The organism is Blastococcus tunisiensis (genome assembly GCF_900112815.1).
In the GTDB taxonomy this organism is placed as follows: Bacteria; Actinomycetota; Actinomycetes; order Mycobacteriales; family Geodermatophilaceae; genus Blastococcus_B; species Blastococcus_B tunisiensis.
The window spans coordinates 1-50,284 of sequence record NZ_FOND01000028.1; the positions used below are offsets into that span (position 1 = coordinate 1).

Consider the following 50,284-nt stretch of genomic DNA (forward strand, 5'->3'; position numbering starts at 1 on the left):
GCAGTGGCAGGACCGGCGTCCGCAGGGGGAGCGCCCGCAGCGTTCCGGCGCGCCCCGGTCCGACCGGCCGACCGGTGACCGGCCGCAGTGGCAGGACCGGCGCACGCAGCGCGGCGGCCCCGGGGATGGCGCCGGCCACGAGCGTTCCGAAGGGTCCCGGAATGCCCGCGGGCAATGGCAGCAGCGCACGGAGCGCAACGGTCCGCACGGCAGCAGTCCGACCGGTGACCGGCCGCAGTGGCAGGACCGCCGGCCCCAGGGAGACCGCCCGGACCGCACCGCCGCGCCACGAGGCGGCGGTGGCTGGCGTGAGCGGCGGCCCACCGACGACCGGCGCGGCGCGCCGGCCCGCGGTGCTGGCCGACCGACCGCTCCCGGCCGGCCGGCGGGCGCCGGTGAGGAGCGCCGTCCACCGCTCCCGCCCGGCCCGGCCATCCCGGACTGGGTCGACGTCCGGGACCTGGACCCGGCGGTGCGGAACGCGCTGCGGGGCATGGACCCGCGGAACGTCGAGCGGGTGGCCGCCCACCTCGTCGCCGCGGGCACCCTCGTGGACGACGACCCCGCCGCCGCCCTGGCACACGCGCGTGCCGCCCGGGACCGCGCCTCCCGCGTCGCCGCGGTCCGTGAGGCCGTGGGGGTCGCCGCCTACCACGCCGAGGACTACGCCGAGGCGGCTCGTGAGCTGCGCGCCTACCGCCGGATGAGCGGGGACGAGGGCTACCGCGCCGTCCTGGCCGACTGCGAGCGCGCTCTCGGGCGCCCGGAGGTGGCGCTGCGGCTCGTGGCGGAGGCGCTCGCCGACGCCCCGGATGCGCAGGAGACCGCGGAGCTGCGGATCGTGGAGTCCGGCGCCCGGCTCGATCTCGGGGAGACCCCAGCGGCCCGGCTCGTGCTCGAGGCGGCCCTCGGCACACCGCTGGAACCGGCGACCCTCCAGGCCGGGGACGAGGCCCGGCTCAGGCTGGCCACCGCATATGCCGATCTCCTGGAGCTCCAGGGCGAGACGGAGCGGGCGATGGAGTGGCTCGTCGCCATCGCCGCCGCGGACGCCGACGGCGTCACCGGAGCCGTGGACCGCCTCGGCATCGAGTTCACCGACCTGGAGGACGAGTTCGTCGACGCTGCCGACGGCGACGGCGACGGCTCCGGGAACGAGGGCTCCGGGAACGACGGCTCGGCGAACGACGAGGACTCGGTGGACGTCGAGGACTCCCTGGACGAGGACGGCGGTACGGCCGGCGTCGAGCAGGTCGCCGACGAGCCCGCGAGCTTCCCGGCTGCCGCGCCACCGGAGGTCGTGGAATCGCTCCCCGAGGACGACCACGGACTCGGCCGCAGCTTCGACGAGGACGTCGAGGCCGAGGTGGCCGAGCTCCTGGGGGAGGTGGATCCGCCGTCGGCCGGCGCCGACCAGGACGGGGCCCACCCGTCGGGCACCGACGGCTGACATGCCGGGCCTCGTCGTCCACACCGCCCGGCGGCGTCCACAGATGCCGCCGGGGGGTGGGTGGGGGGCCGTGATCGGCGCAGGCTCTCCGCATGAGCGTGGCCGTGATCGACCGCAACGACGTGGTGCTCCGGGGGCGCCTGTCCGCCCCCGCCGAGATCCGGACGCTGCCCAGCGGTGATCCGCTGCTGACCTTCCGGCTCGTGGTCCGCCGGCCCGAGCCGCGGGCGCGCGGGCAGTCGGTGGACGTGCTCACCTGCATCACCTACGACCGAGGACTGCAGCGGCGTGCGGCGATGTGGCAGCCCGGCGATGTCATCGAGGTCGAGGGCGCCCTGCAGCGGAGGTTCTGGCGCACCGGCAGCGGCACGGCCTCGGTCTGCGAGGTCAACTGCCGGAGGGGCCGCAAGGTGCCCCGTTCGGGCGCCGCCGGCGGCGAGCGGACCGCGTGAAGGCCGCTCAGTCCGCCAGCGGACGCATGACCAGGCCGGTTCGTGGCTTCGGCACGAAGAGCGTGGACTTGCGCGGCATGCGGGCGCCGGCCCGGGCCACCGCCGCCACATCGGCGGGCGAGGGTGGGCGCAGCAGCAGAGCCACTCCGGCCCGCTCCGCGGCGACCCGGAGGGCCTCCTCGACGCTGTGCGCGATCAGCACCGAGTCCGGGTCGTCCGCACGCCGCCACAGGTGCGCCAGGAGGCCGTGGTGGGCCAGGACCACGTCCAGGCCCCGCCAGGCGGGCGGCGCCTCCGGCGGCACGGTGGTGAGGACGTCGCCGGTGGGGTGGGACAGGTGCACCAGCCGCTGCCCGTCGCTCACCAAGAAGCCGGTCTGCTCCGGATCGGCCGCCCATCGCCGGACGTCGTCGGCGAGCGACGAGCCACCGGCGGGCAGCTCGGTGAGACGGAAACCGGCGGCGGCGGCGTGGAGTGCCGCGTCCAGGTCGAGGCCGGGGACGACGCGGTGGATGGCATCGACCCGCAGCCCGCCGGGACCCATCGGGGTCACCAGGGCGAGGACGCTGCCAGGCCCTCCGCCGGTGCTGCGCTGGTGGGCGCGAGCGGCGGCGAACCGGTGGTGGCCGTCGGCGATGACCGCCTCGGTGCGGGCCAGGGCACCGATGACGCCGCCGATCGTCCGGCGGTCGGTCACCCGCCACAGCCGGTGCCGGACCCCGTCGACGTCCTGGACCACGAGGTCCGGCCGACCGCGGCGCATCTCCCCGGTCAGCGCCGCGACCTCCGGGTCGGGGTCGTGGGCGAGGACGATGGGCTCGAGATCGGTCGCGGTGGCCGACAACAGGGCCCGTCGTCCCTCCACCGCACGTGGATAGGTGTCCTCGTGCGGCAGGACCGCAGTGGATCCTGGCGGCGGCAGCGCGACCGCCCCCAGCCACCCCACGGTGGCCGGGCCGTCGCCGGCCGGCTGCAGCTCGTAGAGCCACAACGCCGGTTCGGCGTCGCGGACCAGCACGCGGTCCTGCTGCCATCGGCCCAGCGTCGCGGCGGCGAGCTCGGCCGAGCGCTGGACGGCGTCGCCCTCGCCGGGGTCCTGGCCGTCGCCCGGCCCGGTGAGCGGCAGGATCAGCCGGACGACGTTGTGCGGGTCGCTCGCGGCCAGCCGGCGCCTGCCGGCCGGCGTCACCAGGTCGTAGGCTGGCGAACTCACCCGGGCGAGGTGCTCGGGGTCCTGGTGCCGATAGGTGAGGGCGCGGAAGGGACGGACGTCGAGGCCCGTCGCCGACGCGGACGACCGGGACGACGACTGGGGCACGTGGTCGATCGTAGGAGCGCGGCGCCAAGCGCCCGGCACCAGCCGCCGGTCAGGGGCCGTCCCCGGACCCGGGCCGGGTCTGGCACGACGAGGGAGGTGGCACGCGTGTCGGAGTCCGCACCCGACGGCGGCGTCTACGAGTGGTACCAGCGCGGTAGCCAACTCCTGCGCGAGGGCCACCCCGCCGCAGCCGCCACGCTCCTGGGCCGCGCCTCGGCGACGGAACCGGACTCGCGCAGCATCCTGGAGGCGCTGGCGCGCGCACAGTACGACGCGGGCCGCTACGAGGAGGCCGTCATCAGCTTCACCAGGCTCGCATCCACCAGTCCCACCGACGACTACGCGCACTTCGGCCTCGGGCTGGCCGCCAGCCGGGCCGGGGAACTCCGGCTGGCCGCCGAGCACCTCGCCCTGGCGGTCGCCATGCGTCCCGACCTCGGCCACTACGCGCGGGCGCTGCGCGGGGTCCGGGCCCGGCAGGCGGCCGGGCCCGCATGAGCGCCGACGCCGCTCCGCTGCTCGCCGGCAGCAGCGCCCCGCCCGCGCAGGTCCACGACGTGGCCCTGCTCGACCTGGACGGGGTGGTCTACGTCGGCCCCGAGGCCGTCCCGGGGGTCCCGGAGGCCCTGCACGAGGCCCGGCGGGTGGGGATGCGCCTCGGGTTCGTCACCAACAACGCCGCCCGGACGCCCGAGCAGGTGGCCGCCCACCTGAGCGAGCTCGGCGTCCCCGCCGAGGCCGACGACGTCATCACCAGTTCCCAGGCAGCGGCCACGGTGGTCGCGGACCTGCTCGGCGCCGGCGCGCGGGTGCTGCCCGTCGGCGGCCCCGGGGTGTCGGCCGCGCTCGACGCCGCCGGCCTGGTCGTGGTCGGGCGGGCCGAGGACCGGCCGGCCGCCGTCGTGCAGGGGTACGGCCGCGAGGTGGGCTGGGCGGACCTCGCCGAAGCCGTGGTCGCCATCCGGAACGGGGCTCGGCACGTCGCCACGAACGCCGATGCCACGATCCCCTCTCCACGCGGCCCCCTCCCGGGCAACGGGGCGATGGTGGGCGTGGTCGCGGACGTCACCGGTCAGGCCCCGCTGGTCACCGGCAAGCCGGATCCGGCCATGCACGCCGAGTGCCTGCGCCGGACCGACGCGCGCCGGCCGCTGGTCGTCGGTGACCGGCTGGACACCGACATCGAGGGCGCTCGGCGCGCCGGTGCGGCGAGCCTGCTGGTGCTGACCGGCGTGACCGACGCGGCCGTCCTGCTCGCGGCCGCCCCCGACCGGCGCCCCGACCTCCTGGCCGAGGACTGCACCGGACTGCTACGGGCCCACCCGTCGGTGGTCCCGGACGGACCGTCCTGGCGGTGCGGCACGTGGACGGCGCACCCCGGCGAGGGCGAGGACGTGCTCGTCCTGGAGACGGGACAGGGCGCGCCCACCGGCGACGACGGGCTCGACGGGCTGCGGGCGCTCTGCGCGGCGCACTGGGCGCGGCACCCCGCGGACGCCGCGGCCCCCCGAATCGTGGCCGCCGGCGCCCCGGCGGAGGCGGCGCTGCACCGCTGGGGACTCCCGGCGGCCGGTCCCGACCGTGGCCGGCGCGCCTAGAGCAGCTTGCGCAGCCGCAACAGGTCGCGCAGGCCCGCCTCCAGCTTGACCCGTCCGCTCGCCCACGCCTGACCGAAGTGCAGGTCGCCGGCGACCATGGCCACGAGGTCGTCGCTGTTCATCGTCAGCCGGATGTCCGCCTTCGGCACCGCCGGCCCGTGCGGCAGCACGTGCAGGTCGCGGACGGCGCCGGAGCTCAGCCGCCCCAGCACCACCTCGTCGAGGTCGGTCAGCCGGCAGGAGAGGCTGCGGTCCAGACCCTCGGCGGCCGGGCTCCGGGCCAGGTCACCGAGGATGCTCCGGAGCGCCGTCATGCACTGATCCATCGTCGCCACGCGGGCGTTCCTCCAAGGCTGCACGGGTCCGGTCCGGTCGCGAGACGTTACCGCCTCCGTTCGTCCGCCCGTGCCCGTCGCCCGTGGCCGGTAACCTCGCCAGCGACGAGAACCGGCCCAGCGGGACACCGCGGGTGGGTGCCACTCCACCGGAAGGCAGGGCGATGACCGAGCCGAGCACGCCGCGACCCGTTCCCGGTCCGCCGCGCCCCGGTCCGCGTCCCGCCGAACCCGGCCCGGCGGACGGGACCGTGCCGGGGACGGCCGCCGTCGACGCGTTCGGCGACCTCGGCGGGCGGCCCATCGCCGAGCACGTGGCGGTCTTCGAGGCCGAGCACGCCCGGCTCGAACGCGAGCTCGGCACGATCGACCAGCTCTGATGGCCCGCCGCAGCCGGCTCGATGCCGAGCTCGTGCGGCGGGGCCTGGCCCGGTCCCGCGAGCACGCCGTCGCCCTCATCGCCGAGGGACGCGTCGCCGTCTCCGGCCAGGCCGCCACCAAGCCGGCGACCGGCGTCGAGGCGGCCACCCCCGTCGTGGTCCGCACGGATCCCGACCAGCCGAGCTGGGTCTCCCGCGGCGCGCACAAGCTGCTCGGCGCGCTCGAGGCGTTCGAGGTCCCCGTCGAGGGACGTCGTGCACTCGACGCAGGCGCCTCCACGGGCGGATTCACCGAGGTGCTGCTGAGCCGGGGCGCGGCCGAGGTCGTCGCCGTGGACGTGGGCTACGGCGAGCTGGCCTGGTCGCTGCGCACCGACGAGCGGGTCCGGGTCCTCGAGCGCACCAACGTCCGCACTCTCGCGCCCGAGGCGATCGACGGGCCGGTGGACCTGGTGGTCGCCGATCTCTCGTTCATCTCCCTGCGGCTCGTCCTGCCCGCCCTCGTCGCCTGCGCGACCGACGACGCCGACCTGCTGCCCATGGTGAAGCCCCAGTTCGAGGTGGGACGGGAGCGCCTGGGCGCCGGGGGCGTGGTCCGCGACCCCGAGCACCGGGTCGGGGCCGTCCTCGAGGTGGCCGCCGCGGCCGCCGCGCTGGGCTGGGGGACCGCCGGCGTGGTGGCCAGTCCGCTGCCCGGTCCGGCCGGCAACGTCGAGTTCTTCCTCCGCCTGCGCCGGGACGCCCCCGCTCCGCAGGAGGACGACGTCCGCCGGGCGGTCCGGGAGGGGCCGTCGTGAACCGCGGCGCGACCCACCGCAGGAACCGCACCGCGTCGCGAGCACGGCCGATCAGCGCCAGCGAGGAGAACACGTGAACCAGCCCCGACCGGGCGCGCCCGACCCGCAGGAGCCCCGCCGGGTCCTCCTGACCGTGCACACGGGCCGGAGCGACATCGTCGACCTCGCCCGTACCTCGGCCGCCCGGCTGATCGCGGCGGGGATCGTCGTCCGCGTGCTGGCCGATGAGGCCGAGGACCTCGACATCGCCGGCGCCGAGGTCGTCTCGGCCGACGCCGAGGCGGCCGGCGGCACGGAGATCGTGATGGTCTTCGGCGGGGACGGCACGTTCCTGCGGGCGGCGGAGCTGGCCCGGTACACCGACGCCGCGCTGATGGGGGTCAACCTCGGCCGGGTCGGCTTCCTGGCCGAGACCGAGCCGGAGGCGGTGGAGGAGACCCTGCTGGCGATCGAGCGGTGCGAGTACTCCGTGGAGGAGCGCCTCGCGCTGCAGGTCGACGTGCTCGACGGCCGGGGCACCGTCGTCGGCGGCACCTGGGCGCTCAACGAGGTCTCCGTCGAGAAGGCCCAGCGCTCGCGGGTCCTCGACGTCGTCCTCGCCATCGACGGCCGGCCGTTGACCAGCTTCGGGTGCGACGGCGTCCTGTGCGCCACCCCGACCGGCTCGACGGCCTACGCCTTCTCCGCCGGCGGTCCGGTGGTCTGGCCCGACGTCGAGGCCCTGCTGCTGGTCCCGAGCAACGCGCACGCCCTGTTCGCCCGCCCGCTGGTCACCTCGCCGGATTCGGTTCTCACCGTCGCCGTCCCGGCCGACGGCAACCGGTCGCGGGTGTCGGCCGACGGACGGCGCATGGTGGAGGTGCCCGACGGCGGGCGGGTCGACGTCCGCCGCGCCGACCGGCCGGTGCGGATCGCCCGCGTGCACGTGTCCACCTTCGGCGACCGGCTGGTGGCGAAGTTCGGGCTGCCCGTGCGCGGCTTCCGGGACGCCCGCCACGCCGGCCCGGGCCACGAGCTCTTCACCAGCCGCACGGTGCTCGACCACGACGTCGTGGCGAACCCCGCCGACGCCGACGTCACCGCCCCGACGGAGGTGCCAGGTGCCGGCCCGCACGACCGCGACTGACGACGGGCCTCCCGTCGCCACACCCCGCACCGGCACCCGGCGCGGGACCCGGCAGGATGGCCGACCGAGCACGTCCCCCGGCCGGCTGACCGAGCTGCGGATCCGCGGGCTGGGCTCGATCGACGACGCCACCCTGGAGCTCGGCACCGGCCTCACGGTGGTCACCGGTGAGACGGGCGCCGGCAAGACCATGGTGGTCACCGGGCTGACCCTGCTGTTCGGCGGCCGGGCCGATCCGGGCCGGGTCCGCGCCGGCGGCAAGGCCGGGGTGGAGGGACGCCTGGTGCTCCCGCCGGAGTCCCCGGCCTGGGCGCGGGCCGCCGACGCCGGCGCCGACCCCGACGACGACGGCAGCCTCATCCTGGCCCGCACGGTCAGCGCCGAGGGCCGCTCCCGCGCCTTCCTGGGCGGCCGCAGCGTGCCCGTGGGCGTGGTCGCGGAGCTGGCCGAGGGGCTGCTCGCGGTCCACGGGCAGACCGACCAGCTGCGGCTGTCCCGACCGGCGGAACAGCGGCGGGCCCTCGACCGCTATGCCGGCGCCGCCCACCTGGCGCTGCTCGACCGCTACCGCGAGGCGCACCAGCGGTGGCGTTCGCTGGCGGCCGACCTCGAGCGCCGGCACAGCCAGGCGCGGGAGCTGGCGCAGACCGCCGACGTCCTGCGCCACGGCCTCGAGGAGATCGCGGCCGTGGCCCCGGAGGCCGGCGAGGACGAGGCGCTCGACACCCAGGCAAAGCGGCTGGCCGACGCCGACGCGCTGCGCGCCGCGGCCGACGAGGCGCGGATGGCCCTGGTCGGCGACGTGACGGGGGACCTCGGCGGCGGCGAGCTGCCCCAGGACGCGACCGCCGCGCTGGCCATCGCCGAGCGGGCCCTGGCGGGCTCCGACGACCCCGCCCTCGTCCTCCTCGCGCAGGACCTCGCCGACGCCGTCGCCGTGGTGTCCGACGTGTCCGTGCAGCTGGCCGGGTACGTCGCCGACCTCGACGCCGACCCCGCACGGCTGGCCGAGGTCCTCGACCGGCGAGCCACCATCACCGCCCTCGTGCGCAAGTACGCCGGGCCGGGGGAGGGGCTGGCCGGCGTGCTCGCCTGGGCCGAGGACGCCGCCGGGCGGCTGGCCGCGCTCGACGTGTCCGACGAGGCGCTGGAGGCGCTCGCGGCGGCCCGCGACGCCGCCCGTGCCGAGGTGGACGACCTCGGTGCGCAGCTGTCCGCCGGCCGGCGCGCCGCCGCCGAGGGGTTCGCGGCGGAGGTGGGCGCCGAGCTGGCCGGGCTGGCCATGAAGAGCGCCCGCGTCTCCTTCGCCGTGGACAGCCACCCCGACGACCCCGGCGCCGAGGGCATCGACGAGGTCGCCCTGCTCCTCGCCCCGCACCCCGGTGCCCCGCCCCGGCCGGTGCACAAGGGTGCGTCCGGCGGTGAGCTGTCCCGGGTGATGCTCGCCATCGAGGTCGTGTTCGCCGGCGCCGACCCGGTCCCGGTCATGGTGTTCGACGAGGTCGACGCGGGGGTCGGCGGCCAGGCGGCCGGCGAGATCGGCCGGCGGCTGGCCCGGCTGGCCCGCGACCACCAGGTCGTCGTGGTCACCCACCTGGCGCAGGTGGCCGCCTTCGCCGACACGCACCTGGTCGTCGACAAGTCCCCGGACACCGCGGCGGGGGTCACCGCGACCGACATCCGGGTGGTCGAGGGGGAGGACCGCGTCCGGGAGATGGCCCGGCTGCTGTCCGGGCTCGGGAACAGCGACACCGGGCAGGCGCACGCGCGGGAACTGCTGGCGGTCGCGGCGGCCGGGCGCGGCTGAACGGCGCCGCGCGTGTGGCGCAGGACACGGACGGGTGAGCAGGGGCGTGACCGGCCCGACCGCGGGGTAGGCGGGCGGGCGTGACCTGCTTCTCCTCCGCCGACGAGTCGGCCCACTACGGATTCTCGGTGTGCATGCTCCTGGAGCAGTACCGCGCCCCGCTGGGATGGGAGGCGGAAGGGGTCGTCGAGCTGGGGACCGGTGATGCCACCGCCATCGCCGACGTGGTGCGGTCGCTGCCCGGCCTCCGGGTGTCCAGCTTCGACATCAGCGCCACCTCGGTCGAGACCGCCCGCGCGAACATCGCCGCCCGCGGCGTGGCCGACCGCTACACCGTGGAGCTGGGGGACTTCTTCGACCAGGCCGACGCCGCCGGTGGGCCGTCGGTGTCCACGGTCATCTCCAACCCGCCCTACATCCCTGCGCCGGACGGCGACATCCTGATGCCCGAGCTCTGGGGCGGCGTGCACGGCAACGATCTCGTCCTCCGCCTGCTCAAGGCGGGCTACGACAACGTGATCACCGCCGTGGCCAGCTACTCCGATCCCGCGGAGACCATCCGCACCGCGGCGGACCTGGGCTACCGCGTCGCGAACTTCCTCGCGATGGGCCTGGACTACGGCGCGTACAGCGGGGAGCCGAAGGTGCAGCGGCACATCCGCCGGATGTGCGGGGAGGGCCGCGGCTGGGCGGGCGAGGACGGGTACATGGTCGCCATCGCCCTGTTCACCCGGAGCCCCGACGTCCCCGGCGACCGCGCCGACCAGCTCCTCGCCGCCCTCCAGGTGTCCTGACGAGCGGGGGCCCGGAGGGCTCCCGACGATCAGCGTGACTTCGCGTAGCCCGCCAGGCCGAACTGCAGGAGCGAGAGCCCCCGTCGGCCCTGGCGGCGCAGCTCCGCGGCCAGTTCGGGGCCGTGCACACCCGCCAGCACGCGGTCGCGGGCGAGCTCCAGCAGGGAGGCGTACAGGCCGAGGACGGCGTGCGCGGCCAGCCACGGCTCCACCTGGCCGCGCCGCGCGCCGGTCTCCTCGGCGATCAGCGCGGCCAGGGCGTCGGTCAGCTCGCCCAGGATCTCCCGCTCGCGCGCCTGCAGCGTCCGGCTGCCCCGGATGATGCGGGCCATCCGGCGCACCCCCGAGGCGGCCTCGGGAGAGCCCAGCAGGCTGACCGCCCCGACGACGAAGCTGCCCGCGGCCGCGGACACCGACTCACCGGCCGGCCGACGGCGGACGGCGTCCAGCAGGGCGGCCCGCATCGGCGGGTCGGCGTCGAAGACCAGCCCCTCCTTGACCGGGAAGTGGTTGAAGACCGTCTTCTCCACGACACCGGCCCGGCGGGCGATCTCCAGCACGCTGACCGCGTCGAAGCCCCGCTCGGCGAACAGCTCGGCGGCGGCGTCGACGATCCTCGCCCGTGTCTCCTGGCGCTTCTGTTCCCGGACCCCGGGCCCCTGCTCCGCCGAGCGGCGGCGCCGGGGCGGGGTGGCGGGCGCGGCAACCGGCTCCGGCTGGGCGGCGTGCTGGGTCTCGACCGGGGCCGCGACCTCGCGGGCGACCGACGGAACCGCCCGGATGGTCGCCCCGACCGCGGCTGCCGGAGCGGCGTCGTCCCCGGACGGCGGTCCGGGCAGGGGGGTGGGTCGGGGCAGGGCGTGGGCCACTCCAGTCACACGGGCAACGCTAGTCACGACTCGGTAACGGTCCCGCTCAGGCGGCCGCGGGGGCGGACCGGGCGTGTCGCTCCGCCCGAAGTGTCGGACACGGTGCGTGACTGACAGGTCGCACAGGCGCGTCGGACGACCGGTGCCTCCGGGCGTCGTGACAGCATCGGGGTCATGCGCATCGGCACCCTTCGGCGCGGCCGGGGACAGGACACCGGGCCAGGTGTCTCCGGCACCGTCCGACTGGACCGCCGGACGAAGAACCTGACCAAGCGGCTGCAGCCCGGCGACATCGCGGTGATCGACCACGTGGACATCGACCGGGTCAGCGCCGACGCGCTGGTCGGGTGCAAGGTGTCCGCGGTGGTCAACGCCGCGCCCAGCATCTCCGGCCGCTATCCCAACCTCGGGCCCGAGATCCTCATCAACGCCGGCATCCCGCTGCTCGACGACGTCGGCAAGGACGTGTTCGCCCGCATCAAGGAGGGGGCCCACCTCCGGCTCGACGGCAACCAGCTGGTCACCGGCGAGGGCGAGGTCGTCGCCGAGGGCCGGGTGCACGACCGGCCGTCCGTCGCCATGGCGATGGCCGAGGCCAAGGCGGGCCTGTCCACGCAGCTGGAGGCCTTCGCCACCAACACGATGGAGTACATGAAGCGGGAGCGCGCGCTCCTGCTCGACGGGGTCGGCGTGCCCGACGTCGCCACCCGGATCGAGGGCCGGCACGTGCTGGTCGTCGTCCGTGGCTACGACTACAAGGAGGACCTGGCCGCCCTCCGCGCCTACATCCGCGACTACCGGCCGGTGCTGATCGGCGTCGACGGCGGCGCCGACGCGCTGCGCGAGGCCGGGTACCAGCCGGACATGATCGTCGGCGACATGGACTCGGTGAGCGACGACTCGCTCACCTGCGGGGCCGAGGTGGTGGTGCACGCCTACGCCGACGGCCGCGCTCCGGGCCTCGCCCGCGTGCAGGACCTCGGTGTGGAGGCGATCACCTTCCCGGCGTCGGCGACCAGCGAGGACATCGCCATGCTGCTGGCCGACGAGAAGGGCGCCACGCTGATCGTCGCGGTCGGCACGCACGCCACCCTGGTCGAGTTCCTCGACAAGGGCCGCGGCGGGATGGCCTCCACCTTCCTCACCCGGCTCCGCCTGGGCGGCAAGCTCGTCGACGCCAAGGGCGTGAGCCGGCTGTACCGCAGCCGCATCTCCACGGCCGCGCTGGTGGTCCTCGTGCTCGCCGCGTTCCTCGCGATCGGCTCGGCCCTCGCGGTGTCCGCGGCCGGCCGCCTCTACCTCGACCTCCTGCTCGACCAATGGAACAGCTTCGTGTTCTGGTTGGAGAACCTCTTCTCGTGATCGACTTCCGCTACCACCTGGTCTCGCTGATCGCCGTCTTCCTGGCGGTCGCGCTGGGCATCGTCATCGGGACGACGGCGCTCAACGAGCCGATCCTGACCGACCTCGAGCGCCAGGTGAGCGCGCTCACGGAGGACAAGCGCTCCCTCGAGGACCAGACCCAGCGGCTGCAGACGCAGCTGGACACCACCGAGGCCTTCGAGCAGGCCGTCGGCCCCGCCCTGGTCAACGGCACCCTGGAGGGGCAGCGCGTGCTGCTCGTCAGCACCAACGAGGACGTCGCGCCCGAGACCGTCGAGCAGGTGACGGCGCTGGTCGGCGAGGCCGGCGGCAGCGTGAGCGGGACGCTCTCGGTGCTCCCGGCCTACAGCGATCCGTCCACCGCGGCCAGCCTGCAGAGCTACGCCACCGGTGGCGGGCTGCCCGCGGGCATCGAGCTGCCCCCGACGGACGACGCCGGGCAACTCGTCGGCAGCCTCCTGGCGCAGGTGCTCATGGTGCCCGCCGAGGGGGCGGAGCCGGACGCGGCCGCGGCCTCCTCCGTCCTGTCCGGGCTCAGCTCGCTCGAGGTGCTCTCGGCCGACCGCGACACCGTCGCGCCGGCCGACTACGCGATCGTGCTGACCCAGGACGCCTTCACCGGCGAGGGCGCCGCCGACCGCAACGCGACCCTCATGGAGCTCGTCGCCGCGCTGGACGACGCCGGCTCGGGTGCCGTGGTCGCCGGTGACGCCGCATCCGCGGGGGAGAACGGCCTGGTCGGCGCGATCCGCGCCGATCCCGACCTCTCGGCGTCGGTCTCCACCGTGGACAACGTCCCCACCGCGGCCGGCCGGATCAGCGCCGTCCTGGCACTGAGCGCCGAGGCCGAGGGCACCTCCGGCACGTACGGGACCGCCGAGGGCACCCAGCCGGTGCCCCCGGTCCCCGCCGCCGTCCCGTGAGCGGTCCGGTCGGCACGTCCGTGCGGTGGACGCTGCCGTTGGCGCTGGCCGGTGCGGGCGCCGCGCGGGCGGCACTGGCGGGGGCGGCCGCCCTCGACCGGCGGCCCGGCGGCCGGCCCTGGCGGCGGACGAACTTCGCCGGCCGGCCGGTGACGCTGCTGGGCGGACCCGCGCTCGCCCTCTCCGCGACCGCGTCCGCGGTGCTCGGCGCACCCGCCGGGACGCGGGCGGCGGCCGCGGTCGTCGGGACCGTGTCGGGCCTGGTCGGGGCCTACGACGACCTCGCCGGCGCCCGGCCGGAGCAGGCCCGCGACAAGGGGCTCGCCGGCCACCTCCGGGCGCTGCGGGCCGGCCGGGTCTCGGCCGGGGCGGTGAAGGTGGCCGGGATCGGGGCGGCCGCGGCCACGGCCGCCGTGCTCACCCGCCGCGGCACCGGCGCGGCTGCGTTCGTCGACGGCGTGCTCACCACCGGGCTCGTGGCCGGGACGGCGAACCTGGTGAACCTGCTCGACCTGCGACCGGGACGGGCCGGCAAGGCCGGCGTGCTCACCGCCGCGGCGTCCCTGCGGGGCCCGGCCGGTGCGCTCGTCGCCGGCCCCCTCGGCGCCACGCTCGCGGTGCTCCCGGCGGACCTGGGGGAGCGGGTCATGCTCGGCGACTCCGGCGCCAACGCCCTGGGCGCGCTGCTCGGGCTGCGCCTGGCCGGCATCCCGGCCCGCGGGGCACGGACCGGCCTGCTGGCCGCCGTGGTGGCGCTGACCCTGGCCAGCGAGAAGGTCAGCTTCACGAAGGTCATCGAGGCCACCCCGGGACTGCGCGAACTGGACCGCCTCGGCCGCCGGGCGCCGTGAACCGCCGCACGGTCGCGCAGGGTGTCGCCGGGGCCGCGGCCCTGATCGCCGTCCTCACCCTGCTGGCCCGCATGGCCGGCTTCGGCCGCACGCTGGTCTTCACCAACACCGTCGGGGCCGACAGCACCGGCGACGCCTACCAGGCCGCCAACACCGTGCCGAACATCGTCTTCGAGGTGGTCGCCGGCGGGGCGCTGGCCAGCCTCGTGGTCCCGATGCTGGCCGGCGGCATCGCCGCGGGGAACGCCGAGCAGGTGCGCCGGACGGCGTCGGCGCTGCTGGGCTGGACGCTGCTGGTGCTGACGCCCCTGGCCGTCGCGATCGCCGTGCTGGCCGAGCCCATCGCCCGCCTGTTTCTGGGCGGGGAGAACGAGGCGGAGGTGGCGCTGGCCGCCCGCTTCCTGCTGGTGTTCGCCCCGCAGGTGGTGCTCTACGGCATCGGCATCGTCCTGACCGGCATCCTGCAGGCCCACCGGCGCTTCGCCGGGCCGGCGATCGCCCCGCTGCTGTCCAGCGTCGTGGTCGCGGGCGCCTACCTCACCTTCGCCGCGATCGGCGGGGCAGGGGAGATCGAGGACCTGTCGCGGCCCGCCGAGCTGGTGCTCGGGGTCGGCACGACGCTCGGCGTGGTGGCGCTGAGCCTGAGCCTGCTGGTCCCCATGCGCCGGTTGCGGCTGGGGATCCGCCCGTCGCTGCGCTTCCCCGTCGGCGCCGCTCCGCGGGTCCGGCGGCTGGCCGTCGCCGGCGTCCTCACCCTCGCCGGGCAGCAGCTGGTGGCCGCCGTCGCCATCCGGCTGGCCGCCGGCGGCCCGGACGGCACCCAGGTCGTGTACGCCGCCGGCCTCACCCTCTTCCTGGTCCCGTGGGCGGCCCTGGCCGTCCCGCTGGCCACCTCGGCCTACCCCGGGCTCAGCGAGCGGGCCGACTCCGGCGACGCGGAGGGGTACCGCCGGGCGCTGGCCCCGGTCGCGGTCCTCGTCGTCGTCGCGGCGACCGTGGCGGCGGCCCTGCTGGTCGTCGTCGCGGGCCCCATGGCCCGCATCTTCCTGTCCGCCGAGACCGACGACGCCGTCGGTGCGCTCCGGGACACGATCATCGCCTTCGCGCCGGGCCTGCCGGGGTACGCCCTCGTCGCCCTGCTCACCCGCGCCCTGTACGCACGGGGGCTCTGGAAGCCGCCGACGGTGTGCGTGGTGAGCGGGTGGCTGCTCGCCGTCGTCGCCGACGTCGTCCTCGCCCGCGTCCTGCCGGTGGAGGACCGCGGGCTGGCGCTCGGGGCGGGGCACAGCATCGGGGTGCTCGTGGCCGGGTTCGCCCTCCTGGTCGCCGTCTCCCGCGCCGCCGGCCCCGGGGCGCTGTCCGGTCTTCCCCGGGCCGCCGGAGCCGCACTGGCCGGGTCCGCGCTGGGCGCCGGGCTGGGCCTGCTGGGCACGCGGGCGATGGGCGCCGACCCGGTGCCCGGTGGGCTGGGGACCGCGGTCGGCGGCGGCGTGGCCGGGGCGGGGATCGTGCTGGTCATCGCGGTCACCGTCATGATGGGGACGGCACGGCGGCCCCTGACCGAGGCGTGGGCTGCGCTCCGGGCACCCGACCGCCCGGTGCTCGCGACGGACCGACAGGAGGTGCACGGTGACTGAGCGCCTCCCCCTGTCCGGCCGTTCCGTCGTCGAGGTGCTCGCCACGAGCACCGGCGGTGTGGGCAGCCACGTCGCGACCATCGCCCCGGCGATCCGGGCCGCCGGGGCCACCGTGCGGGTCTGCGGTGCACCGGCGACGGAGGAGCTCTTCGGCTTCACCGCCACCGGCGCCGAGTTCCGGCCGGTCGGCATCTCCGGCGGCCTCGACCCCCTCGCCGACGGCCGGGCGGTGCTCCAGCTCCGGCGGGCGATCGGGGGAGCGCACCTGCTGCACGCCCACGGCCTCCGGGCCGGGCTCGTCGCCGCGGCGGCCCGGCGGATCTCGGGAGACCGCAGCCGGCCGCTGGTCCTCACCCTCCACAACGCCCTCCAGGAGGACTCCGGCCCCAGGCAGCGCCTCCTCCGGGCGATCGAGGGGACGACGATCCGCGCCGCCGACCTCGTCCTCGCCGTCTCCGGCGACCTCGCGGACAACGCCCGCCGGCTCGGCGCCCGGGACGTCCGCGTGGTGCCCGCGCTCGCCCCGCCGCGCCCACCGGCCGAGCGCTCCCGCGACGAGGTCCGGGCGGAGCTCGGTCTCGACGCCGGACGCCCGCTCGTCGTGGCCGTGGGCCGGCTGCACCCGCAGAAGGGCTACGACGTCCTGCTCGACGCCGTGGCGCGCTGGGAAGCCGACGGGCGGCTGCGGCCGGCACCGCTGGTGGCCGTCGCCGGCGACGGCCCGCTCGAGGACCAGCTCGCCGACCGGATCCGTGCCCAGCGCCTGCCCGTGCTGCTGCTCGGCCGCAGGTCCGACGTCGCCGACCTGCTCGCCGCCGCCGACCTGTGCGTCCTGCCCTCGCGCTGGGAGGGCAGCCCCTTCACCGGGCAGGAGGCGCTCCGCGCGGGCACGCCACTGGTCGCCACCCGCGCGGGCGGCATGCCCGACCTCTTCGGCGACGCCGCCGCGTTCGTGCCCGTCGGCGACGCGGGCGCCCTCGCCGACGCCGTCGTCCAGGTCCTCACCGACCCGGTGCGCGCCGCCGAGCTGTCCGCGGCCGGGCCCCGGCAGGCCGCCGGCTGGCCGGACGAGGAGGCGGCCGGCCGGACGATCGTCGCCGTCTACCGCGAGCTCCTCGGTGCCCCCGGGCAGGAGGACGGCCCGCCATGAGGCCGGCCGCCCGCGCCGCGGTGCTGCTGGCCGCCCTGCTGGCACTGCTGGCAGTCCTGGCCGGCCCCGCCGCCGCCCGGAGCGACAGCGGCACGGGGGAGGACCGGGCGGCGGACTCGGTGGTGGTCGTCGGCGTGCCGGGGCTGACCTGGGCCGACATCGACCCCGTCGGCACGCCGGAGCTGTGGGCCCTGGCGCAGGAGTCCTCGATCGGCGCCCTCTCCGTCCGCGCCGCCCGCGGGACGACCTGCGTCCTCGACGGCTGGGCCACGCTGGGTGCCGGCAACCGGACCCGCGTACCCGGACCCGACGACGGTCTGCCCCCGGTGCCGCTGCCGACCGTCCCGCTGACCGGTGACGAGGCCGCGCCCGCGACGCCGGTGCCCGGAGCGGACGGCGAGCCGGCGCCCGAGCCCCAGCTGTACACCTCGCTGTCCTACTGCGGGCTGCAGGAACGCACCGCCAGCGTGGCGCTGGAGGACCCGCTGGCCACCGTGGAGCGCACGGCGGCCGATCCGGGCACCCGCCGCTTCGGTGCCGAGCCCGCGGCGCTGGGTGAGCAGGTGGGCTGCGCGACCGTCAGCGGCCGGGCCGCGACGCTCGCGGTCGCCGCACCCGGGGTGGAGCTCACCCGGCCCGCGTCGCTGCCGTCGGACCCGGGACAGCTCGCCGAGGTCCTGGGGCAGTGCCCGCTCACCCTCGTCTCGCTCGACCAGCTGACCGCCGCCGGGCGGCCCGGGGTCGAGAAGACCGACGACGGCACCGACCCCGAGCCGCGCGCGTCGGCGCTGGCCCGGATCGACCGCGCGGTCGGCGAGCTGCGCGCCGCGATCGCGCCGCGGTCGGAGGAGACGCTGCTGCTGCTGGCCGGGATCTCCGAGGTCAACGACGGCCGCCCGCAGCTGCACGTCGGCATGGCCTCGGGACCGGGCTTCGGTTCCGGCTGGCTGACGTCGTCGAGCACCGGGCGGGCCCCGTACGTCCAGCTCATCGACGTGGCACCGACCGCGCTGCGGGCGCTGGGGCTGGAGCGCCCGCCGTCGATGAACGGGCAGCCGATGCGCTCGGTGGGGGAGCGGCCGGCCCTGGAGACGGCGGTGGAGCTGCTGCGCGAGGCGAACACGGCCGCGACGGTGCACCACCGCAACGTCGGCAACTTCTTCTGGGTCGTGGTGTTCGTCTCCGCGCTCGTCGTCGCGCTGGGCATCGTCCTGCTGGGCGGCTGGCAGCGTCGCCCGGCACCGAGGTCCCCGGGACCCCGGGCGCGGGCGCTGCTGCGGCTGCTGGCCCTGGTGGCGGGCGCCCTGCCGGTGGCCACCTACCTCGCCGGCCTCGTTCCCTGGGAGCGCTCCGGCTCGCCCCTGCCCGCCCTGGTGCTCGCCGTCGTCGCCGCGGACCTGGCGGTGGTCGCGCTGGCCCTCGCCGGCCCGTGGCGGCGTGCCCGGCTCGGCCCCGCGCTGGTCGTCGTCGCCGTCACCCTGCTCACGCTGCTGCTCGACGTGCTCACCGGGTCGTCGCTCGAGCTCAACGGGCTGCTCGGGTACGACGCCATCGTCGCCGGCCGGTTCACCGGGTACGGCAACCTCAGCTTCGGCCTGCTCGCGGTGAGCGCGCTGCTCGTCACCGCCGCGGTGGCGGCCGCCGCGGGCCGGCGCGCCGGGCCGGGTCGGGCCCGGGCGGTCACCGCCGCCACGGTCCTCGGCATCGGGCTGGTCACCGTCGCCGTCATCGGGGCGCCGTCCCTGGGCCGCGACTTCGGCGGGGTGCTGTCGGCGATGCCCGGGTTCCTGCTCCTGGCGATGCTGCTGGCCCGGGTCCGGGTGACCCTCGCGCGGTTCGCCGCCATCCTGGTCGTCGCCGCGCTGGCGGTCGGCACGGTCGCCGTCCTGGACTGGACCGGCCCGCCCGACGAGCGCAGCCACCTGGGCCGGTTCGTCGAGCAGGTGCTCACCGGCGAGGCGTGGACGGTGGTCAGCCGGAAGGCGTCGGCCAACATCGACATCCTGCTGGGCAGCCCGCTGGCCTGGATGCTGCCGGTCGCCCTCGTCGCGGCGGTCTGGCTGCTGCGCCCCGGTGGGCTGCTGCGGGGCGGAGCGGGGCTGCCGGCCGGCGACGCCGCCGTCCTCCGCGCCGGCCTGGTCGCCGGAGCGCTGAGCCTGGCGCTGGGCGCCGCGGTCAACGACTCGGGAGTGGCCCTGCCGGCCACCGCCGCCGCGCTGCTCGTGCCGCTGCTGGTCTGGCTGGCCGCCGGACGCGGCGGGACGGGCACCCCGTCGGAGGAGTCGGCGGGTGGCGCGCCCCACTCGGGGCCGGTCGAGGGACCGGACCGTGTTACGGTCGTCTCCCGTGGATCGACCGTCGGGAACCCCTGAATCCCTCGCCTCACGTGGCCTTCTGCACAACTCCCAGCCGACGAAGTTCGTCTTCGTCACCGGCGGGGTCGTGTCCTCGCTCGGCAAGGGGCTGACAGCGAGTTCGCTCGGTGCCCTGCTGTCCAGCCGGGGGCTGCGGGTCACGATGCAGAAGCTGGACCCCTACCTCAACGTGGACCCGGGGACGATGAACCCGTTCCAGCACGGCGAGGTCTTCGTCACCGAGGACGGCGCCGAGACCGACCTGGACGTCGGTCACTACGAGCGCTTCCTCGACATCGACCTCTCCGGGCGGGCCAACGTCACCACCGGCCAGGTCTACTCCGAGGTGATCGCCAAGGAGCGTCGCGGCGAGTACCTCGGCGACACCGTGCAGGTGATCCCGCACATCACCAACGAGATCAAGTCCCGCATCATGGCCGGCGCGGACGGCCCGGAGCGGGTCGACGTCGTCATCACCGAGGTGGGCGGCACGGTCGGCGACATCGAGTCGCTGCCCTTCCTGGAGGCCGCCCGGCAGGTGCGGCACGAGATCGGCCGGGACAACTGCTTCTTCCTGCACATCTCGCTGGTGCCCTACATCGCGCCGTCCGGTGAGCTGAAGACCAAGCCGACCCAGCACTCGGTCGCCGCCCTGCGCAACATCGGCATCCAGCCCGACGCCGTCGTCTGCCGCTCCGACCGCGAGATCCCGGCCGGGCTCAAGCGCAAGATCAGCCTGATGTGCGACGTCGACGCCGAGGGGGTCATCTCCTGCGCGGACGCCCCGTCGATCTACGACATCCCCAAGGTGCTGCACCGCGAGGGGCTGGACGCCTACGTCGTCCGCCGGCTCGGCCTGCCCTTCCGGGACGTCGACTGGACCGTGTGGGGGGACCTGCTCGACCGGGTCCACGCCCCCAAGGAGACGGTCACCATCGCGCTGGTCGGCAAGTACATCGACCTGCCCGACGCCTACCTCTCGGTCACCGAGGCGCTGCGGGCCGGCGGGTTCGCGCACCGCAGCCGGGTGCAGATCCGCTGGGTGCCGTCGGACGACTGCGAGACGCACGAGGGGGCGGAGAAGGCCCTGGCCGGGGTGGACGGCGTCTGCATCCCCGGCGGGTTCGGCGTCCGGGGCATCGAGGGCAAGCTCGGTGCGCTGACCTACACCCGCATCAACGGCATCCCGACCCTGGGCCTCTGCCTGGGCCTGCAGTGCATGGTCATCGAGTACGCCCGGCAGGTCGCGGGCCTGGAGCACGCCAACTCGGCGGAGTTCGACCCGGAGACCCCCGACGCGGTGATCGCGACCATGGCCAGCCAGGTCGACGTCATCGCCGGCGAGCGCGACCTCGGCGGCACCATGCGGCTGGGCAGCTACCCCGCGACGCTGCAGAAGGGCTCGGTGACGGCGGGCGCGTACGGGTCCACCGAGATCACCGAGCGGCACCGGCACCGCTACGAGGTGGCCAACGCCTACCGGGACCGGCTCACCGAGGCCGGCCTGGTGTTCTCCGGGACGTCGCCGGACGGGCTGCTGGTGGAGTTCGCCGAGCTGCCGCACGAGACGCACCCCTTCTACGTCGGCACCCAGGCGCACCCCGAGCTCAAGAGCCGCCCGACCCGGCCGCACCCGCTGTTCGCGGCGTTCGTGCAGGCGGCGATCGACTACCAGGAGGCGGCCCGGCTCCCGGTCACGTTCGACGAGGCGGAGAAGGTCGGGATCTGATGCCCCACGAGTTCCGGGTGCTCGCCAGCGAGCCCGTCTACGAGGGGCGGGTCATCGCGCTGCGCCGGGACACCGTGGCCATGCCGGGGGGCGGGGACAGCGTCCGCGAGGTCGTGTCCCACCCCGGGGCCGTCGCCGTCGTGGCGCTGGACGACGAGGACCGCGTCGTCCTGCTCCGCCAGTACCGCCACCCGGTCGGCCGGCACCTCTGGGAGCTGCCGGCCGGGCTGCGCGACGCCGACGGGGAGCCGCCGCTGGAGACGGCGAAGCGCGAGCTGGCCGAGGAGGTCATGCTGCGCGCGGACCGCTGGTCGTTGCTGACCGAGGTCTACAACTCGCCGGGATTCTGCGACGAGCTGGTGCTGGTGTACCTCGCCGAGGGGCTGGCCGAGGTGGCCCGCCCCGACGGCTTCGTCGTGGAGCACGAGGAGCGGGACATGACCGTCGAGCGGGTCCCGCTCGCCGACGCGGTCCAGCGGGTGTTCGACGGGGACATCCGCAACTCCTCCGCCGTCACCGGGATCCTGGCCGCGGCCCAGGTCCGCAGCGGATCCCCGCGGGTGCGCCCGGCCGACGCGAGCTGAGCTGTTCGCCACCCGTCAGCTCTGGGGATCGGTCGCAGGCGCAGGCGAGCGCTGAACTTCGGGTGATTCCCATCCTGGCGGTGTGGGCGAGGGCATTGGTGTTGAGGAAGACAGTTGTGTAGCTGCCGAAGTGGCAGGCTGAGGGGATGGTGAGAATCGGGGCAGTGAAACTGCCCGCGAGCAAGAAGAAGCTCTCCGAGCTAGGCCAGCGGCTGGCTTCCGAGACCCTCCTTCCCGGTGACCAGGAGCTTTATGTCGCTCTCCTTGACACCTATGACCGGGTGCAGCAGGCGACTAGAACGGTCATCGAAGGTGTCGACTGGGGTCCCTTGCTCAGTGGTCCCCTTGACGTGACCGGGCGCACGAAAACGCTGGACACGCTTGTCCAGAAGCTCAGACGGTCGCCCGCAACGAAGCTTCCCTACGTCAGGGACATCGCTGGGGTTCGGGTGGTCGGAGATTTCCCGTTGGTCGTGCAAACTGCACTCGCCACCAGGTTGCTCACGGCCTTCGACGAGCCAGACGGAGTCCTCATCGATCGTGTCGCGCAGCCCGTCTCCGGCTATCGGGCGATTCATATCGTCGTCCGAATCGACGGAATTCCGGTTGAGGTGCAGATTCGCACTCGCCTGCAGCACGTGTGGGCTGAAATCTACGAGCGTGTGGCTGACCGCTGGGGTCGACAGATCAGATATGGGGACCCGCCGGACCCTGAGCCGCTTCCGCGCGAGGACGGTCTAACCCGGCAAGAAATCGTCGGCTTCTTGCAGAGACTCTCGCTCGAAGAGATCGCTGAATGCGAGCGCGCCGGCATCCTGTCATTCGCAGTCTCCGAGGCCCTCCGCCCCGGCAGTGTCGGTGCGGCAGTTCGGCCCGTCCTAGGTCTTGAGTCCGACCTCGAGAAGTTGGCGGAGGACCGGCTGACGGAGTGGCGGACTACGTCATCCGAGGTCGTCGACCGAGTGCAGGAGGTCGGAGCGGCTCTCGAGGACACCCTGCTCAAGGTGGGGGAGTTGCTGGACGAAGAAGAACCAGACCACGAAATTGCGTCTAGCCTGGAGGGACCATGAGCAGCTTCCTGATCCGCTACGACCGCCGTACTGGCGCCGTCGACGTCACCGAGTACCAGGGGGAACGCGGCCGGGTGATGGCGCTTGCGGGTCGGGTTGAGGCTGAACTCAACCGTGACGGACGGGATCTGGAGGTTGTCGTTCTGTCTGCGGGCTCCCTCGAGGAGCTCAAGCGCACGCACGGCCGCTACTTTCGCTCAGCTCGTGAACTGATCGCAGGCCTCACCGAAGGCAGCTCTCCGGTTCGAACAGCGTAATGACTACGGCTGAAACCGATGAGCGCGCAGCGCTCCAGCTAGCGATCAGCTGATCGGACTGCTCGGCTGGGGGTGTGAGCTAGAGGGCATGTGATCGGTCAGCGTTGGGGCGCCTGGCCGTTGCACGAGCGATCCCTCGGCTGGGCTGTCGTCAGGAGCCGCATTTAGCTCGCGTGGGCCCGTCGCCGGGAAGCCGTAGGCCGAGCCGGTGCAGCTCCACGGCCGCCAGTGCACGCACGGCGGCCGGGTCGCCGGCGTGCCAGGCCGCCCCCGTGCCGGCCGGTAGCGCGGCGAGCCGGGGGAGTGGCGCGGTGGCGAGCGCCCGGGCCGCGAGCAGGTGCAGGTCGGGTGTCCCGTCCAGCAGCGTCCGCGCGGCGGTCGCCTCCTGCACCCAGCCCAGTCGCCACGGCAGCCAGCGCAGCAGCGCCCAGCCGACCGGCAGGGCCACCAGGACGACGGCCAGGACCGCGGCGAGCGTGCCGACGGCGTCCTGCGCGGCCTGCCCGGCGCCCGACACCGACGCCCCCGCGTCGGCCAGGGCGTCGAAGGGCGCGGAGAGCTCGTCGCCCACCAGCGGCACGTCCCGGGCGGCGCCCGACGCCGACCCCATGTTCCCGGCCACCGACCGGCCCAGGTCCTCGACCGCCAGGCCCGGCGCGGCGAGCACGAGCACCGCGCCGTGGACCGCGCGGGCGACCAGGACCCAGAGGAGCACCCAGGCCAGCAGGCCGGCGTCGGCAGCCACCTGGCGGGTGCGCTGGGCCGGCGGGTGCGCGTAGAGCTGCATCGCTGCATCCTCGGTCGCGGGCGTCCAGCGCGCAGCGAGGCGGCGGGTCACGGCCCCACCGGGACACCGGCTGCCCCTGTCGCGACCGGGACCCCGATTCGCGGAATCGGCGGGCACGGGCCGGGGAGAACGGGTCCGCGTGCCTAGACTCCGGCCGAGGCGTGCCCCGACCGGGCCGCCCACGCCGCGGGACGGTCCCGTCACCCTCGGGTGGCCGCACCCGCCACGGACAGGGAGTCGAGCATGCGGGTCGGGGTCCCCCGAGAGGTCAAGAACCGCGAGTACCGGGTGGCGCTCACCCCGGCCGGCGTCACGGAACTCGTGCGCGGCGGGCACGAGGTGCTCGTCGAACGCGGCGCGGGGGAGGGGTCCTCCATCCCCGACGCCGACTTCGTGGCCGCCGGTGCGCAGCTCCGGGCCACCGCCGACGACGTCTGGGGCGAGGCGGACCTGCTGCTCAAGGTGAAAGAACCCGTCGCCGAGGAGTACGGCCGCATGCGGGCCGACCAGACGCTGTTCACCTACCTGCACCTGGCCGCCTCGCGGGAGTGCACCGACGCCCTCGTCGCCTCCGGCACCACCGCGATCGCCTACGAGACCGTGCAGGGGGCCGACGGCGCGCTGCCGCTGCTGGCCCCGATGTCCGAGGTCGCCGGCCGGATGGCGCCGCAGGTGGGCGCGCACAGCCTCGAGCGGGCCCACGGCGGCCGCGGCATCCTGCTCGGCGGGGTGTCCGGGGTCTACGCCGGCAAGGTCGTCGTGATCGGCGCCGGTGTCTCCGGCATGAACGCCGCCGCCATCGCCCTGGGCATGCAGGCCGAGGTCATCGTCCTGGACCGCGACATGGAGAAGCTGCGCGCCGCGGACCGCATCTACCGGGGGCACCTGCAGACCGTCGCCTCCAACGCCTACGAGCTGGAACGGGCGGTGCTCGACGCCGACCTGGTGATCGGTGCGGTGCTGGTCCCCGGCGCCAAGGCACCCACGCTGATCAGCAACGAGCTGGTGTCGCGGATGAAGCCTGGGTCGGTCCTGGTCGACATCGCCGTGGACCAGGGCGGCTGCTTCGAGGACACCCGGCCGACGACGCACGACGAGCCGACGTACCGGGTGCACGACTCGGTCTTCTACTGCGTGGCGAACATGCCCGGCGCCGTCCCCAACACCTCCACCCACGCCCTGACCAACGTGACGCTGCCCTACGTCATGGCGCTGGCCGACGAGGGGACCCCGGCCGCCGTCGGCAACCATCCGGGCCTGGCCCACGGCGTCAACGTCGTCGCGGGGCAGGTGGTGCTGCCGGAGGTCGCGGAGGCCCACGGGATGACGGCCGTCCCGCTCCGGGAGGTCCTGCCCTGACGACAGCGACGGGAGCATCGCAGCGAGGAACGAGCGAGGAGCGGACCGGCGCGCGGAGTCGGGGCGGGGAGAAGAGCCTGACGAGCACCCTGGACGCCGGGCCCGGCATCGACCGGGTCGTGACGGGCTACCTGGACCACCTCACCGTCGAGCGCGGGCTGGCGGCCAACACCATCGCCTCCTACCGGCGGGACCTGCGCCGGTACGCCGACTACCTGGCCGCCGCCGGCGTCCGCGGGCTGGGCGAGATCGCCGAGTCCGACGTCTCCGGCTTCCTGTCCGCCCTGCGCCGGGGCGACGACGACCACCCGCCCCTGTCGGCGACCTCGGCGGCCCGGGCGGTGGTCGCCGTCCGGGGGCTGCACCGGTTCGCGCTGCTGGACGGGATCGTGGCCGACGACGTGGCGCACGAGGTGCGGCCCCCGACCCCGGCGCGACGACTGCCCAAGGCGATCCCGGTCGAGTCGGTGGAGGCCCTGATCGGGGCGGCGGGCGCCCTGGAGGGGCCGCGGGGGCTGCGCGACCGCGCCCTGCTGGAGGTGCTCTACGGCACCGGCGCCCGCATCTCCGAGGCCGTGGGGATGGCCGTCGACGACCTCGATCGCGCGCAGGCGTCGGTCCGGCTGGCGGGCAAGGGCGGCAAGGAGCGCGTCGTCCCCGTCGGCAGCTACGCGCTGCGGGCGGTCGAGGACTACCTGGTGCGGGCCCGTCCGGCCCTCGCGGCCGAGGGGCGCGGCGGGGTCCGGGGTGGTGCGCTGTTCCTCAACGCGCGGGGCGGTCCGCTCTCCCGGCAGAGCGCCTGGGCGATCCTGCGGACGGCCGCCGAACGCGCCGGGCTGGATTCTGCGACGGTCTCGCCGCACACGCTGCGGCACTCCTTCGCGACCCACCTGCTCGACGGCGGGGCCGACGTCCGCGTGGTCCAGGAGCTGCTCGGCCATGCCTCGGTGACGACCACGCAGGTGTACACGCTGGTGACCGTGGACCGCCTCCGCGAGGTGTACGCCACGAGCCATCCGAGGGCCCTGACCTGACACGTCCGCCGGGCCCGGATTGGCAGGTTCTGGACCCGGTTCGGCTTGAGCGGTCACACGCGTAGTCAGTAATCGCCATGTCGACAAGTGGTCCGGCGTGCCTACGGAGGAACCTTCGCCACCCTTCGTAGCGTCTTCATCACCCGAGCGGGCAGGACGGCTGACCGCACCCGGATCGACCGGGATCGGGCACGAGGTGGAGGCAACAAGACCCATGGCTATCCGAGCGGACGCGGCCTCTGCCGTCGCGCGCCCGCACGACAGCGGCCCCGAGATGGGGGCGATCTCCCGGCAGGACCCGGCCAAGGCGCGCCAGCGCCCCCTGCCGGATCCCAAGCCCCTCACGGAGCACGGGCCCGCCCGGATCGTCGCGATGTGCAACCAGAAGGGCGGCGTCGGCAAGACGACGTCGACCATCAACCTGGGCGCCGCGCTGACCGAGTTCGGCCGGCGCGTGCTGCTCATCGACCTGGACCCGCAGGGTGCCCTGTCGGTCGGGCTGGGCATCCCCGCCCAGACCATGGACCGGACGATCTACAACGCCCTGATGGAGCGGAAGACCACGCTGGCCGACGTGCGCGTGCCGACCGACATCCCGGGGCTGGACCTGGTGCCCAGCAACATCGACCTCTCCGCGGCCGAGGTGCAACTGGTCAGCGAGGTCGCCCGGGAGCAGACGCTGCTGCGGGTGCTCGCCGACGTGCGCGACGACTACGACTACATCCTGATCGACTGCCAGCCCTCCCTGGGGCTGCTGACGGTCAACGCGCTCACCGCCGCCCAGGGGGTGATCATCCCGCTGGAGTGCGAGTTCTTCTCCCTCCGCGGCGTGGCCCTGCTGGTGGACACGATCGACAAGGTCAAGGAGCGGCTGAACCCGTCGCTGGAGATCTCCGGGATCCTCGCGACCATGTACGACTCGCGGACCGTGCACTGCCGCGAGGTCTTCAGCCGGGTCGTCGAGGCCTTCGACGACGTGGTCTTCCAGACCGTCATCCAGCGCACCGTGCGGTTCCCGGAGACCACGGTCGCCGGCCAGCCGATCACCACGTGGGCCCCCACGTCGTCGGGCGCCGCGGCGTACCGCGACCTCGCCAAGGAGGTGCTTGCTCTGTGATCGAGCTCGCGAGATCACTCATGGGTGCAGCGACTCCCGTCGGTCAGTCGACGAGCGCCGGCGAGCAGGTGTCGGCATGACACGTCGACCGGTCCTGCCCGGGGCGTCGGAGCTGTTCCGCCGCACCGACTCCGCTCCCGCGGCCCCCGAGGTGACCGAGCTCCCGAGCCTCAGCTCGACCGTCAGCTCCCCGTCGCTGCGGGGCGCCGCCCGGCAGGCCGAGGAGGTGCCCGGTACGCCCCTCACGCTCGTCCCGGGTGGCGCCACCACCCAGGGCGACGAGCTCGCCGGCTTCCGCGGCGCACCCTCGCCGGCCCCGACGCTGCAGCCGCACGTCCCCACCCGGGGGCGGCCGGTCCGCCGGACCGAGCGGGCCAAGCACGACGAGAAGATCACCGTCTACATCTCCGCCGACGAGCTGCTCGCCCTCGAGACGGCGCGGCTGACCCTGCGTGGGCAGCACGGCCTGGCCGCCGACCGCGGCCGGATCGTCCGCGAGGCGATCTCGGTCCTGCTGGCCGACCTCGGCGAGCGGGGCGACGAGTCGGTCCTGGTGCGCCGGCTGAGAGGCCAGTGAGGGCGGGACGCATACCCTCGCGTCCGTGAGCAGCGAGACCGGCGCGGCACCGGAGGCCGCTGTGCCCTCCGGGGCCGCGCCGGCGCGTTTCACCGTCCGGCTCACCAACTTCGAGGGCCCGTTCGACCTGCTGCTGCAGCTGATCGGCAAGCACAAGCTCGACGTCACCGAGATCGCGCTGTCGACGGTCACCGACGAGTTCATCGCCCACCTTCGGGCCCTGGGTGACCAGCTCGACCTCGACCAGGCCAGCGAGTTCCTGGTCGTGGCCTCCACGCTCCTCGACCTCAAGGCCGCCCGTCTCCTGCCGGCCGCCGACGTCGACGACGAGGAGGACCTGGAGCTGCTGGAGGCGCGCGACCTGCTGTTCGCCCGGCTGCTGCAGTACAAGGCCTACAAGCAGGCGGCCCGCTTCCTGCGGGAGCGGGAGGCCGAGGCCGCGCACCGCCACCCGCGGTCGGCCGCGCTGGAGCCGAGGTTCGCCGACCTGGTGCCCGAGGTGGTCCTCGACCTGAGCTCCGTGCAGTTCGCGGCCCTGGCCGCACGGGTGCTCACGCCGAAGGCACCGGAGCTGGTGAGCGTCTCGCACCTGCACGCCCCGCCGGTGAGCGTCGCCGAGCAGCTGCTGGCGGTCCGCAACCACCTGGTGCGCGCGGGGACGGCGACCTTCCGGGCGCTCACCGCCGACTGCGGGCACACCCTCGAGGTGGTGGCACGCTTCCTCGCGCTGCTGGAGCTCTACCGGCAGCAGCGGGTCGTGTTCGAGCAGCTGACCCCGCTCGGGGAACTGCACGTGCGCTGGACCGGGGGCACCGTCCCGGCCGACGGCGGCCATGACGACGGCCAGGACGACGGCGCGGGCACCGGCGTCGGGGATGCTGACCGGGGACCGGACGTGGACGAGGAGTACGGGTGACCAGCGAGGAGGGACCGGTGGACCAGGACGTCCCGGAGGGCGGCGGTCCCCGCCAGGAGCCGGCGCCGATCTCGTGGGAGGCGCTGGCCGCGGAGCTGGCCGCCACCCGGGAGCTGGCGCAGGACCGGGGGGAGGAGGACCCGACCGCCTGGGACGCCGTCGCCGCGGAGCTGGCCGCGCGGGTCGCCGACCAGCCGGTGGAGACGCCGGAGCCACCCCCGCTGCCGCCGGTGCCGGAGCCGGCAGCAGCCGATCCGGCTCCGCCGCAGGACCCCACACCGGCCGACGTCCGGGTGGGGGAACCTGCGCCCGGTGGACCCGTGGCCGACCAGCCCGAGCTGCTCGACCCCGAGGAGCTGCAGGGCGGGCTCGAGGCGCTGCTGTTCGTCATGGACGACCCGGTGGACGAGGAGACGCTCGCCACCGCGCTGCGCTGCCCCGTCCCGCAGGTCCGGACGGGGCTGGCCGCGCTCGCCGAGGACTACGACCGGCGGCGCTCCGGGCTCCAGCTGCGGCGGGTGGGGGAGGCCTGGCGGCTCTACACCCGCGAGGAGCACGCCCCCGTCGTGGAGCGCTACCTGGTCGACGGCCAGCGCAGCCGGCTGACCCAGGCCGCTCTGGAGACCCTCGCCGTGATCGCCTACCGCCAGCCGGTCACCCGCGCCCGGGTCTCGGCGATCCGCGGCGTCGGGGTGGACGGCGTCATGCGCACCCTGCTCACCCGCGGCCTGGTGCACGAGGTCGGCAGCGACCCCGACAGCGGTGGCGGTCTCTACGCCACCACGCCGCTGTTCCTGGAGCGGCTCGGCCTGGCGAGCCTGGCCGAGCTGCCCGAGCTCGCGCCCTTCCTCCCGGAGACCGCCGCGATGCTCGACGAGCACCCGGACAGCTGACTCACCGCTGCGGCGCGCAGCGGGCCGCGAACGTCGCGATGTCGGCGGCCAGCCGGGCCGGCTGCTCCTCCAGGACCAGGTGCCCGGTGCCGGGGTACTCGATCCACTCGGCGCCGGGGACGGCCGCGACGAGCGCGACGGTCTCGCCCCGCCCCACGAGCTCGTCCCGCCCGCCGCTGACGACCAGGGTCGGGGCGGTGACCGTGCCCGCCTCCGTGGGCGGCCGGGAGGTGGTCAACCCCGCGAAGGTCGCCCGCCAGACGGCGGCCGGCAGCCGGAGCGCATCCTCGACCATGAGGTCGACGTACCAGCCGGGCAGCAGGTCCAGGTCGGTCAGGCCGCCCTGGAACCGCCGCACCCACGCCGGGTCCACCGGATCGCGCAGGGCCTCGACCTCGTCGGCGAACGGCGGCCGGCCGCGCAGGTCCCGCGGGGCGCCGGCCAGCACGAGCCCCGCCACCCGGTCCGGCGCGTCGACGGCGACCTGCTGCGCGACGTAGCCGCCGCTGGAGGCGCCCACCAGCACGGCCGGCGGCAGGTCCAGGGCGTCGAGCAGCGCCACCACGTCCGCCGCGAGGGTGACGACGTCGTAGCCGGCCGGCGGCCGGTCGGCGTCCCCGTGACCGCGGAGGTCGGCTGCGACGACGTGCAGGTGCCCGGGCAGGTGCGGCAGCAGCGCGGCGAAGGAACGGCGGGAGGCGGCCCAGGAGTGCAGCAGCACCAGGGACGGGGCGCCGTCCGGGGCGCCGCGCTGGTCGACGGCGGTCGTGATCCCGGTGGCCAGCCGGAGCCGGCGCCCGCGATGGCCGGGCTGCATGACCCGACGCTAGACCCGGGACCGCGACGCCACGGCGATGATCGCCGAGGAGGCGAGGAACGCCGCGACCCCCAGCCCGAGCGACACCTGGCGGAGGACGTCGGAGGTGGCGTAGGGGTCGAGCAGCAGGAACGCGGCCAGGCAGGCGATCGAGAGGACCGCGAGCGCCGCGGCGACCCGGTCCGGCGTCCGGCTCCCTCCGGGGCGGCCGGTGCGGAGGGAGACCAGCAGGGTGATCGAGGCGCCGGCGCTCACCGGCAGGGCGAGCAGCGCGACGAGGCCGGCACCGATGTCGGCGCCGTCGTCCGGGTCGCCGGTGAGCACGGCCACGAGGAAGAGCAGCCAGAGCAGGGCCGCCACGGCGGCGAGGGCCAGCCCGACGGTGCGTGTCCGGTTCACCGGCCCAGCCTGCCTGCTGCACGCCGGTCCGCCGTGGTGGCCGGGTCACCCGGACGGGAGAGGTGGACGCGGACCCGCGTCCCGGACGGTGGGAGACTGCACGGTGATGAACGCCGTACCCGACGACTCCGACCCGAACGACGAGCGCAGCACCGACGCCGGCGAGGGGTGGTCGGAGGACATGGAACTGGCCCCGGTCCACCCCGGGGACCGCCCGACGGCCGTCCCGGAGGACGAGCGCGAGGGGGAGCGGCTGCAGAAGGTGCTCGCGCGCGCCGGGGTCGGCTCACGGCGGGTCTGCGAGGACATGATCGAGGCCGGCCGGATCAGCGTGAACGGGGCCGTCGTCGGCGTCCAGGGCATGCGGGTCGACCCCGCCCGGGACCGGATCGCCGTCGACGGGGTCCGCATCGAGGTCCGCGACGACCGGGTCACCTACGCGATGAACAAGCCCCCGGGCGTCATCACCGCGATGAGCGACGACCGCAACCGCACCTGCGTCGGGGACATGGTCGGCGACCTGGCCAAGGGACTGGTGCACATCGGCCGGCTGGACCAGGACACCGAGGGGCTGCTGCTGCTCACCAACGACGGGGAGCTCGCCCACCGGCTGGCCCACCCCTCCTACGAGGTCCGCAAGACCTACCTGGCGCAGGTGTCGGGGTCGGTGCCCCGGGACCTCGCCCGCCGGCTCCGGTCGGGGGTCGAGCTGGAGGACGGGCCGGTGAAGGTCGACGCGTTCCGCGTGGTCGACACCCACGCCGGGCAGTCGGTCGTCGAGGTCGTCCTGCACGAGGGGCGCAAGCACATCGTGCGGCGCCTGCTGGCGCACGTCGGCCTGCCGGTCTCCCGGCTGACCCGCACCGCCGTCGGGCCGATCCAGTTGCAGCGGATGCGCTCGGGCTCCATCCGCCGGCTGTCCAAGGAGGAGCTGGGCACGCTGCAGGAGCTCGTCGGCCTCTAGGCCCTCCTGCAGGTGGTCCGCCCCCCGGTGACGGTGCCGGACCGCCCGCGTCAGGCCGGGGTGACCTCCACCGGGGTGGTCAGCACCCGCTCCGGGCCGACCACGCGGTCCGGTCCGGTCAGCCGCACGCAGGCGGACAGCCGCAGGTCCTCGCTGGAGGACCCGACGCGGAACGCCAGCTCGCCGGCCTCGACCACCCGCTGCAGGTCCCGGCCGGTGAACGACGTCCGGTCGGTGTGCACCGAGAAGCGCACCTCCGCCGAGGCGTCGGCGGCCAGGTCCACGCGGGCGAAGCCGATCAGCTGGCGGACCGGCCGGACCACGCTGGCCACCGGGTCCTCCAGGTACAGCTGCACCACCTCCGACCCGGCCCGCCCACCGGTGTTGGCCACCGTGCAGGCGATCTCCAGCCGGCCGTCGGTGGGCACCTCGGCCGGCTGCCCGCCGGCGGGGGCGTCGTCGATCCGCAGGTCGGTGTAGTCGAACCGGGTGTAGCTCAGCCCGTGGCCGAACGGGAAGGCCGGGGTCGGGTCGGCCGAGCTGATGTCGCTGCGCCGGGCGAGCGCGGGCCCCAGGTACGTGGCGGGCGAGCCACCGGGGGTGCGCGGCACCTGCACGGGCAGCCGCCCGGAGGGGTTCACCCGGCCGCTGAGGACCCCGGCGACGGCACCGGCCCCCTCCTCGCCCGGGAAGAACGCCTGCACGACCGCCGCGGCCCGGTCGACGACGGCGCCCAGCGCGTACGGCCGCCCGGTGAGCAGCACCACGACGACCGGCGTCCCGGTCTCCAGCAGGGCCTCCAGCAGATCGGCCTGCGCGCCGGGCAGCCGCAGGTCGTCCGCGTCGCACCCCTCGCCGGAGGTGCCGCGGCCGAAGAGGCCCGCCCGGTCACCGAGCACGGCGAGGCAGACGTCGGCCCCGCGGGCCACCCGGACGGCGTCGGCGATCCCGCTGTGGTCGACCTCCTGCACCGGGCAGCCCGGTGCGGCGTCCACCAGGGCGTCGGGGAACTCGGTCCGGACCGCCTCCAGGACGGTGGCCAGGTCCACGCCCACGGGCATCTCGGGGTGGTGCGCCCCCGCGTGGTTGGGGAAGGCGTAGCAGCCCATCAGGGACAGGACGTCGTCGGCGCACGGGCCCACGACGGCCAGCCGGGCGGGCCGGCTCAGCGGGAGCAGCCCGGACCGGTTGTCCAGCAGGACGACCGACCGCTCGGCGAGCGACCGGGCCAGCTCGCGCATGGCCGGCGGGTCGAGGTCGATCACCCGGCCCTCGCGCAGCGCCGGCGGCTCGGGGTCCCAGCCGGCGTCGAGCAGCCCGAGCTCGCCCTTCTGCAGCAGGACGCGCTCGACGGACCGGTCGAGGACGGACATGGGCACCCGGCCGGAGCGGACGAGGTCGAGCAGGGGCTCGCCGTAGCAGCGGACCGTCGGCAGCTCGACGTCGATCCCGGCGGTCAGCGCGAGCGCCGCGGCCTCGCCGGGTGAGGCAGCCAGCCCCTGCGTGGTCTCCAGGAAGGAGACCGCGAAGTAGTCGGCGACCACGACGCCGTCGAACCCCAGCCGGCCGCGCAGCAGGTCGGTCAGCAGCGCCGGGTCCGCAGCGGGGGCCACCCCGTCGACGGCGGCGTAGGAGTTCATCACCGACCGCGCCCCGCCCTCGCGCAGGGCGGTCTCGAACGGCGGCAGCACGACGTCGGCGAACTCCCGGGGGCCGAGGTGGACCGGTGCGTGGTTGCGGCCGGCGCCGGAGGCGGAGTAGCCGGCGAAGTGCTTCAGCGTGGCGACGATGCCGGCGCCCTCCAGGCCGCGCGTGTAGGCGGCACCCAGGACCGAGACGAGGTAGGGGTCCTCGCCGATGGTCTCCTCGGTCCGGCCCCAGCGGTAGTCGAAGGTGACGTCCAGGACGGGGGAGAGGCCCTGGTGGACCCCGACCGAGCGCATGGAGCGGCCGATGCCGGCCGCCATGGCCTCCACGGTGCCGGGGTCGAAGGAGGCGCCCCACGCCAGCGGGGTGGGGAACACGGTGGCCTGCCAGGCGGCGAAGCCGGTGAGGCACTCCTCGTGCGCGATCGCCGGGATGCCCAGGCGGGAGTTCGCCACCAGGTCGCGCTGGGTCTGGGCCAGCACGCGGGCCCCGGTCTCCGGCTCGACGGGGACCGTGCCGAACATCCGGGTGAGCTGGCCCAGGCCCGGCTTGGTCAGCTCCTCCCAGGGCGGCAGGGGCTCGGCGAAGTCGTGCTGGTTGGGGGCGACCTCGTCGCCGTCCCCGATGGAGGTCCACACCCCGTACAGCTGGGCGACCTTCTCCTCGACGGTCATCGCGTCCAGGAGCGCGCGTACCCGCTCCGGCAGCGGGCGGGCGGGGTCCCGCCAGGGGGCCCCGGCGGCGGGGTCGGCCGGCTCGGAGGGGTGCGGGCTCCGGGGGCTGGCCGCAGGCTCGATCACGGAAGGAACTCCTCGACAGGTGGGAGCGGTCAGCGAGGACGCGCGGTGGAGGCCCGGGGGACCAGGTGGGTGGCGAGCTCGAGGCGCTGGGTGTCGAGCGCGTCGCCGTTGATCAGGCGGTGCAGGATGCGGCCGGCCATGCGGCCCATGTCGGCCAGTGGCTGGCGGACCGTGGTCAGCGGCGGCGAGGACCACCGCGCCATCGGCAGGTCGTCGAACCCGACCACGCTGAGGTCGCCGGGGACGGAGAGCCCGGCCTGGCGGGCGGCCTCCATGACGCCGAAGGCCTGCTCGTCGCTGCCGGCGAAGACGGCGGTCGGGGGGTCGGGCAGCTCGAGCAGGGCGCGCGCCTGATCGTAGCCGCCCTCGTGGTGGAAGTTCCCGTGCCGGACGAGGTCGGGGTCCACGCCGATGCCGGCCCGCTCCAGGGCGGCCCGGTAGCCGTCGATGCGGGCCCGGCTGCACAGGAAGTCCTCCGGCCCGCCGATCACGGCGATCCGGCGGTGCCCCAGTTCCACGAGGTGCTCGGTGGCCGAGAGCCCGCCGGCCCAGTTGGTGGCGCCCACGCTCGGGACGTCCTGCCCCGGCATGTCCACCGGATCGATCACCACGACCGGCAGGTGCGAGCTGCCGAGCCGGCGCTGGTCCGCGGCGGTCAGGTGCGAGGTGACCACGAGGGCACCGCGCCGGCCGCCGTCGATCAGCCCCTGCACCCAGTCGGCCCCGGGGGACCGGGCCAGGGTGGTGACGACGACGTCGAGGCCGCTCTCGGTGACCCCGCGCAGGATCTCGACGGCCCAGGGGCTGTCCAGGGCGGTGAACACGACGTCGACCAGCGGGGTCTCCCGCGCCAGGGTCTTGCGGGCGACCGGGACGTAGTTGTGCTCCTCCAGCAGCTGCTGGACGAGGGCCCGGGTCGCGGGGGAGACGTCCTGACGGCCGTTGACGACCTTGGAGACGGTCGGCAGCGAGACGCCGGCCGCCGCCGCGATGCTGGCCAGGGTCGGCCGACCGAGCTGCTGGGACGCCACCGTCGTCCTCCCCTTCCCGTGAAGTACCGGCCCCCGCGGGCCGGACGTGCCCTGGATCACGCCGAGGGCCGCGTCACGGTATCGAAAGTTTCGGGATTCCGATAGCCCGGCGCGCTGCGGACGATAGGGTCGGCTCCGGCACCGACGTCAACCCCAATCGTTATGTTCCAGGCCACGGGCCCTCGTTGACACCAATGGTGACCCGGCTTACATTCTCGCAACTGCTCGAAACTTTCGGTGTTCAACGACGAGACAGGAAGGTGGCGGTGGGGATGTCCTCCCGGCGTCTGACCCGTTCGGCCTGGCAGGCCGGCGCACTCCTCATGGCAGGCACTCTGGTCGCCTGCGGCTCCTCCGGGCCCAGTGGCGGCGGCGGCGGGGGAGGTGACGGCGGCACCGGTCAGGTGTGGGCACTGGAGGACGGTGCGCTGAACCCGATCGAGGAGGCCTCGATCGAGCGCTTCAACGAGGGCTCCGACGCCGGCGAGCTGGAGCTGGCCACGTTCGGCAACGACCCGTACAAGCAGCGCCTGCGCGTCGCCATCGGCTCGCCCAATGCCCCGGACCTGTTCTTCAACTGGGGCGGCGGCAACCTGAAGGAGTACGTCGACGCCGGTGAGGTCGAGGACCTCACCTCGCTGCTCGACGAGAACCCGGAGCTGCGCGACGCCTTCCTGCCCAGCGTGCTCGCCGGCGCCGAGCTGGACGGCAAGAACTACGGCCTGCCGATGCGCGGCATGCAGCCGGTGATGATGTTCTACAACGACGCGGTCCTCGAGTCCGCCGGCGTGGAGGTGCCCGAGACCTGGGACGACCTGCTCGCCGCGGTCGACGCCCTCAAGGCCGCAGGGGTCACGCCGATCGCACTGGCCGGCACCCAGGCGTGGACCGAGCTGATGTGGATCGAGTACATCCTCGACCGCGTCGGCGGCCCGGAGGTCTTCCAGGCCATCCGGGACGGCGAGGAGGGCGCCTGGGAGGACCCGGCCGTCCTCGAGGCCCTGACGATGCTGCGCGAGCTCATCGACCGCGGCGCGTTCGGCAACGACTTCGCGTCGGTCGGCTACGACGTCGGCGGCGCGTCGACGATCCTGGCCCAGGGCGGTGCGGGGTTCCACCTCATGGGCTCGTGGGAGTACACCAACCAGCTCAACGACAGCCCCGAGTTCGTCGAGGCCGGAGACCTGGGCTGGGCCACGTTCCCGGCGATCGAGGGTGGCGAGGGCGACCCGTCCAACCTCGTGGGCAACGTGTCGAACTTCTACTCGCTCACCAGCTCCTCGGAGAACAAGGAGGCGGCCCGCGAGTACCTGGCGACCGCGCTGACCGACGACGAGTACATCTCCGACCTCATCGCGGCCGGCGACGTGCCGCCGGTGCAGGGTGTCCGGGACCAGCTGGCCGAGACCGAGAACGGTGACTACGCGACGTTCATCTACGACGCGACGGTCGACGCGGACAACTTCCAGCTGTCCTGGGACCAGGACCTGCCGGCCGACGAGGCCACCGAGATGTTGACCCAGCTGGAGCAGCTGTTCCTCGGCAACCAGACGCCGCAGGGCTTCGTCGACGCGATGTCGGCCCTCTGACCGGCATCGGCTAGTACGGCATGCACGGCGCAGCGCAGCAGACCAGGACAGGGGCAGCACCGATGGCGGTCACCCGGCAGGACCGGCCCTCCGGCTGGTACCTGGCACCCGCACTGACGTTCTTCGGAGCGTTCGCGGTGCTGCCCATGGTCCTGGTCGTGTACCTCAGCTTCACGTCCTGGGACGGCTTCGGTACGCCGGAGCTGTCCGGGGTGGGGAACTGGGAACGCCTGATGGACGACGGTCGGGCGTGGGACTCGCTGTGGCTGACGCTGGTGTTCATGGTGCTCACCTGGCTCGTCCAGACCCCGATCGCACTGCTGATCGGGGTCTGGGCGGCCGGGCGCCAGCGCAACCGGGCGGTCCTCAGCTCGCTGTTCTTCCTGCCGCTGCTGCTGTCCACCGCGGCGATCGCGCTGCTGTGGGCGGCCGTCCTCGACCCCAACTTCGGCGTGACGCAGCGGCTGCCGTTCCTCGGCGACTTCAACTTCCTCGGCAACACCGAGCTGGTGGTCTACACGGTGGTGTGGGTGATCAGCTGGCAGTACGTGCCCTTCCACACCCTGCTCTACCAAGCCGCCGCCCGGCAGGTGCCGCAGAGCCTGTACGAGGCGGCGACGCTGGACGGGGCGGGGCGCTACCGGCAGTTCTTCACGATCACGCTGCCGCTGGTGAAGTACACGATCATCACCTCGACGGTGCTGATGCTCGTCGGCTCGGTGACGACCTTCGACACGATCCTCATCCTCACCGGCGGCGGGCCCGGGACCGCGACCCGCATCCTGCCGCTGCACATGTACATCACCGGGTTCAGCGGGTACGAGTTCGGCTACGCCAGCGCCGTCGCGGTGCTGCTGCTGCTCCTGGGCGCCGGTCTCTCCCTCGCCGTCACCCAGGCCACCGGGTTCCGGAAGATGCAGAGCCAGCAGGAGGGCATGTGAGCGACCGGGCGCCCCTGGGCGGGAACAGCGGAACGGACGGCCGCTCGGGTGCGGTGGACGTGCGGACGGCCGAGGCGCCGCCCTCGCCGATCGCCCCGGTCCCGGAGGTGCCCGAACGCCAGCGGCGGCGGGTCTGGAAGCGACGCCGGGGCACCGGCCGGCCGAACGTGCTAGCGGGCGTGCTGGCCACGATCTGGCTGATCGTCGTCGCCGTCCCGCTGTACTTCCTGGTGTCGGCGAGCTTCCGCACCCGGGCCGACTACCTGTCCGACAACCCGCTGGCCCCGCCGCCGGAGCCGACGCTGGAGAACTACGCGACGGTCCTCACCGGCGACTTCCCGACCTACCTGCTCAACACGCTGATCGTCACGATCGCGACGATCGCCATCGTGGTCGCGCTCACCGTGCCGGCCGCCTACGCCGTGGCGCGCAACGCGGGCAGGATCGTGCAGCGCGGCTTCTCGCTCATGCTCGTCGGGCTGGCCATCCCGGCGCAGGCGGCGATCATCCCCGTCTACCTGATGATCACCCAGCTGCGCCTGTACGACACCCTCTTGGCGATCATCCTGCCGACGGCGGCGTTCGCGATGCCGGTGGCGCTCCTGGTCATGACCAACAGCCTGCGCGACATCCCCCGCGAGCTGTACGAGGCGCAGACCCTCGACGGCGCCGGACCGTTCAAGGCGCTGCGCCACCTGGTGCTCCCGCTGGCCAAGCCGGCCATCACCACCGTGGCGGTGTTCACCTCGCTCACCGCCTGGAACGGCTTCCTGTTCCCCCTGGTGCTGACCCAGTCCGTCGACACCCGCGTGCTCACCCTCGGCCTCTGGGACTACCAGGGCCAGTTCGGGACGAACGTGCCCGCGCTGCTGGCCGCCGTGACGCTCTCGGTCATCCCGATCTTCGTCCTGTACCTGTTCGGTCGCCGGTACCTGCTCAGCGGCCTGACCGCCGGTGCCGGCAAGTAGCCCGGCCCGCCCCGTCGAGAGGAACCCCATGGCGTCCGTCACCTACGAGCACGTGAGCTGCGTCTACCCCGGCGCCGACCGTCCCGCCGTGGACAAGCTGCAACTCCACGTCGAGGACGGCGAGTTCCTCGTGCTCGTCGGGCCGTCCGGCTGCGGCAAGTCCACGTCGCTGCGGATGCTGGCGGGTCTGGAGGACGTCACGGACGGGCGGATCCTGATCGGGGACCGGGACGTCACCGACGTGCCGCCGAAGGACCGCGACATCGCGATGGTGTTCCAGAACTACGCGCTGTACCCGCACATGAGCGTGGCCGACAACATGGGCTTCGCGCTCAGGATGGCCGGCCTCGGCAAGGCGGAGATCGCCGAGCGGGTGCGCGAGGCCGCCAAGCTCCTGGACCTGGAGGACTACCTCGACCGCAAGCCCAAGGCGCTGTCGGGCGGGCAGCGGCAGCGGGTGGCGATGGGCCGGGCGATCGTCCGGCAGCCGCAGGTGTTCCTGATGGACGAGCCGCTGTCCAACCTCGACGCCAAGCTGCGGGTGCAGACCCGCACCCAGATCGCCCAGCTGCAGCGCCGGCTGGGCATCACCACCGTGTACGTGACCCACGACCAGGTCGAGGCCATGACCATGGGCGACCGGGTGTGCGTGCTCAAGGACGGGCTGCTCATGCAGGTGGGCAAGCCGCGCGAGCTCTACGACCGCCCCACGAACGTGTTCGTCGCGGGCTTCATCGGCTCACCGGCGATGAACCTGTTCACCATGCCCGTGGCCGACGGCGGCGTCGTCCTGGGTGACGTGGTCTACCCCGTGGAGCGCACGGTGCTGGGGCAGGCGAGCGACTCCTCGGTGGTCCTCGGCGTCCGGCCCGAGGACCTGGACATCGCCGAGCACGGCCTGCCCATCGAGGTCGACGTCGTCGAGGAGCTCGGGGCCGACGCCTACGTCTACGGCCGCACCAAGCAGGGCGACGCCGAGCACCAGATCACCGCCCGTGTCGACGGCCGCCGTCCCCCCGAGCGCGGCTCGGTCATCCACGTCACCCCGCGACAGGGCCACGTGCACCTGTTCGACGTCGCCAGCGGCGAGCGACTGGGCGACTGACCCGCACGGGGGAGGGCGGTGGCGGAGGCTCCCTAGACTCGCTCGAAGGGCCCGGCGATCCGGGCACTGCAATCGATCGAGGAGAAGTGCATGGCCGTCCGAGCCATCCGGGGTGCGACGCAGGTCGACGCCGACGACCGGGAGCAGGTGCTCGAGGCCACCCGCGAGCTGGTCAGCGCGGTGATGGAGCGCAACCGGCTCGACCGGGACGACGTGATCAGCATCCTGTTCACGGCGACGCCGGACCTGGTCTCGGAGTTCCCGGCGCTGGCCGCCCGCGAGCTCGGCTTCGGTGACGTGCCGCTGATGTGCGCCTCGGAGATCGCCGTCCCGCACGCCCTGCCCCGGGTGCTGCGGTTGATGGCGCACGTGGAGAGCGATGCGCCGCGCAGCGAGATCCAGCACGTGTACCTGCGCGGCGCCGTCGCCCTGCGCAAGGACATCGCCCAGTGAGCGAGCGCCAGCGAGCGGACACCACTGGGCTGGGCGATCGCGCAGTGACCGGCGGGTTCACCGGCCAGATCACCCTCGACGGGCCCTCCGGCACGGGCAAGTCCAGCGTGGCCCGAGGCGTCGCGGCGCGGCTGGGCGCGGCCTACCTGGACACCGGGGCCATGTACCGGGCGGCCACCGTCGCCGTCCTGGACGCGGGGGTCGGTCTGGACGACGAGATCGCCGTGGCGCGTGCCGTCACCGGCGCCCGGATCGAGGTCGGCACCGACGCGGGGACGGAGGTGGTCCGCGTCGACGGCGTCGACGTGGCCGAGCGCATCCGCGGTGCCGAGGTGACGCGCGCGGTGTCGCCCGTGTCCGCCGTCCCGGCCGTCCGCCGGCACCTGGTCGCGCAGCAGCGGGACCTGGTCGCCGAGGCCGACGCCGTGGTGGTCGAGGGCCGCGACATCGGCACCGTCGTCCTCCCGGACGCGACCCTCAAGATCTACCTGACCGCGGCGCCCGAGGTCCGTGCCCAGCGGCGGGCCGGTCAGCTCGGGGTGACCGATCCCGACAAGATCGCCGCTCTGGCGCAGGACCTGCGCCGCCGCGACGAGTACGACAGCAGCCGGGCCGACAGCCCGCTGCGACCGGCGGCGGACGCCGTCGTCGTGGACAGCACCGACCTCGACCAGCAGGGCGTCGTCGCCAGGATCGTGGAGCTCGCGGCGTCGACCGTCGGGGCAGGGGAGCGGGCATGAGCGAGGACCAGAGCGGGCCGCTGCCCGTCGTCGCGATCGTGGGCCGGCCCAACGTCGGCAAGTCGACGCTGGTCAACCGGTTCCTCGGCCGGCGTGCCGCCGTCGTCCAGGACGTCCCCGGCGTCACCCGCGACCGGATCAGCTACGAGGCGCTGTGGAACGGCAAGCGGTTCACCGTCGTCGACACCGGCGGCTGGGACCCGAAGGCGGCCGGGCTGGGCGGGGCGATCAGCCGCCAGGCCGAGTACGCCATGAAGACCGCCGACGTCATCGTCTTCGTCGTCGACAGCCAGGTCGGGGCCACCGACACCGACCTCGCCGCCGCGCGCATCCTCCGGCGCAGCGACCGCCCGGTGATCCTGGTGGCCAACAAGGTCGACGACGAGCGCAGCGAGGCCAACGTCGCCGAGCTCTGGTCGCTGGGCATGGGGGAGCCGCAGCCGGTGAGCGCCCTGCACGGCCGCTCCAGCGGCGACCTGCTCGACCTCGTGCTTGAGGCGATGCCCGATGCGCCCCGGGAGCAGGAGGAGGAGGGCGGCCCGCGCCGGGTGGCGCTGGTCGGCCGGCCGAACGTCGGCAAGTCCAGCCTGATCAACCGGCTGGCCAAGGAGGAGCGCTCGGTCGTCGACTCCGTCGCCGGGACGACGGTGGACCCGGTGGACTCGATCGTCACCCTCGGCGGCGAGGAGTGGAAGTTCGTCGACACCGCCGGCCTGCGCCGCAAGGTCAACACCGCCAGCGGCATGGAGTACTACGCCAGCCTGCGCACCGAGGCCGCGATCCAGGCCGCCGAGGTGGCCGTCGTCCTCCTGGCCGCCGACGAGGTGATCAGCGAGCAGGACCAGCGGGTGATCAGCCAGGTCGTCGACGCCGGCCGCGCGCTGGTGATCGCGATCAACAAGTGGGACACCCTCGACGAGGACCGGCACTACCAGCTGGAGAAGGAGATCGAGCGCGAGCTGGCCCGGGTGCGCTGGGCGACCCGCGTGAACATCTCGGCCAGCACCGGGCGCGGCGTGAACAAGCTCGCCGGCCACCTGCGTGCCGCGCTGGCGTCGTGGGAGTCGCGGGTGCCGACGGCGGAGCTCAACACCTTCGTCCGGGCGCTGGTCCAGGAGACGCCGCCGCCGGCGCGCGGCGGGCGGGCGCCGAAGATCAAGTACGTGACCCAGGCCGACGTCCGGCCGCCGCGGTTCGTGGTCTTCTCCACCGGCTTCCTGGAGGCCGGGTACCGCCGGTTCCTCGAGCGCAAGCTGCGCGAGCGCTGGGGCTTCGAGGGCACGCCGATCGAGGTGTCGGTCAAGGTCCGCGAGGGCCGGGGGAGCGACCGGCCGAAGGGCTGAGACGGGTCGCCCGTCACTGCCCGGGGCGGACGTCCTGGGTGGTGTCCCGGTCGCTCCGTGGCGTGGGCACCAGCGCGGCCTCCCTGCCGGAACGGCGGGCGTACCCCGGCTCGTCCCGGCGCTGGGCGAGGCTGCTCGGCCACCACATGTGCCGGCCGACGTCGAGGTTCAGCGCGGTGACGAGGACGGACCGGACGACGATGGTGTCGGGGAGCACCCCGAGCGCGACCGCGATGCCCAGCTGGGTGAGGAAGGTCAGCGGCAGCGTGCCGAGCACCGAGAAGGTCGCCGCCAGGACGAACCCGGCGGACGTGATCACCCCACCGGTGGCCGCCAGCCCGATCAGTGCCGCCCGCCGGGTGCCGTGGTCGAACGCCTCCTCCCGCACCCGGGTCATCAGGAAGATGTTGTAGTCGATGCCGAGCGCGACGAGGAACACGAAGACGAACAGCGGGAAGGAGCTGTCGGTCGCGCTGACGTCGAGCGCCCAGTCGAAGATGAGCGCACTGATCCCGAGCGCGGCGCCGAAGGAGAGCACCACGGTCGCGACGAGGATCAGCGGCGCGACCAGGGCCCGCAGCAGCACGCCCAGCACGGCCAGCACCACGAGCATGATCAGCGGGATGATCACCTGGTTGTCGCGCTGGCTGGCGGTCTGGACGTCGAGGTTGATGGCGGTGTTGCCGCCCACCAGTGCCTCGCCGTCCCCCACCTCGTCGAGCTCCGAGCGGAGCGAGCGGACGGTGTCGTAGGCGGTGTCGCTGTCGCCGGCGTCCGCCAGCGACGCCTCGATCAGTGCCTGATCGCCGGTGACGCGAGGCTCCTCGACCTCGCCGACGCCGTCGTTCGCGGCCACCGCGCTCGCCACCTCGTCGGCCGTGTCGGCGCCGGTGAGGACGTACACCGGGTTGCCCGCGGCGGCGGGGAAGTGTTCCAGCGCGACCTGCTCGCCGGCGACTGACTCGGGGGTCCCGCGGAACGAGTCGGCCTGGGTGAGGCCTTTCGCGTTGAGGCCGAACAGGCCGAGGCAGGCCACCAGCAGCAGCCCGCTCGTGACCACCCAGACCACCCGGGGGCGTGGCTGGATCATGCTCCCGACCCGCGACCACACGCCGGTGGCGCTCGGCTCGGGGCTGCCCAGGGCCGGGCGCACCGGCCAGAACACCCAGCGCCCGCAGATGACCAGCAACGCCGGGAGCAGGGTCATGAGCACCACGAGGGTCACGCCGACGCCGATGGCGGCGACCGGTCCCAGGCCACGGGTGGAGTTCATGTCCGCGGCCAGCAGGCACAGCATCCCGAGGATCACCGTGCCGCCGCTGGCCAGCACCGCCGGCCCGGCGCGGTGGACCGCCTCCGTCATGGCCTCGTGCCGGTCGCCGTGCAGCCGCAGTTCCTCGCGGTAGCGGGCGACGAGCAGCAACGCGTAGTCGGTGCCGGCGCCGACGACGAGGACGGTGAGGATGCTCGCGCTCTGGGCGTTGACGGTGAGGTCGGCGTACCGGGCGAGCAGGTAGATGAGCGCCTGCGAGCAGAAGAGCGCGACCACCGCCGAGAAGATCGGCAGGATCCAGAGGACCGGGCTGCGGTAGGTGAACAGCAGGATGAGGATGACGACGCCCAGGGCCGCGAAGAGCAGCGTGCCGTCGATGCCCTCGAAGGCCTCCGACGAGTCCGCCGCCTGGCCCGCGGGTCCGGCGACGTAGACGTCCAGCCCGTCCGGTGCGTCCGCCGCCTCCGTGCGCAGGTCCTCGGCCAGCGGCGCGATCGCCTCCCATCCGTCGGGCCCGCCGTTCAGCGGCACGACGAGCTGGGCCGCCTGCCCGTCCTCGGAGGGGATCGGCCCGACGACCTCGCCGTCCAGGCCGTCCATGCGGCTGAAGGCCGCAGCGTCCTGCGCGACGGCGTCCAGGTCCGCTGCGGTGAGTCCGTCGGCCCGCTCGTAGACGACGACGGCGGGGACGACGTCGGGGTCGGAGCCGAGGGCGACCTGCTGCTCGAGGGCGAGCGTCGACTCCGCGTCGCCGGGCAGCCAGGACGAGATCTCGTTCTCCTGCTGGTCGGTGAGGCCCGCGGCCAGGGGGGCGGCGAGCGCCGCCAGCACCAGCCAGAGGACGAGGACGACCCACTTCAGCCGTGGATGGCTCACGCGCGACGCGAACGACCTGCCCATGATGAGACCTCCGGCACCCCGGTCGATGCCTGCTCGGCGATGGCGAGATCCGCGCGCATGACGCTAGCCACGGGTCTCGACGGCTGTCATTGCGTTAAGACGCGGCAGGGCCGCAGAACTGAGCGGGGGCCGCGCGAGACGCGCCGGAGGGTGCGGTAATCTGCCGGGGCGGCCATCGCGCCACCCGGAGATGTCCGGGCGGGCCGACGGCGCGCGGGCTGTAGCGCAGCTTGGTAGCGCACTTGACTGGGGGTCAAGGGGTCGCAGGTTCAAATCCTGTCAGCCCGACAGAGCAGGGCCAGGGGCCGTCCGGAGGAGTTCCGGGCGGCCCCGACTGCTGTCCCGGCGACGTCTCCTTCGCGCTGCGCCGCCCGGACGTCGATGATCGTGGGGTGGACGTGCGGGAGGTCGCCGAGGAGCTCTACGGACTGCCGCCCGAGGAGTTCATCGCCGTCCGCGACGCCCGGCGGAAGGAGACGCGCACCGACGGTGACCGGGACCTGGCCCGGCGTCGTGGAGGGAGGGGTCCTGACGGACTCCTCCCTCCTCGCGCCTGCGACGGGGCCGCCTGCGAGGGTGGGACGCATGCGGGTTCTCGTGGCCGGATGGTTCAGCTTCGACGAGGTCATCGCCACGATCGGCGACGAGCTCGGCGCCGACACGGTCGCCGACTGGCTGACCGATCTCGGCGTCCCCTTCGACGTCGCTGAGGCGCCCTACCTGGGGACCGGCGTGGACTGGCGCGAGGTCGATCCGGCCGACTACACCCACCTGGTCTTCGTCAGCGGCCCGGTCAGCGACGAGCCGCTGCTCCGCGAGCTCTGTGCCGCGTTCGAGGGCTCGCAGCGGTGGGCGATCAACGTCTCGGTCGTCGACGGGATCGGCCGGGGGCTGTTCCACCAGGTGTGGGAGCGGGACGCCCCGGACGTCGCCCGCCCGGACCTCGCCATCGAGCGCCCGGACGGGCGCGGCGAGGACGGCCGGGAGCGGCCGGTGGTCGCCGTGGCCTTCGCGCCCGCACAGGGGGAGTACGGCGACCGCAGCCGGTCCGAGCAGGTCCGCGAACACCTCGAGGAGTGGCTGGCCTCCCGCCGGCTCCCCTGGTTCGAGCTCACCATGGACCTGTACGAGAAGCCCCACCGCCGGGAGCCGGACCAGGTGGAGGCGCTGATCCGGCGGGCCGACGTCGTCCTCAGCATGCGCCTGCACGCGCTCGTCCTGGGCCTGAAGCACGGCAGGCCGGTGATCGCCGTCGACGCCGTCGCGGGCGGTGCCAAGGTCACGGCCCAGGCCGGAGCCCTCGGCTGGCCCGTCGTGCTGGCCGGGGAGGACCTCACGGCCGGAGCGTTGGACGCGGCGCTGGACCGCTGCCTGTCCGGGGACGCCGCGGATGCGGTCGCCGCCGCGGTGGACCGGGGGACCGCGGGCAACGCCATCGCCCGGGACTGGCTCAGCCGGCAGCTGCGGAGCTGACCCCGGGGAGAGGGCGGTGCGCGCGGCGGAGAACCGGTCCGCCAGCTCCCTGGTCACCGGGCGTCGGGCCGCCAGCGCCGCCGGCAACCGGCGGACCAGTCCGGCGAGGGCCGACCGTGCCGACGGATCGGTGATCGCCCGCACCGCCGGCCGCGCCGTTCCGGACCTGGCGTGTTCGGCGTCTCGTCGGTCGCGGTGCTCTCCTCACCGGGGTCACCGGAGGGACACGCTCGCCCTCTCCCGTCGGTCGGTCGCTCGTGCAGGCCGGGTGTCGGTCACCGGGCCTCGCGCGGGCGGTGACGGTCCCGGACCCACCCGTCGCGACGGCCGCCGCGCGCGGGTTCCGGGGCGATGGCCTCCGGCTCGGCTCTCCTACGAGGACCGCGGTGACCCGGGCACGTAGGGTCGCAGGGGTGGTGGGCACCCCTGCCACCTGCGCGTCAGGCAGCCGGCGCGTCGAGCGCGACGGGTTCTGCGTGGACACTCGGCACGGTCCCGAAGCAGGGACGACCGACGTCTCGTCCCGGCGGGCCGAGCGACCCGGCCGGGCCGCGACGGCGGCCGGAACGCGCCCGGCGGACTCGGCCCCGACTGAGCGCCGGGAGACCCTGCGGGGAGTCGGTCGCGCGTTCGGCGGCGCACTGCTCTTCGCACTGCCGATGCTGATGACCATGGAACTGTGGCGGTTGGGCCACACGGTCGACCGGTGGCGGCTCGCGCTCCTGGTGGTGGCGACCGCTCTCCTCGTCCTCGGACTGGTCCGGATCGTCGGGGCAGGGACCGGTGGCACCGGGTTCACCGGCCACCTGGTCGACACCGGCATCGCACTCCTCGTCGCGGCCGTCGCAGCGGCGGTCGTGCTCACCGTGCTGGCCGTCGTGAACCCGGTCCGTGACTGGCACGACGCCGTGTCGGTCATCGCCATCGAGACCCTGCCCGCCGCGATCGGTGCCTCCTACGCGCGCAGCCAACTGGGGGAGGGGAGCCACAAGGGCGAGGTGTCCGGATACCCGCACGAGCTGTTCCTCATGGCCGCAGGCGCGGTCGTCCTCGCCGCCAACATCGCGCCGACGGAGGAGGTCGTGCTGCTGGCGGCCATGATGAGCGAGTTCCACACCGTCGCGTTGATCCTGGTGAGCGTCGCGATGATGCACGCATTCGTCTACTCGGTGGGCTTCAAAGGACAGGAGAACGCCGACCGCCCCGTGCGTGCCTTCCTGACGCTGACCGTCGTGGGCTACGTCATCGCGATGGCGATCTCGGCCTACGTGCTCTGGACGTTCGGCCGCTTCGACGGGGCGGGCCTCGCCGCGGCCGTGTCCGAGACGGTCGTCCTCGCGCTCCCTGCCAGCCTCGGCGCCGCCGCGGCGCGTCTGATCCTGTGAGGAGGAGAACCCGGATGAGCCGATCGCAGGACGGCGGATCCCGGCCGCACCCGGCGGCCGACGCCAGCAGGGGGGAGTACCTCCTGGGCGGGCTGGGGAGCGTGCTCATCGTCGCCCTGCTGGCCTTCCTGACCTACCAGGCCCTGACGCCCCGAGAGTCCGGACCGGAGCTGACGGTGACCGTGACGTCGATCGAACCGGCCCCAGCGGGCCATGCCGTCCACTTCCGGGTCCTCAACAGCGGCGGCCGGACGGCCGAGCAGGTGCACGTCTCCGGAACGCTCACCCGTGGTGGGCAGCAGGTCGGGGAGTCCACGGCCACGGTGGCCTACGTCCCGCCGGAGAGCCGGCGGGACGGGGTGCTCCTCTTCTCCCGCGACCCGCGGGACGGCGACCTGGCGGTCGCCGCAACCGGCTACGTCCTGCCCTGACCGCTCCCCGGCCGTGCCGGGGGACCGTCCTGGAGCAGCGTCCGGACGCGCCAAGAACCGTTATCCCCAACACCGACGCGGAGCGGCGAAGGGCGGCTGACGGCAGCAGCAACCACGGGACCCGGTCGGTGCAGACAGGTCGGGGGCGACACCGATGCGTCCGGTCAGCCCGGGGCGAGCCGGGCGCACTCCGGGCAGGGGTCGGGCGAACCGAGCCCCCGGGGACCGCTCCACTTTCCCTGGACCACGCCGACCGAGGTGCCGCAGATCGCCGCCCACGGCGCCGGCAGGTCCGCCGTCTCGGCGAGCACGGCGTGCGCCCGCCCGGTGCTCTGGTCCCGCCCGGCCGCGTGGTCGCTGCTGCTCATGCCTCCATGATCGCGCGGACCGCCGAGCACCGTGGCGCCGCCGCTGCCGGAGCCTCCAGGCGGTAGGACCGTGGAAATCGCCCTACGAGGCGGTCGCCGGCTGCGTCACCGCGCCGTCCCCCGTCGGCGTGGGGGCGACGGCGTCCTCCGGCGTCCCCTCCGCGGCCGGGGAACCGGGGGCCGCCGGGTGCAGGCGGAGGTACTCGAGCACGCGGTACGTCACCGCCATCAGTGGGACGGCCAGCAGCGCGCCGGCCACGCCCAGCAGCAGGCCGCCGGCCGTCACGGCGACGAGGATCGCCGCCGGGTGCAGGTGCAGGGCCCGGCCCATGATGAGCGGCTGCAGCAGGTTGCCCTCCACCTGCTGCACCACGAGGACGACGACCAGGATGATGATCGCGTCGGTCATGTCGTTCGTGACCAGGGTGACCAGCACCGCCACCGCTCCGCTGACCGTGGCGCCGAGCAGCGGGACGAAGGCGCCCACGAACGTCAGCAGGGTCAGCGAGAGCCACAGCGGCACGCCGAGGATGAGCAGGGCGGCGCCGATGCCGACGGCATCGATGAGCGCGACGACCACGACCCCGCGCACGTAGTGGGCGAGCGTGTCCCACGCCGACCGTCCGGCGCCGTCGACCTGCGCGCGCCGCCGGTCCGGGACCCGCTCGAGCAGCCACGCCCACATCCCGGCGCCGTCCTTGAGGAAGAAGAAGACGAGGAAGGCGACCAGGATCAGCCCACCGAGGACGTACAGGCCCATGCGGGCACCGTCGGTCGGCGTGGGGCTGGCCTCGTAGATCCAGGTGACGATCTCGTTGCGGATGTCGGAGACCTGCTCGGGATCGAGGCCGAGCGGGCCCTCGATCGCCCAGACGCGGATGCGGTCGATCCCCGCGGCCAGTGGCCGGGTGAGGTCCTGCATCGTCGAGGCGGCCCGGAATCCGACGAGGAACCCGATGCCCAGGAGGACGGTGGCCAGGGTGAGGACCGCCAGCAGTGCGGACAACGCCGCCGGCAGGCCGGCCCGCCGCAGCGCTCCGGAGATGGGGGACGTCAGGGCGGCGAGGAGCACCGCCAGGGCGACGGTGAAGGTGATCAACGGCAGCCGCAGGAGCAGCCAGAACACCAGCCAGCCGATCGCAGCCAGGGCGAGGACAGCACCGCTCACGGCCATCGTGCGCACCGTCCACGGCGGCACGGTGGGCAGGCCCGGTCGCCGTCCCGTGCCGGCCGGGACCGGCGGCTCCGGATCTCCGCTCACGGTGCCGTGCCGTTCGACGCGCGAATTCCTGCCATGCACGGCTCCTGCCTCCCTCTTCCCGGCCCGGGGACGGGCCGCGCAGCGACGGACGCAGTCTCCCGGTGGTCTGCGTCGGCCGACGTACCGGGCGGCCGGTCGTCATCGTCGCCCGGGGGCTCCATGCCCTCGCGCCGTCCCCGACCGGCGACGGCGGCGAAGATGTCAGCCGATCGTCATGCACCACCTCCCGGTGCCAGTACGGCAACACGTGGGCGGGAATGTGGGACATCACCAAGGGAGTCGAGACTCTGACGCACCGGCCCGGTCAGAGATCTCACTGGCCGGCGTGTGCGCTGACGCCCACTTCTGGGCCCTTGGGTTCTAGGGGTCGTCGCAACACCTCGATGAGACGAGGTGGCCTCGATGGCTGGAACCGTGCAAGTGCCGAAGCAGGTCCATCGTCGGTTCTGGCGGCTGGTCGCCGCTGGAAGCTCGACCGAGAATGCCGCTGCTGCCGTCGGCGTGGGTGGTGCCACCGGTCGCAGGTGGTTCGCCGAGGCTGGTGGCATGACGCCGATGAGTCTGGTCGAGCCCCGTGGCCGCTATCTGTCGTTCGCCGAGCGGGAGGAGATCGCCCTGGATCGGGCGGCCGGCCTGGGCGTGCGAGAAATAGCCCGGCGGCTGGGGCGCAGCCCGTCAACGATCAGCCGGGAGATCGCCGGCGGCTGCCTGAACCGCCGGCCGCGCGGCCGCTACCGGGCCTCGGTCGCCCAGGCCCGCGCCGAGGCACGGGCCCGTCGACCGAAGCCGGCCAAGCTGGTTCTGCACCCGCGACTGCGCGACTGGGTGGCCGACAAGCTCGAAAACCTG

48 protein-coding genes and 1 tRNA gene are annotated in these 50,284 nt (G+C 74.4%); 38 read left to right on the plus strand and 11 right to left on the minus strand.

What is annotated here, in order from left to right:
• Window positions 1-472 precede the first annotated feature (472 nt).
• Together BM142_RS22435 and BM142_RS22440 are read left to right on the plus strand one after the other, a co-directional pair.
• Window positions 473-1,450: a tetratricopeptide repeat protein gene (locus BM142_RS22435; protein ID WP_217640845.1), complete on the plus strand. Its 978-nt coding sequence runs from the start codon at window positions 473-475 to the stop codon at window positions 1,448-1,450.
• A gap of 92 nt (window positions 1,451-1,542) precedes the next feature.
• A complete protein-coding gene (locus BM142_RS22440) occupies window positions 1,543-1,902 on the plus strand; it encodes a single-stranded DNA-binding protein (RefSeq protein ID WP_092203482.1) in 360 nt (119 codons plus the stop codon).
• A gap of 7 nt (window positions 1,903-1,909) precedes the next feature.
• On the opposite strand, the gene BM142_RS22445 is transcribed toward BM142_RS22440, so the two are convergent.
• Window positions 1,910-3,220: a DUF1015 domain-containing protein gene (locus BM142_RS22445; protein ID WP_092203484.1), complete on the minus strand. Its 1,311-nt coding sequence runs from the start codon at window positions 3,218-3,220 to the stop codon at window positions 1,910-1,912.
• Window positions 3,221-3,325: 105 nt separating this feature from the next.
• Between BM142_RS22445 and BM142_RS22450 the strand changes: the two genes are divergently transcribed.
• A complete protein-coding gene (locus BM142_RS22450) occupies window positions 3,326-3,718 on the plus strand; it encodes a tetratricopeptide repeat protein (protein WP_092203485.1) in 393 nt (130 codons plus the stop codon).
• The gene (locus BM142_RS22455) at window positions 3,715-4,818 is read left to right on the plus strand and encodes an HAD-IIA family hydrolase (RefSeq protein ID WP_092203487.1); all 1,104 of its coding nucleotides are present in this window, start codon (window positions 3,715-3,717) and stop codon (window positions 4,816-4,818) included. Before BM142_RS22450 ends, BM142_RS22455 begins: the two co-directional genes overlap by 4 nt.
• Here the strand turns inward: BM142_RS22455 and BM142_RS22460 are convergent.
• Window positions 4,815-5,132, minus strand: a complete 318-nt coding sequence (locus BM142_RS22460) for an alkyl sulfatase C-terminal domain-containing protein (RefSeq protein WP_254791162.1) — start codon at window positions 5,130-5,132, stop codon at window positions 4,815-4,817. The two genes, BM142_RS22455 and BM142_RS22460, sit on opposite strands and share 4 nt — an antisense overlap.
• Before the next feature lie 272 nt (window positions 5,133-5,404).
• Between BM142_RS22460 and BM142_RS25445 the strand changes: the two genes are divergently transcribed.
• The 5 genes from BM142_RS25445 to BM142_RS22485 all read left to right on the plus strand — a co-directional run bounded on the left by BM142_RS25445 (window position 5,405) and on the right by BM142_RS22485 (window position 10,057).
• The gene (locus tag BM142_RS25445) at window positions 5,405-5,533 is read left to right on the plus strand and encodes a hypothetical protein (protein ID WP_256381327.1); all 129 of its coding nucleotides are present in this window, start codon (window positions 5,405-5,407) and stop codon (window positions 5,531-5,533) included.
• Window positions 5,533-6,330: a TlyA family RNA methyltransferase gene (locus tag BM142_RS22470; RefSeq protein ID WP_092203493.1), complete on the plus strand. Its 798-nt coding sequence runs from the start codon at window positions 5,533-5,535 to the stop codon at window positions 6,328-6,330. The genes BM142_RS25445 and BM142_RS22470 overlap by 1 nt, the downstream gene beginning before the upstream one ends.
• Window positions 6,331-6,403: 73 nt before the next feature.
• Complete coding sequence (locus BM142_RS22475; RefSeq protein ID WP_092203495.1) at window positions 6,404-7,456, plus strand: NAD kinase; 1,053 nt, start codon at window positions 6,404-6,406, stop codon at window positions 7,454-7,456.
• On the plus strand, window positions 7,431-9,263 hold the full coding sequence (gene recN, locus BM142_RS22480; protein WP_217640846.1) for a DNA repair protein RecN: 1,833 nt from the start codon (window positions 7,431-7,433) through the stop codon (window positions 9,261-9,263). Before BM142_RS22475 ends, recN begins: the two co-directional genes overlap by 26 nt.
• A gap of 80 nt (window positions 9,264-9,343) precedes the next feature.
• Window positions 9,344-10,057, plus strand: a complete 714-nt coding sequence (locus tag BM142_RS22485; RefSeq protein ID WP_092203497.1) for a class I SAM-dependent methyltransferase — start codon at window positions 9,344-9,346, stop codon at window positions 10,055-10,057.
• 29 nt (window positions 10,058-10,086) lie between these two features.
• Here BM142_RS22485 and BM142_RS22490 read toward each other — a convergent pair whose 3' ends face one another.
• Window positions 10,087-10,935, minus strand: a complete 849-nt coding sequence (locus BM142_RS22490) for a TetR/AcrR family transcriptional regulator (RefSeq protein ID WP_254791164.1) — start codon at window positions 10,933-10,935, stop codon at window positions 10,087-10,089.
• Window positions 10,936-11,100: 165 nt separating this feature from the next.
• Here BM142_RS22490 and steA point away from each other — a divergent pair, with 165 nt between their 5' ends.
• The 10 genes from steA (at window position 11,101) to BM142_RS22540 (ending at window position 22,864) form a co-directional block, all read left to right on the plus strand.
• Window positions 11,101-12,288, plus strand: coding sequence for a putative cytokinetic ring protein SteA (gene steA / locus BM142_RS22495; RefSeq protein ID WP_092203499.1), 1,188 nt, complete (start codon window positions 11,101-11,103; stop codon window positions 12,286-12,288).
• The gene (locus tag BM142_RS22500) at window positions 12,285-13,232 is read left to right on the plus strand and encodes a copper transporter (RefSeq protein ID WP_092203500.1); all 948 of its coding nucleotides are present in this window, start codon (window positions 12,285-12,287) and stop codon (window positions 13,230-13,232) included. Before steA ends, BM142_RS22500 begins: the two co-directional genes overlap by 4 nt.
• Window positions 13,233-13,252: 20 nt before the next feature.
• Window positions 13,253-14,083, plus strand: a complete 831-nt coding sequence (locus BM142_RS22505) for a hypothetical protein (RefSeq protein ID WP_092203556.1) — start codon at window positions 13,253-13,255, stop codon at window positions 14,081-14,083.
• Window positions 14,080-15,720 carry a murein biosynthesis integral membrane protein MurJ gene (gene murJ, locus BM142_RS22510; protein ID WP_092203502.1) on the plus strand — a complete coding sequence of 547 codons (1,641 nt, stop codon included), beginning with the start codon at window positions 14,080-14,082 and terminating at the stop codon, window positions 15,718-15,720. Before BM142_RS22505 ends, murJ begins: the two co-directional genes overlap by 4 nt.
• The gene (locus BM142_RS22515; protein ID WP_092203504.1) at window positions 15,713-16,870 is read left to right on the plus strand and encodes a glycosyltransferase family 4 protein; all 1,158 of its coding nucleotides are present in this window, start codon (window positions 15,713-15,715) and stop codon (window positions 16,868-16,870) included. The genes murJ and BM142_RS22515 overlap by 8 nt, the downstream gene beginning before the upstream one ends.
• Entirely contained in the window at window positions 16,867-19,242 is a 2,376-nt protein-coding gene (locus tag BM142_RS22520; RefSeq protein ID WP_092203506.1) for a hypothetical protein, read from the plus strand. The genes BM142_RS22515 and BM142_RS22520 overlap by 4 nt, the downstream gene beginning before the upstream one ends.
• A complete protein-coding gene (locus BM142_RS22525) occupies window positions 19,217-20,953 on the plus strand; it encodes a CTP synthase (RefSeq protein WP_254791165.1) in 1,737 nt (578 codons plus the stop codon). The genes BM142_RS22520 and BM142_RS22525 overlap by 26 nt, the downstream gene beginning before the upstream one ends.
• The gene (locus tag BM142_RS22530; protein WP_092203508.1) at window positions 20,953-21,537 is read left to right on the plus strand and encodes an NUDIX domain-containing protein; all 585 of its coding nucleotides are present in this window, start codon (window positions 20,953-20,955) and stop codon (window positions 21,535-21,537) included. The genes BM142_RS22525 and BM142_RS22530 overlap by 1 nt, the downstream gene beginning before the upstream one ends.
• 164 nt (window positions 21,538-21,701) lie before the next feature.
• On the plus strand, window positions 21,702-22,607 hold the full coding sequence (locus BM142_RS22535) for a nucleotidyltransferase family protein (RefSeq protein WP_175527412.1): 906 nt from the start codon (window positions 21,702-21,704) through the stop codon (window positions 22,605-22,607).
• Window positions 22,604-22,864 carry a hypothetical protein gene (locus BM142_RS22540; protein WP_092203512.1) on the plus strand — a complete coding sequence of 87 codons (261 nt, stop codon included), beginning with the start codon at window positions 22,604-22,606 and terminating at the stop codon, window positions 22,862-22,864. Before BM142_RS22535 ends, BM142_RS22540 begins: the two co-directional genes overlap by 4 nt.
• Before the next feature lie 151 nt (window positions 22,865-23,015).
• Here the strand turns inward: BM142_RS22540 and BM142_RS22545 are convergent, their stop codons facing one another.
• The gene (locus BM142_RS22545) at window positions 23,016-23,651 is read right to left on the minus strand and encodes a hypothetical protein (protein WP_092203514.1); all 636 of its coding nucleotides are present in this window, start codon (window positions 23,649-23,651) and stop codon (window positions 23,016-23,018) included.
• A gap of 243 nt (window positions 23,652-23,894) precedes the next feature.
• On the opposite strand from BM142_RS22545, the gene ald reads away from it, so the two are divergent.
• From ald to scpB, 6 genes are all read left to right on the plus strand, one after another.
• Window positions 23,895-25,010 (plus strand): alanine dehydrogenase, encoded by a 1,116-nt coding sequence (gene ald / locus BM142_RS22550; RefSeq protein ID WP_092203516.1) that lies wholly within the window; start codon window positions 23,895-23,897, stop codon window positions 25,008-25,010.
• A gap of 119 nt (window positions 25,011-25,129) precedes the next feature.
• Entirely contained in the window at window positions 25,130-26,044 is a 915-nt protein-coding gene (gene xerD, locus BM142_RS22555; RefSeq protein WP_254791167.1) for a site-specific tyrosine recombinase XerD, read from the plus strand.
• Between the two features lie 214 nt (window positions 26,045-26,258).
• Complete coding sequence (locus BM142_RS22560) at window positions 26,259-27,161, plus strand: ParA family protein (RefSeq protein WP_092203518.1); 903 nt, start codon at window positions 26,259-26,261, stop codon at window positions 27,159-27,161.
• A gap of 76 nt (window positions 27,162-27,237) precedes the next feature.
• A complete protein-coding gene (locus BM142_RS22565) occupies window positions 27,238-27,738 on the plus strand; it encodes a hypothetical protein (protein ID WP_092203520.1) in 501 nt (166 codons plus the stop codon).
• A gap of 25 nt (window positions 27,739-27,763) precedes the next feature.
• Entirely contained in the window at window positions 27,764-28,654 is an 891-nt protein-coding gene (locus BM142_RS22570) for a segregation and condensation protein A (RefSeq protein WP_092203522.1), read from the plus strand.
• Window positions 28,651-29,547, plus strand: a complete 897-nt coding sequence (scpB, locus tag BM142_RS22575) for an SMC-Scp complex subunit ScpB (protein WP_254791168.1) — start codon at window positions 28,651-28,653, stop codon at window positions 29,545-29,547. The genes BM142_RS22570 and scpB overlap by 4 nt, the downstream gene beginning before the upstream one ends.
• 1 nt (window position 29,548) lies before the next feature.
• On the opposite strand, the gene BM142_RS22580 is transcribed toward scpB, so the two are convergent.
• Together BM142_RS22580 and BM142_RS24770 are read right to left on the minus strand one after the other, a co-directional pair.
• A complete protein-coding gene (locus BM142_RS22580; RefSeq protein WP_092203524.1) occupies window positions 29,549-30,364 on the minus strand; it encodes an alpha/beta fold hydrolase in 816 nt (271 codons plus the stop codon).
• 9 nt (window positions 30,365-30,373) lie between these two features.
• On the minus strand, window positions 30,374-30,763 hold the full coding sequence (locus BM142_RS24770; protein WP_092203526.1) for a hypothetical protein: 390 nt from the start codon (window positions 30,761-30,763) through the stop codon (window positions 30,374-30,376).
• Window positions 30,764-30,869: 106 nt separating this feature from the next.
• Here BM142_RS24770 and BM142_RS22590 point away from each other — a divergent pair, with 106 nt between their 5' ends.
• A complete protein-coding gene (locus tag BM142_RS22590) occupies window positions 30,870-31,727 on the plus strand; it encodes a pseudouridine synthase (RefSeq protein ID WP_175527413.1) in 858 nt (285 codons plus the stop codon).
• Between the two features lie 50 nt (window positions 31,728-31,777).
• Here BM142_RS22590 and BM142_RS22595 read toward each other — a convergent pair whose 3' ends face one another.
• Together BM142_RS22595 and BM142_RS22600 are read right to left on the minus strand one after the other, a co-directional pair.
• Window positions 31,778-34,174, minus strand: a complete 2,397-nt coding sequence (locus BM142_RS22595; RefSeq protein ID WP_254791169.1) for a beta-xylosidase/alpha-l-arabinosidase — start codon at window positions 34,172-34,174, stop codon at window positions 31,778-31,780.
• 29 nt (window positions 34,175-34,203) lie between these two features.
• Window positions 34,204-35,205, minus strand: a complete 1,002-nt coding sequence (locus tag BM142_RS22600) for a LacI family DNA-binding transcriptional regulator (RefSeq protein WP_092203528.1) — start codon at window positions 35,203-35,205, stop codon at window positions 34,204-34,206.
• 272 nt (window positions 35,206-35,477) lie between these two features.
• On the opposite strand from BM142_RS22600, the gene BM142_RS22605 reads away from it, so the two are divergent.
• The 7 genes from BM142_RS22605 to der all read left to right on the plus strand — a co-directional run bounded on the left by BM142_RS22605 (window position 35,478) and on the right by der (window position 42,344).
• A complete protein-coding gene (locus BM142_RS22605) occupies window positions 35,478-36,794 on the plus strand; it encodes an ABC transporter substrate-binding protein (protein ID WP_092203568.1) in 1,317 nt (438 codons plus the stop codon).
• A gap of 62 nt (window positions 36,795-36,856) precedes the next feature.
• Complete coding sequence (locus BM142_RS22610) at window positions 36,857-37,735, plus strand: carbohydrate ABC transporter permease (protein ID WP_092203530.1); 879 nt, start codon at window positions 36,857-36,859, stop codon at window positions 37,733-37,735.
• Window positions 37,732-38,703: a carbohydrate ABC transporter permease gene (locus tag BM142_RS22615; RefSeq protein ID WP_254791171.1), complete on the plus strand. Its 972-nt coding sequence runs from the start codon at window positions 37,732-37,734 to the stop codon at window positions 38,701-38,703. The genes BM142_RS22610 and BM142_RS22615 overlap by 4 nt, the downstream gene beginning before the upstream one ends.
• 28 nt (window positions 38,704-38,731) lie before the next feature.
• Window positions 38,732-39,808, plus strand: a complete 1,077-nt coding sequence (locus tag BM142_RS22620; RefSeq protein WP_092203532.1) for an ABC transporter ATP-binding protein — start codon at window positions 38,732-38,734, stop codon at window positions 39,806-39,808.
• A gap of 90 nt (window positions 39,809-39,898) precedes the next feature.
• Complete coding sequence (gene aroH / locus BM142_RS22625) at window positions 39,899-40,261, plus strand: chorismate mutase (RefSeq protein WP_092203534.1); 363 nt, start codon at window positions 39,899-39,901, stop codon at window positions 40,259-40,261.
• A complete protein-coding gene (cmk, locus tag BM142_RS22630) occupies window positions 40,258-41,001 on the plus strand; it encodes a (d)CMP kinase (RefSeq protein ID WP_254791173.1) in 744 nt (247 codons plus the stop codon). The genes aroH and cmk overlap by 4 nt, the downstream gene beginning before the upstream one ends.
• A complete protein-coding gene (gene der / locus BM142_RS22635) occupies window positions 40,998-42,344 on the plus strand; it encodes a ribosome biogenesis GTPase Der (RefSeq protein ID WP_092203538.1) in 1,347 nt (448 codons plus the stop codon). Before cmk ends, der begins: the two co-directional genes overlap by 4 nt.
• 13 nt (window positions 42,345-42,357) lie before the next feature.
• On the opposite strand, the gene BM142_RS22640 is transcribed toward der, so the two are convergent.
• On the minus strand, window positions 42,358-44,517 hold the full coding sequence (locus BM142_RS22640) for an MMPL family transporter (RefSeq protein WP_092203540.1): 2,160 nt from the start codon (window positions 44,515-44,517) through the stop codon (window positions 42,358-42,360).
• A 214-nt stretch (window positions 44,518-44,731) separates the two neighbouring features.
• Here BM142_RS22640 and BM142_RS22645 point away from each other — a divergent pair.
• From BM142_RS22645 to BM142_RS22665, 4 genes are all read left to right on the plus strand, one after another.
• A tRNA-Pro gene (locus BM142_RS22645) sits at window positions 44,732-44,805 on the plus strand.
• 297 nt (window positions 44,806-45,102) lie between these two features.
• Complete coding sequence (locus BM142_RS22655; protein ID WP_092203544.1) at window positions 45,103-45,990, plus strand: polysaccharide pyruvyl transferase family protein; 888 nt, start codon at window positions 45,103-45,105, stop codon at window positions 45,988-45,990.
• Window positions 45,991-46,466: 476 nt separating this feature from the next.
• Window positions 46,467-47,375, plus strand: coding sequence for a TIGR02587 family membrane protein (locus tag BM142_RS22660; RefSeq protein ID WP_256381328.1), 909 nt, complete (start codon window positions 46,467-46,469; stop codon window positions 47,373-47,375).
• Window positions 47,376-47,389: 14 nt separating this feature from the next.
• Window positions 47,390-47,806, plus strand: coding sequence for a hypothetical protein (locus BM142_RS22665; RefSeq protein WP_092203548.1), 417 nt, complete (start codon window positions 47,390-47,392; stop codon window positions 47,804-47,806).
• 164 nt (window positions 47,807-47,970) lie between these two features.
• Here the strand turns inward: BM142_RS22665 and BM142_RS22670 are convergent, their stop codons facing one another.
• Together BM142_RS22670 and BM142_RS22675 are read right to left on the minus strand one after the other, a co-directional pair.
• Window positions 47,971-48,174, minus strand: a complete 204-nt coding sequence (locus BM142_RS22670; protein ID WP_092203550.1) for a hypothetical protein — start codon at window positions 48,172-48,174, stop codon at window positions 47,971-47,973.
• 82 nt (window positions 48,175-48,256) lie between these two features.
• On the minus strand, window positions 48,257-49,435 hold the full coding sequence (locus tag BM142_RS22675) for an AI-2E family transporter (protein ID WP_092203552.1): 1,179 nt from the start codon (window positions 49,433-49,435) through the stop codon (window positions 48,257-48,259).
• Between the two features lie 546 nt (window positions 49,436-49,981).
• On the opposite strand from BM142_RS22675, the gene BM142_RS22680 reads away from it, so the two are divergent.
• Window positions 49,982-50,284: helix-turn-helix domain-containing protein (locus BM142_RS22680; protein ID WP_254791177.1), on the plus strand; the 303-nt coding region annotated here is incomplete at its 3' end.

What these genes read in the sequence shown, in the direction of transcription:
- BM142_RS22440 (WP_092203482.1), top strand. Translation starts at nt 1,543, where the DNA reads ATGAGCGTGGCCGTGATCGACCGCAACGACGTGGTGCTCCGGGGGCGC.
- BM142_RS22455 (WP_092203487.1), top strand. Translation starts at nt 3,715, where the DNA reads ATGAGCGCCGACGCCGCTCCGCTGCTCGCCGGCAGCAGCGCCCCGCCC.
- BM142_RS22460 (WP_254791162.1), bottom strand. Translation starts at nt 5,132, where the DNA reads ATGACGGCGCTCCGGAGCATCCTCGGTGACCTGGCCCGGAGCCCGGCC.
- BM142_RS22470 (WP_092203493.1), top strand. Translation starts at nt 5,533, where the DNA reads ATGGCCCGCCGCAGCCGGCTCGATGCCGAGCTCGTGCGGCGGGGCCTG.
- steA (WP_092203499.1), top strand. Translation starts at nt 11,101, where the DNA reads ATGCGCATCGGCACCCTTCGGCGCGGCCGGGGACAGGACACCGGGCCA.
- BM142_RS22520 (WP_092203506.1), top strand. Translation starts at nt 16,867, where the DNA reads ATGAGGCCGGCCGCCCGCGCCGCGGTGCTGCTGGCCGCCCTGCTGGCA.
- BM142_RS22530 (WP_092203508.1), top strand. Translation starts at nt 20,953, where the DNA reads ATGCCCCACGAGTTCCGGGTGCTCGCCAGCGAGCCCGTCTACGAGGGG.
- BM142_RS22540 (WP_092203512.1), top strand. Translation starts at nt 22,604, where the DNA reads ATGAGCAGCTTCCTGATCCGCTACGACCGCCGTACTGGCGCCGTCGAC.
- BM142_RS22545 (WP_092203514.1), bottom strand. Translation starts at nt 23,651, where the DNA reads ATGCAGCTCTACGCGCACCCGCCGGCCCAGCGCACCCGCCAGGTGGCT.
- ald (WP_092203516.1), top strand. Translation starts at nt 23,895, where the DNA reads ATGCGGGTCGGGGTCCCCCGAGAGGTCAAGAACCGCGAGTACCGGGTG.
- BM142_RS22560 (WP_092203518.1), top strand. Translation starts at nt 26,259, where the DNA reads ATGGCTATCCGAGCGGACGCGGCCTCTGCCGTCGCGCGCCCGCACGAC.
- BM142_RS22565 (WP_092203520.1), top strand. Translation starts at nt 27,238, where the DNA reads ATGACACGTCGACCGGTCCTGCCCGGGGCGTCGGAGCTGTTCCGCCGC.
- BM142_RS22580 (WP_092203524.1), bottom strand. Translation starts at nt 30,364, where the DNA reads ATGCAGCCCGGCCATCGCGGGCGCCGGCTCCGGCTGGCCACCGGGATC.
- BM142_RS22590 (WP_175527413.1), top strand. Translation starts at nt 30,870, where the DNA reads ATGAACGCCGTACCCGACGACTCCGACCCGAACGACGAGCGCAGCACC.
- BM142_RS22605 (WP_092203568.1), top strand. Translation starts at nt 35,478, where the DNA reads ATGTCCTCCCGGCGTCTGACCCGTTCGGCCTGGCAGGCCGGCGCACTC.
- BM142_RS22610 (WP_092203530.1), top strand. Translation starts at nt 36,857, where the DNA reads ATGGCGGTCACCCGGCAGGACCGGCCCTCCGGCTGGTACCTGGCACCC.
- BM142_RS22620 (WP_092203532.1), top strand. Translation starts at nt 38,732, where the DNA reads ATGGCGTCCGTCACCTACGAGCACGTGAGCTGCGTCTACCCCGGCGCC.
- aroH (WP_092203534.1), top strand. Translation starts at nt 39,899, where the DNA reads ATGGCCGTCCGAGCCATCCGGGGTGCGACGCAGGTCGACGCCGACGAC.
- der (WP_092203538.1), top strand. Translation starts at nt 40,998, where the DNA reads ATGAGCGAGGACCAGAGCGGGCCGCTGCCCGTCGTCGCGATCGTGGGC.
- BM142_RS22640 (WP_092203540.1), bottom strand. Translation starts at nt 44,517, where the DNA reads ATGGGCAGGTCGTTCGCGTCGCGCGTGAGCCATCCACGGCTGAAGTGG.
- BM142_RS22655 (WP_092203544.1), top strand. Translation starts at nt 45,103, where the DNA reads ATGCGGGTTCTCGTGGCCGGATGGTTCAGCTTCGACGAGGTCATCGCC.
- BM142_RS22665 (WP_092203548.1), top strand. Translation starts at nt 47,390, where the DNA reads ATGAGCCGATCGCAGGACGGCGGATCCCGGCCGCACCCGGCGGCCGAC.
- BM142_RS22670 (WP_092203550.1), bottom strand. Translation starts at nt 48,174, where the DNA reads ATGAGCAGCAGCGACCACGCGGCCGGGCGGGACCAGAGCACCGGGCGG.